General features: G+C 70.1%; 51 protein-coding genes, 1 tRNA gene and 4 pseudogenes (1 of these 56 cut by a window edge). 22 read left to right on the top strand and 34 right to left on the bottom strand.

The window, feature by feature from the left end; genetic code table 11:
- The 6 genes from ABZ656_RS10320 to ABZ656_RS10295 all read right to left on the bottom strand — a co-directional run.
- A protein-coding gene (locus tag ABZ656_RS10320; RefSeq protein ID WP_360266398.1) for a serine hydrolase domain-containing protein crosses the window boundary here: on the bottom strand, positions 1–416 show its start. The gene continues 757 nt to the left of window position 1, outside the view; 416 of the gene's 1,173 nt are visible here — the first part of the coding sequence; it begins with the start codon at positions 414–416; the stop codon falls past the left edge of the window.
- A gap of 68 nt (positions 417–484) precedes the next feature.
- Positions 485–946 (bottom strand): organic hydroperoxide resistance protein, encoded by a 462-nt coding sequence (locus ABZ656_RS10315; RefSeq protein ID WP_101404570.1) that lies wholly within the window; start codon positions 944–946, stop codon positions 485–487.
- Positions 947–1,127: 181 nt separating this feature from the next.
- Positions 1,128–1,607, bottom strand: a complete 480-nt coding sequence (locus tag ABZ656_RS10310) for a MarR family transcriptional regulator (RefSeq protein WP_101404572.1) — start codon at positions 1,605–1,607, stop codon at positions 1,128–1,130.
- A 10-nt stretch (positions 1,608–1,617) separates the two neighbouring features.
- Positions 1,618–2,379: an ABC transporter ATP-binding protein gene (locus ABZ656_RS10305; protein ID WP_101404573.1), complete on the bottom strand. Its 762-nt coding sequence runs from the start codon at positions 2,377–2,379 to the stop codon at positions 1,618–1,620.
- Positions 2,367–3,128, bottom strand: a complete 762-nt coding sequence (cbiQ, locus tag ABZ656_RS10300; RefSeq protein ID WP_360266393.1) for a cobalt ECF transporter T component CbiQ — start codon at positions 3,126–3,128, stop codon at positions 2,367–2,369. Before cbiQ ends, ABZ656_RS10305 begins: the two co-directional genes overlap by 13 nt.
- Before the next feature lies 1 nt (position 3,129).
- A complete protein-coding gene (locus ABZ656_RS10295; RefSeq protein ID WP_360266390.1) occupies positions 3,130–4,170 on the bottom strand; it encodes an energy-coupling factor ABC transporter permease in 1,041 nt (346 codons plus the stop codon).
- Positions 4,171–4,374: 204 nt separating this feature from the next.
- On the opposite strand from ABZ656_RS10295, the gene ABZ656_RS10290 reads away from it, so the two are divergent.
- A complete protein-coding gene (locus tag ABZ656_RS10290; protein ID WP_101404576.1) occupies positions 4,375–4,731 on the top strand; it encodes an SsgA family sporulation/cell division regulator in 357 nt (118 codons plus the stop codon).
- Between the two features lie 28 nt (positions 4,732–4,759).
- Here ABZ656_RS10290 and ABZ656_RS10285 read toward each other — a convergent pair.
- From ABZ656_RS10285 to ABZ656_RS10265, 5 genes and pseudogenes are all read right to left on the bottom strand, one after another.
- A pseudogene (locus ABZ656_RS10285) lies at positions 4,760–4,882 on the bottom strand (EamA family transporter); the annotation flags it as partial.
- A gap of 33 nt (positions 4,883–4,915) precedes the next feature.
- Positions 4,916–5,485 (bottom strand): annotated as a pseudogene (locus ABZ656_RS10280) (transposase family protein); the annotation flags it as partial.
- 37 nt (positions 5,486–5,522) lie between these two features.
- Positions 5,523–6,245 (bottom strand): hypothetical protein, encoded by a 723-nt coding sequence (locus ABZ656_RS10275; RefSeq protein WP_218978242.1) that lies wholly within the window; start codon positions 6,243–6,245, stop codon positions 5,523–5,525.
- A gap of 30 nt (positions 6,246–6,275) precedes the next feature.
- Positions 6,276–6,692, bottom strand: a complete 417-nt coding sequence (locus tag ABZ656_RS10270) for a hypothetical protein (protein ID WP_180362463.1) — start codon at positions 6,690–6,692, stop codon at positions 6,276–6,278.
- A 166-nt stretch (positions 6,693–6,858) separates the two neighbouring features.
- Entirely contained in the window at positions 6,859–7,158 is a 300-nt protein-coding gene (locus ABZ656_RS10265; protein WP_129592269.1) for a hypothetical protein, read from the bottom strand.
- A 189-nt stretch (positions 7,159–7,347) separates the two neighbouring features.
- On the opposite strand from ABZ656_RS10265, the gene ABZ656_RS10260 reads away from it, so the two are divergent.
- Positions 7,348–8,031, top strand: a complete 684-nt coding sequence (locus ABZ656_RS10260) for a maleylpyruvate isomerase N-terminal domain-containing protein (RefSeq protein ID WP_360266385.1) — start codon at positions 7,348–7,350, stop codon at positions 8,029–8,031.
- A 135-nt stretch (positions 8,032–8,166) separates the two neighbouring features.
- On the opposite strand, the gene ABZ656_RS10255 is transcribed toward ABZ656_RS10260, so the two are convergent.
- The 7 genes and pseudogenes from ABZ656_RS10255 to ABZ656_RS10225 all read right to left on the bottom strand — a co-directional run bounded on the left by ABZ656_RS10255 (position 8,167) and on the right by ABZ656_RS10225 (position 16,666).
- Positions 8,167–9,114 (bottom strand): hypothetical protein, encoded by a 948-nt coding sequence (locus ABZ656_RS10255; protein ID WP_218978249.1) that lies wholly within the window; start codon positions 9,112–9,114, stop codon positions 8,167–8,169.
- 26 nt (positions 9,115–9,140) lie between these two features.
- On the bottom strand, positions 9,141–9,839 hold the full coding sequence (locus ABZ656_RS10250; RefSeq protein WP_101404579.1) for a cytochrome b N-terminal domain-containing protein: 699 nt from the start codon (positions 9,837–9,839) through the stop codon (positions 9,141–9,143).
- Positions 9,836–10,018 carry a hypothetical protein gene (locus tag ABZ656_RS10245; RefSeq protein WP_129592270.1) on the bottom strand — a complete coding sequence of 61 codons (183 nt, stop codon included), beginning with the start codon at positions 10,016–10,018 and terminating at the stop codon, positions 9,836–9,838. Before ABZ656_RS10245 ends, ABZ656_RS10250 begins: the two co-directional genes overlap by 4 nt.
- Before the next feature lie 375 nt (positions 10,019–10,393).
- Positions 10,394–10,766 (bottom strand): annotated as a pseudogene (locus ABZ656_RS10240) (hypothetical protein); the annotation flags it as partial.
- A 573-nt stretch (positions 10,767–11,339) separates the two neighbouring features.
- Positions 11,340–13,010, bottom strand: a complete 1,671-nt coding sequence (locus tag ABZ656_RS10235) for a penicillin-binding transpeptidase domain-containing protein (protein ID WP_360266381.1) — start codon at positions 13,008–13,010, stop codon at positions 11,340–11,342.
- A 97-nt stretch (positions 13,011–13,107) separates the two neighbouring features.
- On the bottom strand, positions 13,108–14,748 hold the full coding sequence (locus ABZ656_RS10230; RefSeq protein WP_360266378.1) for a penicillin-binding transpeptidase domain-containing protein: 1,641 nt from the start codon (positions 14,746–14,748) through the stop codon (positions 13,108–13,110).
- A 178-nt stretch (positions 14,749–14,926) separates the two neighbouring features.
- Entirely contained in the window at positions 14,927–16,666 is a 1,740-nt protein-coding gene (locus ABZ656_RS10225) for a phospholipid carrier-dependent glycosyltransferase (protein ID WP_101404583.1), read from the bottom strand.
- A gap of 94 nt (positions 16,667–16,760) precedes the next feature.
- On the opposite strand from ABZ656_RS10225, the gene rsmI reads away from it, so the two are divergent.
- The 10 genes from rsmI to ABZ656_RS10175 all read left to right on the top strand — a co-directional run bounded on the left by rsmI (position 16,761) and on the right by ABZ656_RS10175 (position 30,002).
- Positions 16,761–17,618, top strand: a complete 858-nt coding sequence (rsmI, locus tag ABZ656_RS10220; protein WP_360266374.1) for a 16S rRNA (cytidine(1402)-2'-O)-methyltransferase — start codon at positions 16,761–16,763, stop codon at positions 17,616–17,618.
- Between the two features lie 200 nt (positions 17,619–17,818).
- Complete coding sequence (locus tag ABZ656_RS10215) at positions 17,819–18,253, top strand: hypothetical protein (RefSeq protein ID WP_101404585.1); 435 nt, start codon at positions 17,819–17,821, stop codon at positions 18,251–18,253.
- A 90-nt stretch (positions 18,254–18,343) separates the two neighbouring features.
- Positions 18,344–19,216 (top strand): TatD family hydrolase, encoded by an 873-nt coding sequence (locus tag ABZ656_RS10210; protein ID WP_360266370.1) that lies wholly within the window; start codon positions 18,344–18,346, stop codon positions 19,214–19,216.
- 139 nt (positions 19,217–19,355) lie between these two features.
- Positions 19,356–20,771 (top strand): ubiquitin-like domain-containing protein, encoded by a 1,416-nt coding sequence (locus ABZ656_RS10205; protein ID WP_360266367.1) that lies wholly within the window; start codon positions 19,356–19,358, stop codon positions 20,769–20,771.
- A gap of 117 nt (positions 20,772–20,888) precedes the next feature.
- A complete protein-coding gene (gene rsmA / locus ABZ656_RS10200) occupies positions 20,889–21,815 on the top strand; it encodes a 16S rRNA (adenine(1518)-N(6)/adenine(1519)-N(6))-dimethyltransferase RsmA (protein ID WP_360266364.1) in 927 nt (308 codons plus the stop codon).
- Complete coding sequence (locus ABZ656_RS10195; RefSeq protein WP_101404588.1) at positions 21,812–22,768, top strand: 4-(cytidine 5'-diphospho)-2-C-methyl-D-erythritol kinase; 957 nt, start codon at positions 21,812–21,814, stop codon at positions 22,766–22,768. The genes rsmA and ABZ656_RS10195 overlap by 4 nt, the downstream gene beginning before the upstream one ends.
- Before the next feature lie 416 nt (positions 22,769–23,184).
- Positions 23,185–24,993 carry an ABC-F family ATP-binding cassette domain-containing protein gene (locus ABZ656_RS10190; RefSeq protein ID WP_101404589.1) on the top strand — a complete coding sequence of 603 codons (1,809 nt, stop codon included), beginning with the start codon at positions 23,185–23,187 and terminating at the stop codon, positions 24,991–24,993.
- A gap of 238 nt (positions 24,994–25,231) precedes the next feature.
- Positions 25,232–27,115, top strand: a complete 1,884-nt coding sequence (locus ABZ656_RS10185) for a PQQ-binding-like beta-propeller repeat protein (protein WP_360266360.1) — start codon at positions 25,232–25,234, stop codon at positions 27,113–27,115.
- 91 nt (positions 27,116–27,206) lie between these two features.
- Complete coding sequence (locus tag ABZ656_RS10180; protein ID WP_360266357.1) at positions 27,207–29,072, top strand: PQQ-binding-like beta-propeller repeat protein; 1,866 nt, start codon at positions 27,207–27,209, stop codon at positions 29,070–29,072.
- A 225-nt stretch (positions 29,073–29,297) separates the two neighbouring features.
- A complete protein-coding gene (locus ABZ656_RS10175) occupies positions 29,298–30,002 on the top strand; it encodes a response regulator transcription factor (protein WP_101404592.1) in 705 nt (234 codons plus the stop codon).
- A gap of 49 nt (positions 30,003–30,051) precedes the next feature.
- Here the strand turns inward: ABZ656_RS10175 and ABZ656_RS10170 are convergent, their stop codons facing one another.
- From ABZ656_RS10170 to ABZ656_RS10160, 3 genes are all read right to left on the bottom strand, one after another.
- Positions 30,052–31,332 carry a GNAT family N-acetyltransferase gene (locus ABZ656_RS10170; protein WP_101408040.1) on the bottom strand — a complete coding sequence of 427 codons (1,281 nt, stop codon included), beginning with the start codon at positions 31,330–31,332 and terminating at the stop codon, positions 30,052–30,054.
- 263 nt (positions 31,333–31,595) lie between these two features.
- Positions 31,596–31,907, bottom strand: a complete 312-nt coding sequence (locus ABZ656_RS10165; protein ID WP_101404593.1) for a hypothetical protein — start codon at positions 31,905–31,907, stop codon at positions 31,596–31,598.
- 20 nt (positions 31,908–31,927) lie between these two features.
- Entirely contained in the window at positions 31,928–33,607 is a 1,680-nt protein-coding gene (locus ABZ656_RS10160) for a sodium:solute symporter family protein (protein WP_180362464.1), read from the bottom strand.
- Between the two features lie 153 nt (positions 33,608–33,760).
- On the opposite strand from ABZ656_RS10160, the gene galT reads away from it, so the two are divergent.
- Genes galT through galK form a run of 3 tightly spaced genes read left to right on the top strand, consistent with a single transcriptional unit; the run spans position 33,761 to position 36,935 of the window.
- Entirely contained in the window at positions 33,761–34,825 is a 1,065-nt protein-coding gene (gene galT, locus ABZ656_RS10155) for a galactose-1-phosphate uridylyltransferase (protein WP_101404595.1), read from the top strand.
- Positions 34,822–35,784: a UDP-glucose 4-epimerase GalE gene (galE, locus tag ABZ656_RS10150; protein WP_101404596.1), complete on the top strand. Its 963-nt coding sequence runs from the start codon at positions 34,822–34,824 to the stop codon at positions 35,782–35,784. Before galT ends, galE begins: the two co-directional genes overlap by 4 nt.
- 8 nt (positions 35,785–35,792) lie before the next feature.
- Positions 35,793–36,935: a galactokinase gene (gene galK, locus ABZ656_RS10145; protein WP_101404597.1), complete on the top strand. Its 1,143-nt coding sequence runs from the start codon at positions 35,793–35,795 to the stop codon at positions 36,933–36,935.
- A gap of 131 nt (positions 36,936–37,066) precedes the next feature.
- On the opposite strand, the gene ABZ656_RS10140 is transcribed toward galK, so the two are convergent.
- Entirely contained in the window at positions 37,067–37,522 is a 456-nt protein-coding gene (locus ABZ656_RS10140) for a GNAT family N-acetyltransferase (RefSeq protein ID WP_180362465.1), read from the bottom strand.
- 256 nt (positions 37,523–37,778) lie between these two features.
- Here ABZ656_RS10140 and ABZ656_RS10135 point away from each other — a divergent pair, with 256 nt between their 5' ends.
- Complete coding sequence (locus ABZ656_RS10135; protein ID WP_054233027.1) at positions 37,779–38,546, top strand: response regulator transcription factor; 768 nt, start codon at positions 37,779–37,781, stop codon at positions 38,544–38,546.
- Here ABZ656_RS10135 and tamR read toward each other — a convergent pair.
- Positions 38,505–39,002 carry a MarR family transcriptional regulator TamR gene (gene tamR / locus ABZ656_RS10130; protein ID WP_054233026.1) on the bottom strand — a complete coding sequence of 166 codons (498 nt, stop codon included), beginning with the start codon at positions 39,000–39,002 and terminating at the stop codon, positions 38,505–38,507. The genes ABZ656_RS10135 and tamR overlap by 42 nt on opposite strands.
- Before the next feature lie 89 nt (positions 39,003–39,091).
- Here tamR and ABZ656_RS10125 point away from each other — a divergent pair, with 89 nt between their 5' ends.
- Both ABZ656_RS10125 and ABZ656_RS10120 read left to right on the top strand, forming a co-directional pair.
- Entirely contained in the window at positions 39,092–39,901 is an 810-nt protein-coding gene (locus ABZ656_RS10125) for a trans-aconitate 2-methyltransferase (protein WP_360266348.1), read from the top strand.
- Between the two features lie 4 nt (positions 39,902–39,905).
- Positions 39,906–40,343, top strand: coding sequence for a glyoxalase (locus tag ABZ656_RS10120; protein ID WP_360266345.1), 438 nt, complete (start codon positions 39,906–39,908; stop codon positions 40,341–40,343).
- On the opposite strand, the gene ABZ656_RS10115 is transcribed toward ABZ656_RS10120, so the two are convergent.
- Both ABZ656_RS10115 and ABZ656_RS10110 read right to left on the bottom strand, forming a co-directional pair.
- Positions 40,340–41,020 carry a TetR/AcrR family transcriptional regulator gene (locus ABZ656_RS10115; protein WP_054233024.1) on the bottom strand — a complete coding sequence of 227 codons (681 nt, stop codon included), beginning with the start codon at positions 41,018–41,020 and terminating at the stop codon, positions 40,340–40,342. The genes ABZ656_RS10120 and ABZ656_RS10115 overlap by 4 nt on opposite strands.
- Entirely contained in the window at positions 41,017–42,027 is a 1,011-nt protein-coding gene (locus ABZ656_RS10110) for a fatty acid desaturase (protein WP_101408041.1), read from the bottom strand. The genes ABZ656_RS10115 and ABZ656_RS10110 overlap by 4 nt, the downstream gene beginning before the upstream one ends.
- Positions 42,028–42,367: 340 nt before the next feature.
- On the opposite strand from ABZ656_RS10110, the gene ppc reads away from it, so the two are divergent.
- Positions 42,368–45,100, top strand: coding sequence for a phosphoenolpyruvate carboxylase (gene ppc, locus ABZ656_RS10105; RefSeq protein ID WP_101404601.1), 2,733 nt, complete (start codon positions 42,368–42,370; stop codon positions 45,098–45,100).
- Between the two features lie 108 nt (positions 45,101–45,208).
- Here the strand turns inward: ppc and ABZ656_RS10100 are convergent, their stop codons facing one another.
- The 7 genes from ABZ656_RS10100 to ABZ656_RS10070 all read right to left on the bottom strand — a co-directional run bounded on the left by ABZ656_RS10100 (position 45,209) and on the right by ABZ656_RS10070 (position 50,951).
- On the bottom strand, positions 45,209–45,706 hold the full coding sequence (locus ABZ656_RS10100) for a hypothetical protein (protein WP_360266341.1): 498 nt from the start codon (positions 45,704–45,706) through the stop codon (positions 45,209–45,211).
- Between the two features lie 105 nt (positions 45,707–45,811).
- Positions 45,812–46,423 (bottom strand): aminoacyl-tRNA hydrolase, encoded by a 612-nt coding sequence (pth, locus tag ABZ656_RS10095; RefSeq protein ID WP_101404603.1) that lies wholly within the window; start codon positions 46,421–46,423, stop codon positions 45,812–45,814.
- 82 nt (positions 46,424–46,505) lie between these two features.
- The gene (locus ABZ656_RS10090) at positions 46,506–47,096 is read right to left on the bottom strand and encodes a 50S ribosomal protein L25/general stress protein Ctc (protein WP_101404604.1); all 591 of its coding nucleotides are present in this window, start codon (positions 47,094–47,096) and stop codon (positions 46,506–46,508) included.
- A gap of 207 nt (positions 47,097–47,303) precedes the next feature.
- On the bottom strand, positions 47,304–48,278 hold the full coding sequence (locus ABZ656_RS10085) for a ribose-phosphate diphosphokinase (RefSeq protein ID WP_101404605.1): 975 nt from the start codon (positions 48,276–48,278) through the stop codon (positions 47,304–47,306).
- A gap of 149 nt (positions 48,279–48,427) precedes the next feature.
- Positions 48,428–49,876, bottom strand: a complete 1,449-nt coding sequence (gene glmU / locus ABZ656_RS10080) for a bifunctional UDP-N-acetylglucosamine diphosphorylase/glucosamine-1-phosphate N-acetyltransferase GlmU (RefSeq protein ID WP_360266336.1) — start codon at positions 49,874–49,876, stop codon at positions 48,428–48,430.
- Between the two features lie 118 nt (positions 49,877–49,994).
- A tRNA-Gln gene (locus ABZ656_RS10075) sits at positions 49,995–50,066 on the bottom strand.
- Positions 50,067–50,093: 27 nt separating this feature from the next.
- Positions 50,094–50,951 carry a hypothetical protein gene (locus ABZ656_RS10070; protein WP_360266333.1) on the bottom strand — a complete coding sequence of 286 codons (858 nt, stop codon included), beginning with the start codon at positions 50,949–50,951 and terminating at the stop codon, positions 50,094–50,096.
- Between the two features lie 167 nt (positions 50,952–51,118).
- Between ABZ656_RS10070 and ABZ656_RS10065 the strand changes: the two genes are divergently transcribed.
- Positions 51,119–52,426 carry a histidine kinase gene (locus tag ABZ656_RS10065; protein WP_360266330.1) on the top strand — a complete coding sequence of 436 codons (1,308 nt, stop codon included), beginning with the start codon at positions 51,119–51,121 and terminating at the stop codon, positions 52,424–52,426.
- A 212-nt stretch (positions 52,427–52,638) separates the two neighbouring features.
- On the opposite strand, the gene ABZ656_RS10060 is transcribed toward ABZ656_RS10065, so the two are convergent.
- Positions 52,639–53,172, bottom strand: a complete 534-nt coding sequence (locus ABZ656_RS10060; RefSeq protein ID WP_101404608.1) for an SUKH-3 domain-containing protein — start codon at positions 53,170–53,172, stop codon at positions 52,639–52,641.
- A gap of 77 nt (positions 53,173–53,249) precedes the next feature.
- Positions 53,250–53,759: a YwqJ-related putative deaminase gene (locus ABZ656_RS10055; RefSeq protein ID WP_101404609.1), complete on the bottom strand. Its 510-nt coding sequence runs from the start codon at positions 53,757–53,759 to the stop codon at positions 53,250–53,252.
- Between the two features lie 227 nt (positions 53,760–53,986).
- On the opposite strand from ABZ656_RS10055, the gene ABZ656_RS10050 reads away from it, so the two are divergent.
- Together ABZ656_RS10050 and ABZ656_RS10045 are read left to right on the top strand one after the other, a co-directional pair.
- Positions 53,987–54,973 carry an SMI1/KNR4 family protein gene (locus tag ABZ656_RS10050; protein ID WP_101404610.1) on the top strand — a complete coding sequence of 329 codons (987 nt, stop codon included), beginning with the start codon at positions 53,987–53,989 and terminating at the stop codon, positions 54,971–54,973.
- A gap of 7 nt (positions 54,974–54,980) precedes the next feature.
- Positions 54,981–56,242 (top strand): annotated as a pseudogene (locus tag ABZ656_RS10045) (hypothetical protein); the annotation flags it as partial.

Below are 56,242 nucleotides of genomic sequence, written 5' to 3'. Positions count from 1 at the left end.
CGGTCCGGGTCCGCGGCCTCGGCCGGGGTCAGCGGCGCGTCGACCACGGGCACGCCCGCCCGGTGCGACAGCACATGCCGGACCAGAAGCCGTTCCTTGCCCCGAGCCTTGAACTCGGGCCAGTACTCCCCGACCGGTGCGTCCAGGTCCAGCTCGCCGCGCTCGTGCAGCATCAGTAGTACGGCGGCCCCGACGCCCTTCGTCGCCGAGTGCATGACGTGGGCGGTGTCGTGCTCCCAGGGCGCCGAATCCGCCGTACCGTCCACGTCGCGCGCGCCGCCCCACAGGTCGACGACCTTGCGCCCGTGCCGGTACACGGAGACCGCCGCGCCCCGTTCCCCGAGCGTCTCGAAGTTGCGTACGAACGCTTCTCTGACCGGCTCGAAGCCCTCGGCCACTTCGCCGTTCACGTTCACGTCCGTACTCCCTGTCGCCCGGCCACCCTCAACAATTGGATGCAACACGCACGCGGAAGGCTCGATTCCTAGCCGAGCAGGATCGTGACCTCGATGTTGTTCCGGGTCGCGTTCGAGTACGGGCAGACCTCGTGCGCCGCGTCCACGAGCTTGGTCGCGACGTCCTGGTCGAGGACGGGCAGCGAGACGCTCAGGGCGACCGCGAGACCGTAGCCGCGCTGCTTGTTGGGTCCGATGCCGACCTTCGCGGCGACGGTGGAGCCGGTCAGGTCCAGTCCGGCGCGGCGGCCCACCAGCACCAGCGCGTTGTGGAAGCAGGCGCTGTACCCGGCCGCGAAGAGCTGTTCGGGGTTGGTGCCGTTGCCGTCACCGCCGAGCGCGGGAGGCATCGCGACCTTCAGCTCGATCTGGCCGTCCAGGCTGGTGACATAGCCGTCCCGGCCGCCGTGCGCGGTGGCCTCGGCGACGTACATGATCTTCGTCGGACGAGTGTCGACAGCGGTGTCGCCGACAGCGGTGCCATCGATCATGGCGGGACCTCCCCCAGGACGGAAAACACGGAAGTGCACAAGTACATCGTGCACAAGGTACCGGCCGGTACGGAAGGCCTGATTACCAGGGGCTGGAAACCGTCGGTAACCCCCGTCCCGCCAACGCCCCGCCCGTCCGGCCCCGTCCTGCTCCGTCCTGCTCCGTTTCCGGACGGGCAGGTCAGCGCCCGCGCCCCGCCGCACCGTCCGCGCGCTCGGCCAGCCCCCACAGCTCCTGTCGCATCCTGGCCACCTCGTCCCCGGCAAGGCCGGTCGACGCCAGCAGCGCCCGCGGTATGCCCGCCGCGCGCTCCCGCAGCGCCTCGCCGCGCCCGGTGACCGCCACCAGCACCGAACGCTCGTCGCGCGCCGAGCGTTCACGGCGGACCAGACCGGCCGACTCCAGGCGCTTGAGCAGCGGCGACACCGTGCCGTAGTCCAGCCGCAGCGCGCCCGCCAGTTCCTTGACCGTGGTCTCGCCGCGCTCCCAGAGGAACAGCAGGACGAGGTACTGCGGGTAGGTGAGGCCGAGCTCCTCCAGCAGCGGGCGGTACGCGGCGGTCACCGCGCGCTGGGCCGCGTACAGCGCGAAGCACAGCTGGTCGTCGAGGAACAGCGACCCGGCCGATCCGAAGTCCTCTTGGTCCCCTTGTTTCGTCACGCGCCCATTGTCACGGAGTACGCACAGCTGTCGAGCGCGGATCGAAACCGAAGGGAAGTTCCAGGCGGTGGGTGCGCATCAGCTCGTCGTCGGAGAGCAGCTCACCGGTCTTCCCGTCCGCGGCGATCGCGCCGTCGCTCAGGATCAGTGCCCGGGGGCACAGTTCGAGGGCGTACGGCAGGTCGTGCGTGACCATGAGGACGGTGACGTCCAACGACCGCAGGATGTCGGCGAGTTCGCGGCGCGAGGCCGGGTCGAGGTTGGAGGACGGCTCGTCGAGGACGAGGATCTCCGGCTCCATGGCGAGGACGGTCGCGACGGCCACCCGGCGCCGCTGCCCGAACGACAGATGGTGCGGGGGGCGGCCGGCGAAGTCCGCCATGCCGACCCGCTCCAGAGCCGTACGGACGCGCTCCTCCAGCTCGGTGCCCTTCAGCCCGGCCGCGGCGGGCCCGAAGGCCACGTCCTCGCGCACGGTCGGCATGAACAACTGGTCGTCCGGGTCCTGGAAGACGATGCCGACCTTGCGCCGGATCTCCGCCATGTGCCGCTTGCCGACCGGGAGTCCGGCCACCGTCACGGTTCCGGCGCCGCCGGTCAGGATGCCGTTGAGATGGAGGACGAGGGTGGTCTTGCCGGCGCCGTTCGGGCCGAGCAGCGCGACGCGCTCGCCACGCCCGAGGCGGAAGTCGACGCCGAAGAGGGCCTGGTGGCCGTCGGGGTAGGCGAAGGCCAGTCCGGCCACTTCCAGAGAGGGGGTCACAGGGTCCATCCCAGCAGGCAGACGACAAGGGCGGTGAACGGGAGGGTGAGGGCGTACGACCACTGCGCCCGGGACGCGGTCACCTCGTCGATGACCGGCATCGAACCGGCGTACCCCCGGCTCACCATGGCGAGATGGACGCGCTCCCCGCGCTCGTAGGAGCGGATGAACAGCGCGCCCGCGGACTTCGCGAGGACGCCCCAGTGCCGTACACCCCGGGCCTCGAAGCCCCGCGACTCCCGTGCGATCCGCATCCGCCGCATCTCGTCGGTGATGACATCGCCGTAGCGGATCATGAAGGAGGCGATCTGTACGAGGAGCGGGGGCAGCTTCAACCGCTGTAGCCCCAGCAGCAGTTCGCGCAGTTCGGTCGTCGAGGCGAGGAGTACGGAGGCGGCGACGCCCAGGGTGCCCTTGGCGAGGACGTTCCAGGCGCCCCACAGGCCGTTCACGCTGAGCGACAGACCGAGGACGTCCACCCGCTCGCCCTGCGCCACGAACGGCATGAGCACGGCGAAGGCGACGAACGGGATCTCGATCAGCAGCCGCTTGAGCAGGAAGGCGGCCGGTACCCGGGCCTTGTACGCCACCGTCGCCAGGAGTGCGGCGTACAGCGCGAAGGCCCACATCGCCTCGCGCGGGGTGGAGACGATCACGACGACGAAGGCGAAGGTCGCGGCGAGCTTGGTGTGCGGGGGCAGGGCGTGCACGGGGGAGTGCCCGTGCCGGTAGAGCCTGTGCGCGTGGCCCGCGCCCACCTCAGGCCACCTGCGCGGGGGAGGCGTCGGCGCTGCGGCGCCTGCGCACCGCCCAGAAGATCGCCGTACCCGCGACGACGGTGACGCCGACGCCGATCACGCCCGCGAGGCCGCCGGAGATCCGGGCGTCGGAGATGTCCTTGACGCCGTACCCGGCGAGCGGGGAGTCCTCGGTGTGGTGCTTCTTGGTGTTCTTGTCGATGCCCTGGTCCTTGGCGACCTTCTCCAGGCCGTCGGGGCTCGCGGAGGCGTAGAAGCTGACGAAACCCGCGAGGAGGAGGGAGGTGACGAGGCCGACCGCCCACACCTTGCGACGGGAGGTCCGGGCGGCCACGGGGACGGCGGGCGCGGGTGCGTCGACCAGTTCGCCGCCGACGCGCAGCTTCAGCCGCTGCTGCAGACCGCGCGCCCCGTACACGAGGTCCGGTCGTACGGCGATGACCGCGCCGACCGTGAGAGCGGTGATGGTGGCCTCGCCGATGCCGATGAGGACGTGCACGCCGATCATCGCGGTGGCGACCTTGGTGATCGGGACGTCGGTGGTGCCGCCGAGGGCGTAGATGAGAGTGAAGGCGACGGCGGCGCCCGGGACGGAAAGGAGTGCGGAGACGAAGGCCGCCACGGTGATGGAGCGCTTCTTGCGCGGCAGGACCTTCACCAGGCCCCGGAAGACGGCGTAGGAGACGACCGTCGTGACGATCGCCATGTCGGTGATGTTCACGCCGAGTGCGGTCAGGCCGCCGTCGGCGAAGAGGATGCCCTGCATCAGCAGGACCACGGAGACGCAGAGGACCCCGGTGAAGGGGCCGACGAGTATCGCCGCGAGCGCGCCGCCGAGCAGATGTCCGCTGGTTCCGGCGGCGACCGGGAAGTTCAGCATCTGCACGGCGAAGATGAAGGCGGCGACCAGGCCGGCGAGCGGCGCGGTCTTCTCGTCGAGTTCGCGGCGGGCGCCCCGCAGGCTCACGGCGATGGCGCCGGCGGCGACCACTGCGGTGACCGCGGAGACCGGGGCGTTGATGAATCCGTCAGGCACATGCACCGTTCGATGATAGTGCCTTGTTGCGAATGAGTTGCAAGAGCGAGGCGCCCATGAATAGTGGCGGGGCGGTGATGCATGGCGGGGGCCGATCCGGGAACCCGATGAGTATGGGAGTCCGTGGGCGAAATCTCCGGAATGTGCGACATTGGAGAGGTGACGGATTCATCTATTCCACACAGGTAACGCAGCGCAAGGAGTCGGTTCATGTCTGCCGTCGAACAGTACGCACGCGCCCACATCGTCACCGACACGGCAGACTCCGCCGAGGACGAACACCAGGCCGTCCCGGTGGCCCTCAGCTACGACCCCGACGCCGATCCCCGTCAGGTTCACATGACGCTGCCCGGCCCCCACGAGTGGGCCTTCCCCCGGGAGCTCCTCGAACGAGGCCTGCGCGCTCCGGTCGAGTCCGGCGACGTACGCGTGTGGCCGTGCGGCCGGGTGCAGGCGGTCGTGGAGTTCCACTCCGCGCAGGGGGTCTCGGTGGTGCAGTTCGACTCGAAGGTCCTGATCCGCTTCCTCCGCCGCACGTACACAGCGGTGACTCCGGTGGCTCGCTGAGGCCGTTCCACCCAGCGGGCGCGCGGTATCAGCGCGCGTGCGGCATCAGACCGATCCCCATCACCAGCAGACCCGCCGCCGCGATCCGGGGTGCCCCGAACCGCTCCTTGAAGAACACGGCCCCGATCGCCGCGCCGACGATGATCGATGTCATACCCGGCTCATACAGTGTTTGTCATGAGCCGCGATGCGGGATCACCAGGCCGGTGCCCTGGTAGCCGCCGTCGGCGATGGTCGTGGTCCTGCCGGCGGCTGCCTTCGCACCCGATTCTGCCCACGCCTTGCAGTCGTTGCGGTTGCCCGGCACTGGACGTCCGACCGCGACGACCAGCCGTGTGTCAGCGTCGACGACCACTTGGTGGTTGGTCGAGTACCTGTAGTTCTTGGACCGCTCGGTGATGCTGTGATCGCGAGTAGGCACCAGCGTGCCGTCGACGATGAGCACGGTGCCGGCGTGGAAGCGCTGCCGCTGCTTGAGGGCCAGCAGCGGGCCGATGTGGTCGATGATCCGGTCGGCAGATGACTTGGAGATGCCGAACAGCGGGGCGAGCTGCCGCAATGTCAGGTTGGTCCGCCAGTACGCGGCGACCAGGAGCACCCGATCTTCCAGCGGCAGTGACCAGGGACGCCCTCGGCGAGTCCGATCGGCGCCTTCTCGGCGCAGCAACATGACCAGCTTTCGAAAGTCGCGCGAGCGCAGCCCAGTGAACGGGGGTATCCAGGACGGTTCCGCTGCCGTGATCACTCCAGCCACAGCGGGATCTTCTCAGGGCGGACCACGCCCTGACCGCTCACATGGCCAGCGCGGCACTCACCCGAGCCAGGCGCTCGCCCGGCATGGCGAAGTCATTGGCGGGGTTGCGGAACGAGTACATGCCGTCGTTGATCCGCGCACCATCCTCGGCCGCCGCCCAGCGCACCGGGCCGGTCAGTCCCTGCTTTTCAAGCATGGACGTGGCGAGCGACTCGGCGTGCTGCATGCCCAGGCACGTGCGCAAGGCCGCGGCCAGGCGGGAAACGGCCTCCTTAGGTGCAGCCCAGTCCCCGAAGGCTGGCAGCAGGAGCAGCAGGCGGGCGTGTGGGTCCGTGGTGGTCCCTCCGGGCAGGCCGTTATCCGCAGCGGCGACCAGGTCCGGCCAGGACAAACCGGGGCCCATGAAGTGCCCGTCGTCCCGTGCGACCAACTCGGCCCGCGTCCAGCTGGGATGGTTCACCAGGTAGTCGACCCCCGCCTCCCCAGGAACGGTGCGGTAGACGACATGGAAGCGGTGTCCCGCAGCGAGGGGAATGGTGAAGGCGGGCCAGTCAGCCCGCTGCCAAAGACGCTGCCAGTAGGCCCGATGGTCTGCCCACGCATAGCCCGGTCCGAAGAACAGCCCGGCTCCACCAGAGCCCCAGGAGTAGAGGTGCCCCATCCAGAAAAGCCTCTCGTCCAGCAGTTCAGGGCGCTGGCTGAAGGGACCGTCGTGGTAGCTGGGTATCCGTGCGGGATGCAGATCCACGTCGTTGGTCATGCAGGCCATCATGCCGCGTTGACGCGACGCTCAGGTCGTGTCGCGCTTCGCGGCTGGCAGAGAGGGTGGTTGCTCGTCGCGGCTCTCCGCGGTGAAGGCGTCGCGGCGAGCGAGGGTCACCGACAGAGGCAGGCCCAGCCGCACGGCCGCGCGTCGCCGGACACGCACCTGCGCTCGGGTCCGAGGCCGGAAGGAGGGGAGCCGCGAGCAGCCGCAGCCAGGGCGATGATCGTAGGTCAGCCCCTCCGCGAGCACGGTCGCAACGACGGACCATGCCTTCGTGTCGCGTCGCCGGGGCGCAGCGAAGTCGTAGCCGGCGAAGACGAGCTGTTCACGACAGCCAGGACAGATGTGCTTCCGGATCGGCCACGTGCTGCCCTTGAAGGCGAGCCGGCACGCGACGCACACGTAGTGCCGGAAGGCCCCGTTGAACGCGTGGTAGCACATGGTCCGACAGGGTACGCATCGTCCGCGGGCCAGCCCAAGCGGATTCCTGGTGCCCGATCTGGCCAGTCAGCCGCCCGGTCAGTCGCTGTAGCGCACGAGGGGTGTGGATGAGCGAATAGCGGGACAGCCCTTTAGCCAGAGAGGGCACCAAGGGCGACGGAGTCTGTCACGAGCCGTCCCACAGTCCCCGCCGACGCAGGCGGCGCTGTCGGAGCCTCTCGTACAACGCCGTGAGTCCGAGGACCCCGCCGAGCAGGAAGCCACCGACCGGAGCGATGACGAAGTCCGACTGCTGCACTCCTGGCAGCAACAAGAAGTAGGCGGCCCACACCGTCCCTGTCACAAGCGCCAGGAGGACCGGATGCCGGGCCGTGAACTTCTGTGTACGTGTGGGAGGGCGTTCGCCGCCCAGAAAGCGGTCCACGGCCCAGAAGACGCGGACCAGTCTTCGACCTACCTCCGACATGGCCGAGAGCGTATCGCGCGCCGATCGGTCCGCGACCGGCGATCGTCTAGTAGGACGCATGCCAGCTGGCGCACGTCTATGGGTGACCAACCCCGACGTGCGCCAGACGCGACCTCGACCGTACTGAGGACATGGGGCCCCGTTTGAGATCTGCTGCTGCGCCAGTTCTGGTTGGGTAGCTTGATCGGCATGGATCAGGGGCGGGTAGTTGAAGCGTTCCGTCTTGAGGCGGGGCAGCTCGCGCAGGCGATGACTGGGGTCTCGGCGGCCGAGTGGCGTCTGCCGACACGGTGTGCGCCGTGGACGGTCAGCGACTTGCTGGCTCATGTCCGGGTGGTGATTGCCTGGCTGCCGGGCATGCTGGCCGTGCCGGCGCCGACCCGTGCCGAGGTCTCGGCAGTGGAGTACTACCGGCCCGACGACCGTTTCGCTCCGGACACCAACGCGGCTCGGATCGCTCTGGCACAAGATCATGCGGCCGAACAGCTCGGCGGTGCCGCGCTCGCCGACGACTTCGACGCCACTTGGCAACAGGTGGACCGACTGTGCCGGGCCGAGCCCGAAGGTCGTGTGGTTCGCACGCGGCACGGCGATCCGATGCTCCTGTCGGAGTTCCTGCTGACGCGCGTGGTTGAGGTCGCCGTGCACGGCCTGGACCTGGCCGATGCCCTCGGGCGTGAGCCGTGGCTGACTTCCCAGGCCGCAGATTTGGTGCAGGGTCTTCTGCTCGGCCCGGATGGGGCGGCTGCACTGGAGAAGCTTGGGTGGGGGCAACTTCACTTCCTACGCAAGGCGACCGGGCGCGAGCCGATCACCAGGGAGGAAGCATTGGACGTCAGTCGCCTCGACATCCGGTGGCTCACGCTGGGTTGAGAGCGTCGCCGACTGACGCCGGCGCAGCAGTAGAGCTAAATCGCGCTCTCATCGCACCGGACAGGGCTACGAAATGGCTTCACCAGCGCCCTGACCAGCGAAGTTATTACCGCTGGGCCGCGTCCATGGTTGCCGTCAGCGCCCCGACTCCCCGGCCCGCACCGCAGCCTCCTGATCGCGGTAGTACGAGCGCCAGATCAACCGGTGCACTCGCGTCCAGCGCGGGATGGACCGAACGCCGGGGATGAAGGGGACCAGCACCAGCCCCAGGCTGAGCAGCACCATCACGCCCCAGATCAGGGCGTCGGCGTTGCCGGACGACTTGAAGGGTTCGATCTGGTACCAGAACGTGTAGAGCCACAGCCACGCCTGGCCCGGGTAGTTGCCCGTCTCGTTCATCATTCCCCATTGGTCGCCGCCCAGGTGCTCGGTGCGGGCCAGGGACTCCAGGTAGGAGCCGTCGGAGAGGAAGAGCAGAGAGCGGGTGTAGTCGGTCTCGTAGAACTTGCCGCCGCCCGGCAACTCTCCGTCCAGGGCACCCGATCGGGCCAGGTCGAGAAGGCGCGCGGTGAGCACAGGGACCGGACCGTAGTCGCCCCTGGCCACCTTGGCGGGGTCGCCGCCGGGAGACTTGGCCAGTGCGTCGGAGTAGGCCTTGCTCCAGTCCTGGCGGCGGGAGACCGGGGCAGCGGCCCAGGCCGCGAGGGCGGCTCTGACGCCAGGCGGTTCGGGGGCATGGGCCAGGGGTCCGATGACCAAGTCGTCGGCGGTGTCCACCGGGATGCGTACGCCGGCGGCGTTCTGCAAGCCGACCGGTCCGAGCTTCTGCGCCGCGCCCGGCGTGTGGTTGTACGGGGGCCCGTACTCGGCGGTTCCGCTGGTGCCGGCGAGTTCGGCCACGGCGGTCGCTGTGAAGTCCGGGCCGGCCGCCCGGGACCAGGAAGCCAAGGTCACCGGTCTGACATCGGGCGAGGAGAAGACAGCGGCCAGACCCGCGGTGAGAAGCGCGACAGCCACCAGGGCGATCACGAACTCCTTGATCAGGTCGTACTGCCGGGTGGGGAAGGCGGCCGGGTCGGGCACTGCCGCCTTCCGGGATCGCCGGCCCGTCACCGCGCGTCCCGTGCCGCGGGCGCCGCCGTCCCGCCGGCCGCGGGGTCGGTCACCCCGATGGGCGGGACGATTCCGCGCCACCGGACCAGCAGGATGTGCCCGGCGGTCAGGAGACCGAGGACGAACGGAAGCAGCACGATGTGCCACATCAGCATCTGCCCGAAGTTCATCACGTTGAAGAACGCGCCGACACCGACCGAGTTGAGCCCGTCCTTGGCCTGCCCCGCGATCCACTGCGAATCGAAGTTCTGCTGTACCAGATAACCGGTGAAGGCAGTGCCGATCGCGGTGAAGAAACAGACCGCGCCGGTGATCCATGTCAGTGCCCGACCGCCGCGCCAGGCAGCCATGAAGAACTTGCCCCACAGGTGGATGACCATGAAGAACATCAACAACTGGACGCTCAACAGGTGCAGGCTGTTCACGTATCTGCCTGTCGTCGAGACGTGCCACCAGCCGGGTCCCTTCAGCGCGAGCAGCCCGCCGCTGACGAGTGCCACGATCAGCGAGGACAGGGTGAGCACGCCGAAGACGTAGATCCATGAGGCCATGTACGCCGGCTGTGTGTCCGGCAGAAGTTTGGCCGGGGGCAGGGCCTTGACGGCCCTCCGACGCACCGCGCCGGTCCAGCCGCCGGAGGCTGACACGTTCGTGTAAGGCCCGGTGGCCGCGCCGTCCTCACCCGGAACGCTCATCTGCGGCCTCCCGGGAAGGGCAGGAGGAGGGCGGCGACAAAGACGATCACCATCAAGCCGATGACCACGAGGTTCGCGACGGACACCTGGATGACGCCCCAGTGCACATAGCGCCCGGCTCCGTTCAGATCTACGGGCGCGGCAAGCGCATGCCCGCCCGGCAGCAGTAGTCCCGTCATCGTCACGACCTGTCTTCCCATCCCTCGCCGTACCGCTGGCGACAAGCAAAGCGCCTCGTGGAGCTCTCGGCATCCGGGCCAGCACGGACCATGGGCTGAAAGGCCCAACCGGAACATGCGTCAGTGCGGGGCCCGGTGGGCTTCGGCCGCACTCCAGGCTGCCGAGGCCACAGTCCGTTCCCCGCGACGCCGCTCAACCGCACGTCTGACCAGGCCCGGCAGCGGCTTCCCTCGCCTCGGAGCGTCACGTCGAGGTGAGCAGTCGGCGACGGGCGGGTCACCTGTTCCTGTCTCCCGGCGGCGGAGCGACGCCCGTCGGGCAGGACGCCCCCCAGTTCGTCTCGAACGGGTCACCTGGCCTGACCCCCGTCGCACCTACACCGCAGTACGCGAAAAATACTGCTGGTGGTCGTACTCGAGCGCGGAGCGGTCGCACCCTGCGGAGAGGATCCCCGTCCCGATGTGCCGACCGACACCACATGGCGGATCCCCTCCAGCCCGCTGACCAGCGCGCTTATTACCGGCTGAACAGGGTTTGACTGAGGACTCGCGCAGGGCGGCGATCGGGGCCGGCTCCGCGCGCGTCTGCGCCCAGAGCACCAGCGCGTACGCCGCCACGGACAGCACCGAGCCGAGCAGCCCCAGGGCGGCGAAGGGACGGAGGACGGGGACGAGCCGGGGCGCGCAGGCGGTAGGCGGCGTACGCCGGGATCACGACTCCCTGAACGGCCATCAGCCAGGCGATGTAGTCATGGGCGGCACGCTGTCGGTCGGTGTAGGAGGCACGCGAGCGAGTTCCGATGCGCCGGGGTGCCGGGTCTCGTGCCGGCCCCAGCCCCACCAGAAGCGTCACATGACGGGGGAGCCGTCGGGGGAGGGCACGGCCTGCGGGCAGCCCCGGGGCAAGGGAGAACGTCATGCGCGGAGCGTAGAAGCCCCCACTGACATCGCTTCCGTGCCGCTCCTGAGCCGCCTTGGAGTCGCTCCCGTGCCGCTTCCGTGCCGCTCCTGAGCCGCCTTGGAGTCGCTCCCGTGCCGCTTCCGTGCCGCTCCTGAGCCGCCTTGGAGTCGCTCCCGTGCCGCTTCCGTGCCGCTCCCGAGCCGCTCCCGAGCCGCCTTGGAGTCGCTCCCGTGCCGCTCCCGAGCCGCCTTGGAGTCGCTCCCGTGCCGCTCCCGTGCCGCTCCCGAGCCGCTTCGGAGCCGCTTCCGTGCCGCTCCCGAGTCGCTTCGGAGCCGCTCCCGTATCGCTCCCGAGCCGACCCGCATCCCGTCCGGACAGGTCCTGGCTCCCCGTCCGGACAGGTCCCGGCTTCCCGCCCGGCTAGCTTCCAGCCTTCAGCAGTGCCGCCACGATCGGGCCCGCCGTGTCGCCGCCGTGGCCGCCCTGTTGGACGACGCCCGCCGCGGCGAGGTCGCCCTTCCACGCGGTGAACCAGCCGTTGGGCTTCTTCTGGCCGTCGACCTCCGCGGAGCCGGTCTTCGCGCCGTAGTCGGGGCCGAGGCCGGACATCGCCTCGGCGGCGGTGCCGTACGCCGCCGTGTACTGCATGAGTTCGCGGAGCTGGGCGAGGGTGGTGGCGGGGAGGGTGCGGGAGGCCGTCGCCAGCTTGCGGTTGTCGACCGTCGGAGACACCAGGTACGGCTGGTGGAAGACGCCCGTCCTGACCGTGGAGGCGACCGAGGCCATGTTCAGCGGGTTCATGCGGACCCCGCCCTGGCCGATCAGCGAGGCCGCCATCTGGGCCGCCGACTGGACCGGGACCGAGCCGTCGAAGGACGGGACGCCGATGGCCCAGTTGTTCATGGACAGGCCGAAGTACTGCTGCGCCTGGTTCGTCAGGTCGGAGTTCGACAGTTTCTTGGCCTGGCTGATGAAGGCGGTGTTGCAGGAGCGCGCGAAGCTCGCCTTGAACGTGCCGCCCTTGATCTCGAACTTGTCGTCGTTCTGGAACTTCCAGCCGCCGTACGTCACGTACTTCGGGCACGGGTGCTGCTTGTCGGCCGAGGCGAGCCCCTTGTCGATGAGCAGCGACGACGTGATGACCTTCATGGTGGAGCCGGGGGCCAGCGAGCCCTGGAAGGCCGTGTTGAAGCCGTGGCTGGTGTTGGCGACCGCGAGGATCTCGCCCGTCGAGGGGCGCATCAGAACCACCGACGCCCGGTCCTTCTTGGCGACCTGCTGCTCGGCGTCCGCCTGGAGGGTCGGGCTGAGCGTGGTCTTCACGGTCCCCGGGGTGCCCTCGCTGAGGGTCACCAGGGTCTTGTCGGGGGTCTTCTGGGTGCCCTTGGCGGCGGCCTTGCGGACCACGCGCAGTTCGATGCCCGCCTTGCCGCCGGCGATCTTGCCGTACTTCTCGCGCAGCCCGTCCAACACCGTGCCCAGCGAGGGGTACTTGGCCGTGGTGATCTCGCCGCCGTCGCGGTCGAGGGCGGTGACCGGGGGAGTGCCCGCCGGACCGGTGACCAGACGGTCGCCGTCCTGGAGGTCGGGGTGCACGACCGACGCCTGCCAGCCGACCAGCGCCGCACCGTCCTTGGCGCGGCGCACGACGGTCAGCTTCGAGTCGTACGCCAGGGGCTTGCTCTTGCCCTTGTACGTGACGGTGGCCTTGACGGAGAAGGGGACGGAGGCCCCGGACGCCGTGCCCGGCGTGAGCTTGACGCCGGTGATGTGGGCGTCCTTGCCGTAGTCGGTCAGCAAGGTCTTCGCGGCCGCCGAGTCGTCGGTGGCCGCGGCCGCCTTCGTGACGTCACCGCTCTGCCAGGCGGTCAGGAACCGCGTGGACAGCGCAGTGACCTCGGCCGCCGACGGCGGACCGGTCTTCACGGCCTTGTGGGCGGCGGTCTGCGACGTACGGTCCTCGGCCGACGCCCCGCCGGCGTACAGGCTGTAGGCGCCGAACGCCCCGCCTCCGACGACCACCGCGATCAGCCCGCCGACCACGGCGGGCTTCGTATTCCGTCGCTCGGCGACGCGCCTTCTGTTCCCCACAGCTTTCGATCCTCCGCCTGTTCCCCAAGTCCCCCGGCACCCTCATGCTCCTCAACGAGAGCCCCCACCCTAGGGTCCCGCCCTGTCAAGGGTGACTTCAGCCGCCCGTTCGTAGCACAGCTGCGACGATCGGACCGGCCGCGTCCACCCCGTGACCGCCTTGCTGGGTCATCGCGGCGGCCGCGACGTCGTTCCGATAGCCGGTGAACCAGCTGTTCGACTTGGACTGGGCGTCGACCTCGGCGGAGCCGGTCTTGGCGCCGATGTTGCCGCCGAGTCCCGCCATCACCTGGGCGGCGGTGCCGCTGGTCGCGGTGAGGTTCATCATCGCGCGCAACTGCGCGGACGTACTGCTGGGCAGGCCCTTCGCCGTCGCCAGTTCCCGGTCGTCGAGCTTGGGCGAGACGATGACCGGCTGCCGGAAGGTGCCCGTCATCGCCGTCGCCGTGACCGACGCCATGTTCAGCGGGCTCATCTGGACCTGGCCCTGGCCGATCGCGTTCGCCGCGCGGTCCGGGCCGCCGGAGGCGGGGACGCTGCCGTCGAAGGAGGGTATGCCGGTCTTCCAGTTGTTCCGGCCGAGGCCGAAGCGCGTCTGTGCCTCGGTCGTCAGGGACTCGTCCGTGAGCGGCTTCTCGTCGATCAGTTTCACGAAGGCCGTGTTGCAGGACCGCATGAAGCTGTTGGCGAGGCTCGCCTTCTCGTTCGGCGCGAGGTTGGTGAGGTTGTGGAAGGTCTGGCTCTGCCAGGTCGCGGTCTCCGGGCAGGGCGCCGGGCCGTTCATGGTGGTCACGCCGTTGTCGATGAGCATCGCCGCGGTGATGATCTTCATCGTGGAGCCGGGGGCCAGGGTGCCCTGGAAGGCCGCGTTGAAGCCGTCCGCACGGTGGTTGGCGACCGCCAGCACCTCACCGCTGCTCGGCTGCACGGCCACCACGGACGACTCGGCGTACCGGGCGACCGCCTTCTCCGCCGCGGCCTGCGCGCTCGCGCTGAGGGTGGTGCGCAGCCTGCCGGCCTTGCCCTTGGCGAGGGTCACCAGGGCGGTGTCCCCCGCGCCCTCGGTCGCGTGATGGATCGCCAGCTCGACCCCGGCCGTACCGCCCGCCGTGTCGCCGTACTTCTCGCGCAGCGCGTCCAGGATCGGCCCCAGCGAGGGGTACTTCTCCTTCGTCAGGACAACGTTGTTCCGGTCCACGGCCTCGATGGGCGGGCTCGCCGACTCGCCCGTGACCAGCGTGTCGCCCTCCTGCAGCTCGGGATGCACGACGGACGGCTTCCAGTCGACCAGCGCCTTCCCGGTGGTCTCGCCGCGCACGACGGTCAGCCGGGAGTCGTACGCGAAGGGCTTGGACTTCCCCTCGAACGAGACCGTCGCCTTGACGGAGAACGGAACGGTGGCCCCCGCCGCCGCTCCCCGGGTGATCTTCACACCGGTGAGGTGCGCGTCGTCGCGGTAACCAGCCAGCAACTCCTGCGCCTTCTGGGCGAAGTTGGTGTAGGCGGCGGCCTCGGCGGCGTCACCCTGCTCCCAGGCGGCGAAGAACTTCGTCGAGGTCTCCTTGACCTCCGCGCTGCTCGGCGGCCCCGTCTTCACGGCCGCGGGTCCGCCGCTCCCCGAGCCCCCGCCCTCGCTCCCGTTGAGCGCCGACATCACATTGAAGGCGCCGTATCCGGCACCCCCCACCATCACGGCGAACACACTGCCGATGACGGCCGCCTTTGCCCCCTTGCGCATCGCGCGAAACCCTCCCCGTGGACCCCTCCCCGAACTTCTGAACGCGTTCAGAAAAGTCGGTCTGCAGGGCACTGTATGCGGGAGGAGTGACACGTGGGGCGGAGATTCTCCGAATCGTTAGACACGACAACGATGGCGCGGCAGTCACCTGCCGCGCCATCGTCGTGCACCCGCCCAGCTAGACCCAGGTGTCCAGCCACATCCGGGAGCGCCACTGGTCTATGGGGATCGCCGTGCCCGTGTACAGGGGCCAGAAATAGATGAAGTTCCAGGCGATCAGGAGGACCAGGACGCCCGCGCTCGCCGCGCCGATGACGCGGCGGCGTTCCGTGGAGCCGGGTGGGCCGAGGATCGCGCCGATCATCATGGCGACCGCCAGGCACAGGAACGGGACGAAGATGATGGCGTAGAAGAAGAAGATCGTGCGCTCCTGGTACATGAACCAGGGGAGGTAGCCGGCCGCGATGCCGCAGGCGATCGCGCCCGCCCGCCAGTCACGTCGGAACGCCCAGCGCCACAGGACGTAGACGATCGCGAAGCAGGCGGCCCACCACAGGAGGGGCGTGCCCAGGGCCAGGACCTCGCGGGCGCACTTGCCGCCCGCGTCCGCCGGGCAGCCGTCCTTGCCGGGCAGCGGGGACTCGTAGAAGTACGAGACCGGGCGGCCCAGGACGATCCAGCTCCACGGGTTCGACTGGTAGGTGTGCGGGGACGAGAGGCCGACGTGGAACTCGTACACCTCGTGCTCGTAGTGCCACAGGCTGCGCAGCCAGTCGGGCAGGAAGGTCCAGCTGCCGCCCTTGCCGTCGGTCGCGGCCCAGTTGCGGAAGTAGCCGCCCTTGCCGTTGGTGGGGGAGAGGATCCAGCCGGTCCAGGAGATGAAGTACGTGACGATCGCCACCGGGACCGTCGCGAGGAACGTGATGCCCGTGTCGTGCTTGAGGGCCGCCAGGTACGGGTGACGGGCGCCCGCCACCCGGCGCGCGCCGACGTCCCACAGGACCGCCATCAGGCAGAACGCGAAGAGGACGTACAGGCCGCTCCACTTGGTGCCGAGTGCCAGGCCCAGCATCAGACCGGCCGTCCAGCGCCAGGGGCGCCAGCCGAGGCGGGTGGTCTCGGCGATGTGCGCGTCGGGGCGTACGAGACCGTCCGCGTCCGGGGGCAGGGCTGCCGCCAGTCGGGCGCGTGACCGGTCGCGGTCCACGACCAGACAGCCGAAGGCCGCCAGCACGAAGAACATCAGCACACCGTCGAGCAGCGAGGTGCGGCTCATCACGAAGTGCAGCCCGTCCACCGCCATCAGCGTGCCCGCCAGACAGCCCAGGAACGTCGAGCGGAACATCCGGCGCCCGATCCGGCACAGCAGCAGCACCGACAGCGTGCCGAGCAGCGCCGTCATGAAACGCCAGCCGAACGGATTGAAGCCGAACATCCATTCGCCGAGCCCGATGACGTACTTGCCGACCGGGGGGTGCACCACATAGGCGGCGTCGGAGGGGATGCCGACGTGTCCGTTGTTCTGCAGGATCAGGTCATTGGCGTTCTTGTCCCAGTTGACCTCGTACCCGCGGTGGATCAGCGCCCAGGCGTCCTTGGCGTAGTACGTCTCGTCGAATATCACCGCCTTCGGGCTGCCCAGGTTCCAGAACCGCATCAGCCCCGCCATCAGGGTCACGAGCAGCGGGCCGCCCCAGCCCGACCAGCGCGTGATGCGTTCCGCGACCTCGTGGCGCAGCCCGAACGCAGCCCAGATCCGGGGACTGGGCTCGGCGTACGGCGGCACGAGTCGATCACGCACATCGCTTCTGGGCGGCGCGGTATATCCGAAGCGGCGCAGCCGCTGCTGCCACGACGGCCGCCGCTCTTCGGCTGCCTGGCCCTGCCGGGTGTCCGTGGAGGACGCGGTACTGGTCACCGCGCCATCGTAGGGAACAGGTCTGTGGGAGTCCCGTGCACGGGCCTAATGGGTGGATGCGGCTGCCGCCGAATGCCCCTGCGAGGATGGAACTGTGACAGGAACCCTTGTTTTGGCCGGCACCCCCATCGGCGACGTGGCCGACGCCCCGCCCCGGCTCGCCCAGGAGCTGGCGGGCGCGGACGTCGTCGCAGCCGAGGACACCCGCAGGCTGCGGCGGCTGACCCAGGCGCTGGGCGTGCAGCCCACCGGGCGCGTGGTGTCGTACTTCGAGGGGAACGAGGCCGCCCGTACGCCCGAACTCGTCGAGGCGCTGGCCGGCGGGGCGCGCGTGCTGCTGGTGACCGACGCCGGGATGCCGTCCGTCTCCGACCCCGGGTACCGGCTGGTCGCCGCGGCCGTCGAGAAGGACATCAAGGTCACCGCCGTACCCGGCCCGTCCGCCGTGCTCACCGCGCTCGCGCTGTCCGGGCTGCCCGTCGACCGGTTCTGTTTCGAGGGGTTCCTGCCGAGGAAGGCGGGCGAGCGGCTGTCCCGGCTGCGGGAGGTCGAGGGCGAGCGCCGCACGATGGTCTACTTCGAGGCCCCGCACCGCCTCGACGACACCCTCGCCGCGATGGCCGAGGTCTTCGGGGACGGGCGGCGGGCCGCCGTCTGCCGCGAGCTGACCAAGACGTACGAGGAGATCAAGCGCGGGCCGCTGGGCGAGCTGGCGGCCTGGGCCGCCGAGGGCGTACGCGGGGAGATCACGGTGGTGGTCGAGGGCGCGCCGGAGAAGGGCGCCGAGGAACTGGACGCGGCCGAACTGGTGCGCAGGGTGCGGGTGCGGGAAGAGGCGGGAGAGCGCCGCAAGGAGGCCATCGCGGCGGTCGCGGCCGAGGCCGGAATTCCCAAGCGCGACGTCTTCGATGCGGTGGTCGCGGCAAAGAACGCGGCGCACAGCGCCCCATAGAAGAGCAAAGGGCCGGCACGGAAAGCAAAGCTCAGGCCGTGTCTCCGAGGCATTCCGACAAGGAAAGGCCAAAACGACTCCAATAGTCGACAGGCCTGATGCGTTCCCGCCCGGAGAAGCGTCCACTGGTTGAAGGGACGTACCCGTCCCTCGCCCCCGCCGACCGGGGGCGCTTGTCCAGCGGAACAGCAGGAGCTGGCATGAGTGAGATCGCAGGGCAGACCGGCAACCGCAGCGCGGCGACCGCCGTCGTCAACGAGTCGTATTCCTTCGCATGCATGCGCTGCGGGCACGGCTGGGAGCAGTCGTTCGAGATAGAGCACCACCGCGACGCCGAGGGCGGCGAGTTCGTGATGTACGTGGCGGACGGCCATGTCGTGCCGTCCCCGCTGAGCCGGCCCTCCTGCCAGAACTGCGACGGACACGTGGTGCGCATCATGCGCGCCGGACAGGTGTCCTCCGTCCAGAACTCCATGCACCAGCACACGCACCGTCCGGTGTCGGCCCGCCCCGGGCAGGCCCACGAAGAGCAGGCCCACGACGAGGCCCTCGACCAGCCGGCCGTGCCCAAGGAACCCCACCACTGGCACCTCTCCGACCTGCTGCACCCCTTCCACCACCGCAAGGCGGGCTGATCGCGGGAGCGCGGTGACCTCGCCCGGGTGAGGTCCGGCCCGCACCCTTCGCGGGATCGGGGGCATGCTCTCCTTTCGTAGGATCGAGGCATGCCCTCCGACAAGACCGAAGCGCCACCGCTCCCCGAGCCGCTGCGCGTCCCCGTCGCCGACTCGCACACCCACCTCGACATGCAGTCCGGCACCGTCGACGAAGGACTCGCCAAGGCCGCCGCGGTCGGCGTGACCACGGTCGTCCAGGTCGGCTGCGACCTGAAGGGCTCCCGCTGGGCGGCCGAGACCGCCGCCGCGTACGAGGCCGTCCACGCCACCGTTGCCCTGCACCCCAACGAGGCACCCCGTATCGTGCACGGCGACCCCGACGGCTGGTCCCGCCAGGGCGCACGGGTGCCCGGCGGCGACGGCGCTCTGGACGAGGCCCTCGCCGAGATCGACCGCCTCGCCGCCCTTCCCCAGGTCAAGGGCGTCGGCGAGACCGGGCTCGACTACTTCCGTACGGGCCCCGAAGGCAAGGCCGCCCAGGAGCGCTCCTTCCGCGCCCACATAGAGATCGCCAAGCGGCACGGAAAAGCCCTGGTCATCCACGACCGCGACGCGCACGCCGACGTGCTGCGCGTCCTGAAGGAGGAGGGCGCGCCCGAGCGGACCGTCTTCCACTGCTACTCCGGCGACGCGGCGATGGCCGAGATCTGCGCCCAGGCCGGGTACTACATGTCCTTCGCCGGAAACATGACCTTCAAGAACGCCCAGCCGCTGCGCGACGCGCTGGCCGTGGCCCCCCTGGAGCTCGTCCTGGTCGAGACCGACGCGCCCTTCCTGACCCCCGCCCCGTACCGCGGACGGCCTAACGCGCCTTATCTCATTCCGGTCACGGTGCGCGCCATGGCGGCCGTGCGGAGCATCGACGAGGACACGCTGGCGACGGCGCTCTCTGCGAACACGGCGCGGGCCTTCGGTTACTGAGGGATGACGCTTCCGACCATTTTTCTGGGTCACACCTCAGGGCAGTGTCGCGACACAGCGTAGCCGCGTTGCTTGGGAGAGTGACGACCGCTCCGCTAGGTTCTGGTCGCCCGATCCGGATCTCCTGGAGCGTGTCGTCGTGAGCAACTCGCCCAAGTCGCAGTACGAGACTTATGGCCTGACTGGAACGTCGTTCGAGGACCGAGAGAGTGGTGGACAGTCGCCGTACGGTGCCGGAAGCCCGGACCGCGGCGGCTACGTGGACACCTACCGGCCCGCGTACGAGGCACTGGCGGCGTCCCAGGCGCCGACCGAGCCGATACTGCCCTGGCAGACGCAGACGCCGACGTTGGTGCAGACGCAGGCGTTCGGGGATCCGGCGCAGGAGTCGGAGGGGGAGCCCCGGCCCGGCGGGCGGGCCGCTGCCCGGCGCGCCGCCCGGCGCCGGCGCACCGCCGAGCGTCCCGACCCGCTGCGGCGGCTGCTGCCCCAGGCGCTGGTCGTCGCCTTCCTCGCCGGCGGCGCCTCCGCCTTCGTCGCCAACGACAAGGCCATCGAGCTCAGCGTCGACGGGAAGGCGCGCACGCTGCACACCTTCGCCGACGACGTGACCGGACTCCTCGCCGAGGAGGGCGTGCGCGTCGGCGAGCACGACGTCGTCGCGCCCGCCCCCGGCACCGAGCTGACCAGCGGCGACGAGATCGCGGTCCACTACGGGCGGCCCGTGCGGCTCACCCTCGACGGACAGCCGCACGAGGTGTGGACGACGGCGCACACGGTGGACGGGGCGCTCCAGCAGCTCGGGGTGCGCGCCGAGGGGGCGTACCTGTCGACCTCGCGCTCCCGGCGCATCGGCCGAGAGGGCCTCGCGCTCGACGTCCGCACCGAGCGCACGGTGACGATCATGGCGGACGGGCGGGCGCGGACGATCCGGACGAACGCGGCGACCGTCGGCGAGGCCGTCGAGGAGGCCGGGATCACCCTCCACGGTGAGGACACGACATCCGTCCAGCCGGGGAGCTTCCCCCGGGACGGGCAGACGGTCAGCGTCATGCGGATCACCGGCACCCAGGAGGTCCGCGAGGAGGCGATCCCCTTCCGGACGACACGGACGAACGACCCCTCGCTGTTCCGTGGCACCGAGGTCGTCGACCGGGCCGGGGAACCCGGGACCCGGCGGGTCACCTACCTGCTGCGGACCGTCAACGGGGTCATGCAGAAGCCGCGGAGGGTCGGGGACGAGGTGGTGCGGGAGCCGCGGGGGCAGGTGGTGCGGGTCGGTACGAAGCCGCGGCCCGTTTCCGCGCAGACTGCGGACCGTCTGAACTGGTCCGGGCTCGCGGCGTGCGAGTCCGGCGGTCGCCCCGGCGCCGTGGACCCCTCCGGCACCTACGGCGGCCTGTACCAGTTCGACACCCACACCTGGCACACGCTCGGGGGGTCCGGGCTGCCCCAGGACGCGCCGGCCGAGGAGCAGACCCGCAGGGCGAAGAAGCTGTACGTCCGCCGGGGCGCGAGCCCGTGGCCCCACTGCGGAGCCCATCTGCACGACTGACGGGTTCTCCGGCTGCGGGCCCGGTGGGGGTTGCTCGCGCCCACGCGGCGGAGCCGCATGTCCAGCAACGCCCCGCGCCCCTGCGGGGCGCGGCCCGCACCCCCGTAGTCTTGGGGCGTGAACAGCCCCACCCCCGACGCCCTCCTGGGCCCCGCCGACGTCCGCGAGCTCGCGGGTGCCCTCGGTGTGCGGCCCACCAAGCAGCGCGGCCAGAACTTCGTGATCGACGCCAACACCGTGCGCCGCATCGTGCGCACCGCCGGCGTACGGGCCGACGACGTGGTCGTCGAGGTCGGCCCCGGCCTCGGCTCGCTGACCCTCGCGCTGCTGGAGGCGGCCGACCGGGTCGTCGCCGTGGAGATCGACGACGTACTCGCGGGCGCGCTCCCGGCGACCATCGCCGCCCGTATGCCGACCCGCGCCGACCGCTTCGCACTCGTGCACTCCGACGCCATGCACGTGAACGAGCTCCCCGGCCCCGCCCCCACCGCCCTCGTCGCGAACCTCCCGTACAACGTCGCCGTACCCGTGCTGCTGCACATGCTCGGCACCTTCCCGACCATCGAGCGCACGCTGGTGATGGTGCAGGCCGAGGTCGCCGACCGGCTCGCCGCCGACCCCGGCTCGAAGGTGTACGGCGTGCCGAGCGTCAAGGCCAACTGGTATGCCGACGTGAAGCGCGCCGGCTCCATCGGACGGAACGTCTTCTGGCCCGCGCCGAACGTCGACAGCGGCCTCGTGTCGCTCGTCAGGCGCGCGGAGCCCATCAGGACCACGGCCTCCAAGCGCGAGGTCTTCGCGGTCGTCGACGCCGCCTTCGCCCAGCGGCGCAAGACGCTGCGCGCCGCCCTCGCCGGGTGGGCCGGTTCCGCGGCCGCCGCCGAGGCCGCGCTCGTCGCCGCCGGGGTCTCACCGCAGGCCCGCGGGGAGTCGCTGACGGTGGAGGAGTTCGCCCGTATCGCCGAGAACAAGGCAGAGAACGCGGAGAACAAGGCAGAGAACGCCGAGAACAAGGCAGAGAACAAGGAGAGCGCTCAGCCGTGACGGAGTCGAAGACCGAGCCCAGGACGGGCACGGACGTCGTGACCGTTCGAGTCCCCGCCAAGGTCAACGTCCAGCTCGCCGTCGGCGCCGCCCGCCCCGACGGCTTCCACGACCTGGCCAACGTCTTCCTCGCCGTAGGGCTGTACGACGAGGTCACGGTGGTGCCGGCGGACGAGCTGCGGATCACCTGCGAGGGCCCGGACGCCGACCAGGTCCCCCTCGACGCCACGAACCTGGCGGCCCGCGCGGCCCTCGAACTCGCCCGCCGGTACGGCATCGAACCGGCCGTCCACCTCCACATCGCCAAGGACATCCCCGTCGCGGGCGGCATGGCGGGCGGCAGCGCCGACGGCGCCGGCGCGCTGCTCGCCTGCGACGCCCTGTGGGGGACGAACGCCTCCCGCGAGGAACTCCTCGACATCTGCGCCGAGTTGGGCAGTGACGTGCCGTTCAGCCTGGTGGGCGGGGCTGCGCTGGGCGTCGGACGGGGTGAGCAGCTGCGGACGCTCGAGGTCGGCGGGACCTTCCACTGGGTCTTCGCGATCGCCGAGCGCGGGCTGTCGACCCCGGCGGTCTTCCGGGAGTTCGACCGGATGAACGAGGGAATGCGGATTCCGGAGCCGGTCGCCTCGCAGGAGCTGCTCGACGCGCTGGCCGTGGGGGACGCCGGGGCCCTCGCCCGCGCCGTCTCCAACGACCTCCAGCCCGCCGCCCTCTCCCTCTTCCCGGCCCTCGCCGACACGCTCGCCGCGGGGCGGAACGCCGGTGCGCTCGCGGCCCTGGTCTCCGGCTCGGGGCCGACCACGGCCTTCCTCGCGGCGGACGCCGAGGCCGCGCGCGCGGTCGCCGACGCCTTGCGCGCCTCCGGCACCTGCCGGACGGTACGGGTCACCGACGGCCCCGCCCCCGGCGCGACGGTCGTGCCAGTGGCTGAAGCTCATACGAACGCCTGAAGGAGGAGTGCTCCGGGCCGCAATCCGCATGTGATCTCCTCAACGCTGATGCTCATGTTGGACCAGGAGACGATTCTTCGTAGCAGTGGTGTGCACATGTGATGAATCGGGTTCAAGTCACCTGAAAGGGCGGCTGCTGGCGGGGTGTGGTCGGTCCGACATCGCATAAATGCCGCCGTCGCCGCATGGGGGCGCGACCGCGGCCACGGCCAGGGACGCGGGAGTGGGTCACTGGCGGTGGCGTCGGCCCTGATCCCACGCAGGGGTCGGCGGCGGCGCCTGAACATCCGGACCTTGCCAGGGGATCGTTCGGCCTTGGGTGGGCGGGTGGGGTGGGGGCGGGAAGGGTGTGGCTTGGGCGGCGAGGGAGCCGGACTACCCTTGAGGGTCGATCGTCCCCCTTGTTCAGGAGAGAAATGGCCGTCAACCTGGTCAATGTCGAGTCCGTCAGCAAGGTGTACGGCACCCGTGCCCTGCTCGACGGAGTCTCCCTCGGCGTCAGCGAGGGCGACCGGATCGGTGTGGTCGGGCGGAACGGCGACGGCAAGACCACCCTCATCCGCATGCTCGCCAAGCTGGAGGAGGCCGACACCGGCCGCGTCACGCACTCCGGCGGGCTGCATCTGGGGGTGCTGACCCAGCACGATTCCCTCGACCCCACCGCCACCGTCCGGCACGAGGTCATCCGCGACCTCGCCGACCACGAGTGGGCGGGCAACGCCAAGATCAGGGACGTCCTGACGGGGCTGTTCGGCGGGCTGGACCTGCCGGGGTTCCCGCAGGGGCTCGACACGGTCATCGCCCCGCTCTCCGGCGGTGAGCGCCGCCGTATCGCGCTCGCCAAGCTGCTCATCGAGGAGCAGGACCTCATCATCCTCGACGAGCCCACCAACCATCTGGACGTGGAGGGCATCGCCTGGCTCGCCCAGCACCTGCGGGAGCGGCGGTCGGCGCTGGTGTGCGTGACCCACGACCGGTGGTTCCTCGACCAGGTCTGCACCCGCATGTGGGACGTGCAGAAGGGCGCGGTGTACGAGTACGAGGGCGGGTACTCCGACTACGTCTTCGCGCGCGCGGAGCGTGAGCGCATCGCCGCCACCGAGGAGGTCAAGCGGCAGAACCTGGTGCGCAAGGAGCTGGCCTGGCTGCGGCGCGGCGCCCCCGCCCGTACCTCCAAGCCGCGCTTCCGTGTCGAGGCCGCCAACGAGCTGATCGCGGACGTGCCGCCGCCCCGCGACAAGAGCGAGCTGATGAAGTTCGCCAGCTCGCGGCTCGGCAAGACGGTCTTCGACCTTGAGGATGTGACGGTGCAGGCGGGCCCGAAGGTCCTGCTCGAGCACCTCACCTGGCAGCTCGGGCCCGGCGACCGGGTCGGGCTCGTGGGTGTGAACGGAGCCGGCAAGACCTCTCTTCTGCGAGCCATGGCCGAGGCCGCCCGCAGCGAGGGGGAGACACAGCCCGTCGCCGGGCGGATCAGCACCGGCAAGACCGTCAAGCTCGCCTATCTGTCGCAGGAGGTCGCCGAGCTCGACCCGACCTGGCGGGTGCTGCAGGCCGTGCAGGCCGTCCGTGACCGGGTCGACCTGGGCAAGGGGCGCGAGCTGACCGCGGGGCAGCTCTGCGAGACGTTCGGCTTCAACAAGGAGAAGCAGTGGACGCCCGTCGGAGACCTCAGCGGTGGTGAGCGGCGGCGGCTTCAGCTGCTGCGGCTGCTCATGGACGAGCCCAACGTCCTCTTCCTCGACGAGCCCACCAACGACCTCGACATCGAGACGCTGACCCAGCTGGAGGACCTGCTCGACGGCTGGCCCGGCTCGATGGTCGTGATCTCCCACGACCGGTTCTTCATCGAGCGCACCACGGACAACGTGTTCGCGCTTCTCGGCGACCGCACCCTGCGGATGCTGCCGCGCGGGATCGACGAGTACCTGGAGCGGCGCAAGCGCATGGAGGAGGTCGCCGCGGCCGCCGTACTCGCCGCCGCGCCCGCGCCGTCCGCCAGGGCCGCCTCCGCCGCCGACGCCCGCGCCGCGAAGAAGGAGCTGCAGAAGATCGAGCGTCAGCTCGACAAGATCTCCGAGAAGGAGAGCAAGCTCCACACCCAAATCGCCGACAACGCGACGGACTTCGAGAAGGTCGCCGAACTCGACGCCGAACTGCGTCAGTTGACCGGTGAGCGCGAGGAACTGGAGCTGCGCTGGCTGGAGCTCGCGGAAGACGCGTAAGCCTCCGGCAGGCGGCGCGCGCGTCCCGTGAAGGGGGCGTGAAGGCGCGTAACGAGGGCATCACGGGCCGGTCCTCCCTTGGGAACAGGGGGAGTACCGGCCCCTTGTTCGAGGTCTCCAGAGTGATAGAAAGGTCCGTCTGAGAACAGTCTGAGAACCACCGGTGTGGCGCGAAATCGGCGCCGCCGACCGCACCGCCGGTGGGGCGCCACATCAGTGAACGAGGGGGAACACGCTGATGAGTCAGCCGCCGAGTGAGCCGCCGCAGGGTGGCTTCGGAGCACCGCAGGACCAGCCACCGACGCCGTCGACGCCACCGGTTCCACCGGCGGCACCGGCGCAGGGCGGGTTCGGCGCAGCCCCCAACGCGCCCCAGGGCACGCCCCCTCCGCCTGCCGGTCCGCCGGCGCCCGGTTACGGATATCCGCAGCAGCCCGGGCCCTACGTCCAGCCCGGCCCGTACGCACAGCCGCCGCAGCAGCCCGGGCCCTACGTCCAGCCCGGCCCGTACGCACAGCCGCCGCAGCAGCCGGGGCCGTACGCCCAGCCCGGCCCGTACGGACAGCAGCCCGCATACGGTCAGCAGCCCGCATATGGTCAGCAGCCCGGATACGGGTCCGGATACGGCTATCCGGGCCAGGCGCAGTACCCGGGCGGCCCCGGCACCCCTCCGCCTCCTCCCGGTGGTTCCAAGAACCCCTTCAAGGGCCGCCCGGCCGTGGTCATCGGCGCCGCCGTGGCCGCGCTGCTCGTCGTCGGCGGGACCGTCTGGGCCGTCAGCGGCGGGGGCGGCGACGACGGCAAGAAGCCGGTCGCCCAGGACAGCGAGGGCGGGAAGGCCTCCTCCTCCGCCGATCCGGTCAACCCCGGTGACGGCGGCGGCAACGGCGGCGGGGACCCCGAGAACCTCAACGCGGGCCGCCAGGCCGGTGAGGCGAAGGTGCTCTGGTACAAGCAGGCGCCCGACGCGCCCGGTTCCGGCGCCGACGCCCCCGGCCTGTGGATCACCGACAAGTCGGCGGTGAAGGCCGCGTACAAGCAGGTGTTCGCGTACAACGTCGGGGACGGCAAGCCCACTTGGGACCCGATCACGTTCCCGCAGCCGATCTGCGCGGTCAGTCCGCAGAAGACGTCCGACGACAAGGTCGTCGTGGCGTACAAGAGCGGTGCCGGCGACAACGCCAAGTGCAACCAGCTCCAGCAGATAGACCTGGAGACCGGTGCCAAGGGCTGGAGCGGCAAGGTCGCCGACGGAGCGCTCTTCGACAGCACGCTCACCATCGAACTGTCGGTCACCGGCAAGACGCTGATGGTCGGCCGCTCACAGTCCGGTACGGCGTACGACATCACCAGCGGCAAGAAGCTCTGGGACAAGACGAACTACGGCCAGGCCTGCTACCCGGCCGCGTTCGCGGGCGGCGCCAAGCTGCTGTCCGTCGCCTCCTGCGGTGCCGCCACCGACACCGAGCACGACGAGGTGCAGGAGCTGGACCCGGCCACCGGCAAGGCCAAGTGGACCACGAAGATCCCCAAGGGCTGGACGGTCGAGCGCACCTACTCCGTCGATCCCGTCGTCATCTACATGACCAACAAGGATCAGAAGAAGGTCAACGTCACCACGTTCAAGGACAACGGCGCCGTCCGCTCACAGCTCAAGAGCAGCGATACCTTCAGGCCCGAGTGCGGTTTCGCCATCCTCGACCGCGATCTGACGGGCTGCTTCGGCACCGCCGCCGACGCGAACACGCTCTATCTGCCGACCGAGGCGAAGAGCGGCGCCAACGAGATCGTCGCCTTCGACCTGTCGACCGGCAAGGAGAAGTGGCGCGTCAAGTCCCCGGCCGCCGAGTCGATGCTGCCGCTGAAGATGGACGGGACGCAGCTGATCGCGTACGTCGAGCCGTCGTACGACGCCGGTGGGCAGATCGTGTCGATCCCCACGACCGGAAGCAGCCACAAGCCCACCAAGCTGCTGCAGAACCCGCAGGGCACGGCGTCGGTCGAGAACGGCTTCTTCTCGAAGGCGGTCGACTATGTGGACGGGCGCTTCTACATCTCCACCACCCGGCTGACGGGCAACGACAAGTCGAAGGAGAAGTTGATGCTGGCCTACGGCAAGTGACGCACGCTCACGCCACCTGCGCCCCGTTCGCCGCCTTCTTCGTCTCCGGCATCTCCGTCCCCAACGCATCCGCATCCGAGGTAGACACGTCATGAGCCAGCCGCCGCCCCCACCACCGCCGAACCAGCCCCCGCAGGGCGGCTTCGGCGCGCCGCAGGACCCTCCGCCGGGTGGCTTCGGTGCGCCGCAGGACCCTCCGCCGGGTGGCTTCGGTGCGCCGCAGGACCCTCCGCCGGGTGGCTTCGGAGCCCCCCAGGACCTTCCGCCGGGTGGGTTCGGTGCGCCGCAGGCTCCGCCGCCCGGTGGGTTCGGCGCCCCGCAGCCTCCGCAGGGTCCCGGCTACGGCTACCCGCAGGCGCCTCCGCAGGGCCCCCCGGCCCAGCCTGGCTACGGCTACCCCGGCCAGCAGCCCGCCCAGCCCCCAGGACCCCCGTACGGCTACGGCTATCCGCAGCAGCCGCCGACCTACCCGATGCAGCCCCAGGTTCCCCAGGGCGGGGGCGGCGGGCGGAAGCCGAACAGCCAGGTGGTCATCATCGTGGCGGCCGTCGCGGCCGTCGCGCTGATCATCGGCGGCGGGGTCTGGTACGCGAGCTCCGGCAAGGACGACAGCAAGAACAACTCCTCCGGTACGAGCGGAGGCACCGGGGGCAAGGGCGGCTCGGGCGGCGACAAGACCACCGGTTCCACCGGCAAGGAGAAGGTCCCCGCCAACACCAGTTCCAAGGTCCTCTTCCAGGTCCCCGCGCCCGCCGTGCCCGCCGAGAGCAGCGTGTCCACCGTCGGCTCCTGGCTCACCGACAAGGTGTACGCCAAGAGCGGCAACGCCGAGATCAACGGCTACGACCCCGACTCGGGCGCCAAGGTCTGGACGATCAAGCTCCCCGGCCCGGTGTGCACGGCCAGCCGCCACACCACCGACTCCGGCCGGACCGCGATCGTCTACGAGCCCGCCATGCCGACCAAGGCGAAGCCTTCGCACGGCTGCAGCGAGGTCTCCGCCCTCGACCTCGCCGCCGGCAAGCTGCTCTGGACGAAGTCGGTCAAGTCCGGTGACCAGAAGATCAGCCTCGACAACGTCACCACCAGCGCGAACACCGTCGCCGTGGGCAGCACCAACGGTGGCGCCGCGTTCGACATCTCCACCGGCAAGGCGCTGTGGGTCCCGAAGCCCACGGACAGCTGTTACGACGCCGGGTACGGCGGCGGCGACAAGCTGGTCGCGGTCCGCAAGTGCGGCGAGTACGGCAGTACGCGGCAGTTGCACATCCAGACCATCGACCCGACGTCCGGGAAGGTGATCTCGGAGTACAAGATGTCGCCCGGCATCGAGTACGCGAGCGTCGTGTCGACGAACCCGCTGGTGGTGGCCGCCGACGTGGGCGACTCCGCCGGTGACGGCAGCGGCATCTCGGACTTCTTCTCCATCGACAACAAGACCGGCCGGCTGCGCACCAGGATCTCCGCGCCGGGCAAGACGTACGCGGCCAAGTGCGACGGCATCACCAGGATCGAGAGCTGCGCGAGGCTGGTGGTCGGAAACGACAAGCTCTACATCCCGACCGAGCAGCACGACGGCGGCCAGTCGGGCCAGATCAACGAGATCGTCGCCTTCGACCTGGGCACCGGCAAGCAGACCGGCCAGCGCGCGGACGCGGGCGACGGCTACGACATCTCCCCGCTGCGCATGGACGGCGGCAACCTCCTCGCGTACAAGCGGCCGCCCTACGACAAGGGCGGTCAGATCGTGAGCATCGACGGCACCTCCTTCAAGGAGACCAAGCTCCTCGAGAACCCGGCGACCGAGTCGGTCCACGACGCGGAGACGAGCATGCTCCCGGACTACGCCGAGATCCTTTACAGCAAGGGTCACCTGTACATGTCCGGGATCTACGCCCACAAGCCGTACAGCGGCTCCGAGAAGGAATACCTGGTGATCGCGTTCGGCCCGCAGTAGGTCAACTTCTTTTGACCATGGCCCCGTCCCAGCTCAGGGACGGGGCCGTTCGCTTACCCCTCATCACTCCCGAATGCGAGGAATTTCGATATTCCGGGGCACTTCTCACCAGTAGGGGAAGCGCAATGTCGAACAAGCGTGTAGCTTCCGGGGGATGGAGAGCCGGGGGGCTCCTAATCCACGGGGAACCAGTGGGGATGCTTGGGGGGACTGGGGGGTTGCTCGATGGGAGTGCGGCTCATGGTGGTCGACGACCACCGACTGCTCGCCGAGGCGTTGGCCTCGGCGTTGAAACTGCGGGGGCACCGGGTGCTCGCCGCGGCGGCGCCCGCCGCGGGAGCGGCTGAGCTGGTGATCACCAGGGCGCCGGAGGTGTGCCTGATCGGCACGGCGACACCCGCCGAGCCGGGAATCTTCGACCCGGTGATCAGGATCAAACGGGAGCGTCCGCAGGTGGCGGTCCTGGTCCTGGGCCCGGTCCCGAACCCGCGCGGCATCGCCGCCGCGTTCGCCGCGGGTGCGTCGGGCTACGTACGCCATGACGAGCGCATAGAGGGAGTCGAGCGCGCCATCATGAAGGCCAGGGCGGGCGAGGCGGCGGTCGCCCCCGCGCTGCTCCAGGGCGCCTTCAGCGAGCTGTTGAACCCCGCCGCCCAACCGGACGACGAGGGCCAGCGGCTTCTGCAGATGCTCACCCCACGCGAGGTGGAGGTCCTGGTGAGGGTCGCGGACGGGGAGGACACGAGGCTCATCGCGGCCGGTATGGGGATAGCTCCGTCGACTGCCCGGACCCATGTCCAGCGGGTGCTGATGAAGCTGGGGGTGGGGTCGCGGCTGGAGGCGGCCGCCCTGGCCGCGAGGACGGGGCTGCTGGACCGGGCGGGGCCGGTGCCCACGTCTCCCGGCGGCGCGGCGCAGGACGCCGGCTGAGACCGACGACGACGTCACGGGCGCCCATCGCGCTCGGGAGAACCCGGCATCACATGCGTATGTGGTGCTCGATGTCCTCTCTGAACTCGGTGAGCGCCTGTTCGGTGAGCGAGGGACGGGTGTCGGCGATGGCGGCGAGGTAGTCCTCGGTGTCGGCCGGGGTGCCCTGACGGTCGGTGATCTCGCGTTCGAAGGCGGCCTGGGCGCCCTTGCGGGCGGCGAACTCGATGTCGGCGGGGGTGAACATCTCGCTGGCCTCCACCAGCCGGTGCAGCCCGACCCCGTCGGCGGCCCGGCCCAGGTAGCGCCGCCAGATCGCTTCCCGGGCGGCCGCGTCGGGGGGACCGACCGGGATGACGTAGTCGAACCGGCCGGGGCGCAGGAACGCCGGATCGAGGGAGCGGACGGAGTTGGTGGCGCAGATCAGCAGCCGGTCGTCGTGGTCGCGGAAGCCGGGGATCAGCTTGAGCAGTTCGTTGGTGACGCCGTGGCCGGGGTCGACGGCCACACCGGAGCGGACGCCGGCGATCTCCTCGACCTCGTCGATGAACAGGAGCACCGTCTCCAGCCCCGCCAGCTCGTGGAACGTGTCCCGAAGCGAGGCGGCCAGGCCCCCGGCGGAGCCCGCGGCGAGCCGGGACGGGAAGAGCTCCACGAACGGCCACTCCAGCCGGGAGGCGACGGCTCTCGCGAAGCTGGTCTTGCCGGTGCCCGGCGGCCCGAAGAGGATGACCGCCTTCGGCGGCGCCACTCCGTACCGGTCGGCCAGTGCGGGTTCGGCCAGCGGCAGCACGATCCGCCGCTCGATGGTCTCCTTCTCCCGCTCCATCCCCGCGAGGGCGCCCCAGAGCCCGCCCGGCTGCACCCGCCCGCCCAGCTCCGCGAGCAGACCCGCGTCGCTCGCGCCGAGGTGCTCGACCTTCTCGTAGAAGACCAGTCCGTCCCGGGCCCGGTAGCCGGAGTTCTCCAGCGCCGCGGTTCCGGTGGCCCCGGGGGCGAGCAGCGCACCGATCCGACGGATCCCCTGCGTGCGAAGGCGCCGCTCCAGCTCGGAGATCAGGGCGCTGCCGATGCCCCGGCTGCGCCAGTTCCCAGCGAGCGCCACCAGCTTGATCCAGGCCCGCTCACCCTGGGCCTGCGCCACCGCCATGCCCACCAGGTCGTCGCCGACCACCGCGACCACCGCGGGGCCGCCGGCCCGGGCCACGGCCATGACCTCGGAGACGGGGAACACCGGAGGGGAGTCGTCCGTCTGCCGGTCCTGGTCCCAGATCTGGATGGCACGGTCCAGATCGTCGTCGCGGAAGTCCCGCAGTCGCCATGTCGGCATCATCGCCACCTCGCCGGCCCACGCTCCTGCCCCTCCTCATTCTCCGGGCAGACCACATACCGGGCGACTGGGCCGCCCGACGATCAAGCCAGGGGCGTGCCGAGCCTGCCGGTCTTTATGCGGTGGAGGTCGGAGCGGCTTCGGATCCTGCGCGATCGCGCCTTCGAAGTGACCGACCCTGCCGACCTCTTCATCCCCGAAGGGCCCGCGTGTTCGTACGGGGCCGGAGTCCCCCGGCACACTCCGGCCCTGCCCGACACCGGCTACTGCGACGGAGGCTCCTCCTCCGGCATCGGCACCGGCGGAGCCAGCGGGCGCAGCCACAGCCACAGCAGGAAGAAGACGCCCAGGGCGAGCATGCCGAGGCCGGTCCAGAGGTTGATGTTGACGCCTTGGGCCTTGGCGAGTTCGGCGTCGGAGGCGGTCAGGCCCGCCAGGGTGACGATGACGCCGTAGACGACGAACAGGCCGCCGATGATGGTGCGGATGTCGAAGAGGCGGGTCGCGGTCGCGGACTGATGCTCCAGCTCCGTGACCTCGCGCTGGACATCGCGGTCCGAATAGTGGTCGGACATGGTTGCTCAGGCCTCCTGCGTCAGAACGAGAACGGGATGTAACAGGCCGCCGCCAGGATCAGCGCGCCCCAGCCCAGCAGTGCCGGCCTGCGGTACCACGCGTCGTCGCCCACGGCCGGCGGCTCGGCCATGCCGGGGGAGACGGTGCCGTAGACCAGACCCTGGAGGTCCTCCGCCGGTTTGGGGGCAGTGAAGAGGGAGACCGCGACCATCACCACCGCGCCGGCCACGAAGCCCGCGATCGCCGAGACGAAGTTGGCTCCCTGGTCGGAGGGGATGGCGATGATCCCCTGCTTGTAGATGACGAAGTAGTTGACCATCGCCGCCGTCGTGCCTGCCAGCAGGCCCCAGAAACCCGACTTCGCCGACGCGCGCTTCCAGAACATGCCGACGATGAAGGCCACGAACATCGGCACGTTGAAGAAGGAGAAGAGGGTCTGCAGGTAGGCCATGATGTTGGAGAAGGACGACGCCAGGAACGCCGTGCCGAGCGACGCCAGGACGCCGATCACCGTGATCAGGCGGCCGAAGCGGACGTAGTAGGAGTCCTCCCGGTCGGTCACGACGTACCGCCGCCAGATGTCCGACGTGAACACCGTGTTGAACGACGAGACGTTGGCCGCCATGCCCGCCATGAAGGCCGCCAGGAGCCCCGTCACCGCGATGCCCAGCACGCCGTTCGGCAGCAGTTCCTGCATCAGGTACGGGACCGCGTCGTTGTACTGGAGGTTCGAGCCGCTCGTGCCGATCCTGGGGACCAGGACGGCCGCCACCAGGCCCGGGATCATCACCAGGAAGACGATGAAGATCTTGGGGAACGCCGCGATGAGCGGGGTGCGCTGGGCCGCCGACAGGTTCTTCGCCGAGAGCGCGCGCTGCACCTCCGCGAAGTTCGTCGTCCAGTAGCCGAAGGAGAGGACGAAGCCGAGGCCGAGGACGATGGTCAGCCAGTTCGCGCCCAGCGGATTCGCATGGCCGATGCCCGTACCGCCCCAGGCCGTGGTGAAGTCACTGCCGTGGGTCTTGTCGAGCGAGTGGGTCAGACCGTCCCAGCCGCCGACCCGCTTCAGGCCGAGCGCGGCGATCGGGATCAGGGCCGCGAGGATCACGAAGAACTGCAGCACCTCGTTGTAGATCGCCGAGGACAGGCCGCCGAGCGTGATGTACGCCAGTACGAAGAACCCCGCGATCACGATCGCCACCCACTGGGGCCAGCCGAGCAGCGCCTCGACCACGATCGCCAGTGAGTACAGGTTGACGCCCGCGATCAGGATCGCCGCGAAGGCGAACAGGATCGAACTCAGCAGGTGCGCCGCCTTGTCGAAGCGCAGGAGCAGGAACTCCGGGACGGAGCGGACCTTCGAGCCGTAGTAGAACGGCATCATCACCAGGCCCAGGAACACCATGGCGGGGATCGCGCCGATCCAGTACCAGTGCACGGTGTAGACGCCGTACTGCGCGCTGTTCGCGGCCATCCCCAGGATCTCGGTCGCGCCGAGGTTGGCGGAGATGAACGCGAGGCCGGTGATCCAGGCGGGCAGTGAACGGCCGGAGAGGAAGAAGTCGAGGCTGGTCTTGACCGAGGCCTTGGCGGCGAAACCGATGCCGAGCACGACGACGAAGTAGATGCCGAGGATCGTGTAGTCGAGCCCGTTCGTGGGGAGCCGGAGCCCTGCGGCGAGGTATGTGGGGGCATGCATGCCCGTATCCATGCCCCATGAGTCCCATGACGCTGCCCAAGCTTCACAGACACCCCCCAAACCCCCGAAGGCATTGACGTTCCTGTTGCTTTGTGGTTTGTTGTGTTCGGTTATGTTTGATGGTTGGGTGTGGTGTGGATGAGGAGTCCAGCGGTGAAGAAGACCTCGACCCGGCTTGCTGACGGTCGTGAGCTGATCTACTACGACTCGGGCGACGACACGGTGCGTGACGCGGTGGACCGCCGCCCGCTGGAGCCCACCGTCACCAGCTCCCAGGTGCGCCGCGACCCGCTGCTCGGCGACTCGGTCGCGATCGCCTCGCACCGCCAGGGACGCACCTATCACCCCCCGGCGAACGAGTGCCCCCTGTGCCCCTCGCAGGGCGACCGGCTGAGCGAGATCCCGGACTCCTCGTACGACGTCGTCGTCTTCGAGAATCGTTTCCCCTCGCTCGCCGGCGACTCCGGGCGCTGCGAGGTCGTCTGCTTCACCTCCGACCACGACTCGTCCTTCGCCGACCTCACCGAGGAGCAGGCGGGGCTCGTCCTGGAGGCGTGGACGGACCGCACGGCGGAGCTGTCCCACCTCCCCTCCGTCGAACAGGTCTTCTGTTTCGAGAACCGCGGCGAGGAGATCGGCGTCACCCTCGGCCACCCGCACGGGCAGATCTACGGCTACCCGTTCACCACCCCGCGCACGGCCCTGATGCTGCGTTCGCTGGCCGCGCACAAGGAGGCCACCGGCGGCGAGAACCTCTTCGACGACGTCGTGGCACGCGAGCTCGCCGAGGGCGACCGGATCGTCCTGGAGACCGAGCGGTGGGTCGCCTTCGTGCCGTACGCCGCGCACTGGCCCTACGAGGTCCACCTCTACCCCAAGCGGCGGGTGCCCGACCTGCTCGGGCTCGACGAGGAGACGCGCACAGAGTTCCCCCAGGTCTATCTGGAACTCTTGAGGCGCTTCGACCGGATCTTCGGTGAAGGGGAGCCTCCGACGCCGTACATCGCCGCCTGGCACCAGGCGCCTTTCGGCGCGCTGGAGGAGTTTGAAGGTGTGAGCAGGGACGACTTCGCGCTTCACCTCGAGCTTTTCACCATTCGCCGCACTTCCGGCAAGCTGAAGTTCCTCGCGGGTTCCGAGTCCGGCATGAGCGTGTTCATCAACGACGTGCCGCCGGAAGCCGCGGCCCAGCGACTGCGAGAGGTAGCGAGTTCATGAGTGGGAAGTACCTGGTCACGGGTGGCGCGGGCTATGTCGGCAGCGTGGTCGCGCAGCATCTGATCGAGGCCGGTCACGAGGTGACGGTCCTCGACAACCTGTCGACCGGCTTCCGTGAGGGTGTGCCCGCCGGGGCCGCCTTCATCGAGGGCGACATCCGCGACGCCGGTAAGTGGCTGGACTCCTCGTACGACGCCGTGCTGCACTTCGCCGCGTTCTCGCAGGTCGGCGAGTCCGTCGTGAAGCCCGAGAAGTACTGGGACAACAACGTCGGCGGCACCATGGCGCTGCTCGCCGCGATGCGCGAGGCGGGCGTGCGCAAGCTGGTCTTCTCCTCCACCGCCGCCACGTACGGCGAGCCGGAGCAGACCCCGATCGTCGAGTCCGCGCCGACGAAGCCCACCAACCCCTACGGCGCCTCCAAGCTCGCCGTCGACCACATGATCACCGGCGAGGCGGCGGCCCACGGACTGGGCGCGGTGTCGCTGCGCTACTTCAACGTGGCCGGCGCCTACGGGGCGCAGGGCGAGCGCCACGACCCCGAGTCGCACCTCATCCCGCTCGTCCTCCAGGTCGCGCAGGGGCGGCGGGAGGCGATCTCCGTCTTCGGCGACGACTACCCGACGCCGGACGGCACCTGCATCCGCGACTACATCCACGTGGCGGACCTGGCGGACGCCCACCTGCTGGCCGTCGAGGCGGCCACCGCCGGTGAGCACCTCATCTGCAATCTCGGCAACGGCAACGGCTTCTCCGTCCGCGAGGTCATCGAGACCGTCCGCCAGGTCACGGGGCACCCGATCCCCGAGGTGACGGCCCCGCGCCGGGCCGGGGACCCGGCCGTGCTCGTCGCCTCGGCGGCGACCGCGCGCGAGCGGCTCGGCTGGAACCCGTCCCGCGCGGATCTCGCGGGGATCGTCGCGGACGCGTGGGCGTTCGCTCAGAACAAGGAGCGGTAGGTAATTCGGTGGGCGTACGCGAGGGGTTCGAAGAGCTGTACGGGACCGCACCGGAAGGCGTCTGGGCGGCGCCCGGGCGGGTCAACCTGATCGGCGAGTACACGGACTTCAACGAGGGGTTCGTGATGCCGCTCGCCCTGCCGCACACGGCGGTGGCGGCGGTGTCGCGGCGCACGGACGGGGTGCTGCGGCTGCACTCCGCCGACATCGAGGGCCCGGTCGTCGAACTGCACGTCGACGAGCTGGCGCCGCTGACCAACACGAGCTGGGCCGCGTACCCGGCGGGCGTGGTGTGGGCGCTGCGCGAGGCGGGACACGCGGTGACGGGCGCGGACGTGCACCTCGCCTCGACCGTGCCGACGGGGGCGGGCCTGTCCTCCTCCGCGGCTCTGGAGGTCGTGACGGCGCTCGCTCTCAACGACCTGTACGAGCTCGGCCTCACCGGGCCCGAACTGGCCCGCCTCGCCCAGCGCGCCGAGAACGACTTCGTGGGCGTGCCCTGCGGGATCATGGACCAGACGGCGTCCGCGTGCTGCACCGAGGGGCACGCCCTGCACCTCGACTGCCGCGATCTGTCCATCCGGCAGGTCCCCTTCGATCTGGCCTCCCTGGGGCTGGAGTTGCTGGTCGTCGACACGCGGGTGAAGCACGCGCTGGGCGACGGGGCGTACGCCGAGCGGCGCGAGGGGTGTGAGGAGGGCGCGCGACAGCTCGGGGTGTCGCATCTGCGGGATGTCGCGTACGAGGAGCTCGACGCGGCGCTCGCGCGCCTCTCGGACGAGCGCGTACGCCGGTACGTCCGCCACGTCGTCTCGGACGACCACCGGGTGGAGCGGGTCATCGCGCTGCTGGACGCCGGGGACGTCCGGGCCATCGGGCCGGTCCTCACGGACGGGCACGCCTCGCTCCGGGACGACCTGCGGATCTCCTGCGAGGAGCTGGACCTCGTGGTCGCCACGGCCAACGCCGCGGGCGCGCTGGGTGCGCGGATGACGGGGGGCGGCTTCGGTGGCTCGGCGATCGTGCTGGTGGAGTCGGCGGACGTGGACACGGTGACGAAGGCGGTGACCGAGGCGTTCGGCTCCGCCGGTTATACGGCTCCTCGGGTCTTCCCGGCGGTGCCTTCGGCCGGCGCTCGCCGAGTGAGCTGACCACAGGGTGCGTTCTTCGTCCGCGGGTCGTGGGGGCTGGTCGCGCCCACGCGGCGGAGCCGCATGATGTGACAGCCCCGCGCCCCTGAAGGCCTCGGGTCGACCGGTGCTTGAAGGCGAGGGGGTTCTGGTCAGGGCAAGCGTTTGGTCAGGGTGTATTCCGTGACCCCCGGCGGATAGTCGGGGATCACGCACACCACCTCGTAGCCGTGTTTCTTGTAGAACTCGGGGGCCTGGAAGTCCCAGGTTTCCAGGCGGGAGTTGCGGCAGCCGCGTTCCTCGTGGGCGAGACGCTCGGCCTCGGCGAGGAGCCGGCCGCCGAGGCCCGCGCCGCGGTGGGGGGCGTCCACCCAGAGGTACGTCACGTGCAGCCACGTCGTCCAGGTGTGACCGACGAGCCCGCCCGCGAGCGCCCCGTCGGCGTCCAAGACCCAGACGTGGAGCGGAAGTTCCCGTTCGGCGGGGGTGCCGCGCAGCGCGCGGAGGATCGGGGACGCCGCTGTGTTCGTGTCGCGCAGTCGCCGGCGGAGCAGATCACGCCGGTCTTTGTCGTCTCCTGTCTCCATACGAAACATACGGCTCACCATAAACGCGCTGGCCAATCAGTTCTGCAAATTGCCTTCCGCTGCCCGCCCCCGGTCGTACCCTGTGAACAGCGCCGGTGGGGGCCGGTGCTGATCAGGGGGCGAGACAGTCGGGTACGACGCCCGAAGTGGGGGTAGCAGTTCCAGCACGGCGGCGGCCGTGCGGCTGCGGCACTCCGTTTTCCGAGTTCGAGCGGGCTCGGGATCACTTCGGGTGTCGTACCTGCGCCGGTCCGTCCCCCGACCAGTGGGGGTATCAGTGGTTCGCATCCGTGTCCTGGTCGTCGACGACCACCGCATCTTCGCCGAGTCGCTCGCCGCCGCCCTGGCCGCCGAGCCCGATGTCGACGTGTCCGCCGCCGGCAGCGGCCCGGCCGCGCTGCGCTGCCTGGAGCGGGCGTCCGCGGAGGGCCGCAGGTTCGACGTGCTGCTCGTCGACGCCGACCTGGGCGGCAATCTGCCCGGCGCCCGTCCTGCCGTACCGGTCCAGGAGGGCAACGAGGACGGGCTCGTCGACGGCATCTCGCTCGTCGCCGGCGTCCGTTCGGGACAGCCGAGCGTACGCATCGTCGTGCTCGCCGAGAAGGACGATCCGCGCCGCGCCGCCCTCGCACTGCAGGCCGGCGCCTCGGGGTGGGTCGCCAAGGACTGTTCCCTGTCGCGGCTCCTGACCGTCATACGGGGTGTGCTGCGCGACGAGACGCATCTTCCGCCCGCCCTGCTCACGGGCGTACTACGGGAGTTGACCGCCGCGCGCAAGCACCGCACCGAGAGCGAGCGGCTGGTCGAATCGCTCACGCCGCGGGAGCGGGAAGTGCTGCGGTGCATGGTCGCGGGGCTGGGGCGGAAGGCCGTCGCGGAGAGGCTGTTCCTCTCCCCGCACACCGTCCGTACCCATATGCAGAACGTGCTGGGGAAGTTGGGCGTCCACTCGACGCTCGCCGCGGTCGCCCTTGCCCGCCGGGCCGGGGTCGGGCCCGTCGACCTAGCCGGGGATGTTGTCGAACGGGGCGGTCAGCTGGCGTAGCAGGGACGCGAGTTCACCGCGCTGCGCCTTGCTGAGTTCGGCCAGGATCGCGCGCTCCTGGTCGAGGAGTCCGGCGAGCGCCTGGTCGGCGCGGTCCCGTCCCTCGTCCGTGAGGCGCACGAGTACGCCCCGGCGGTCGCTCGGGTCCGGGAGGCGCTCCACCAGGCCCTTCTTCGTCAGCCGGTCGATGCGGTTGGTCATCGTGCCGGAGGTGACGAGCGTCTGCGTGAGCAGCTGGCCGGGGGAGAGCTGGTACGGGGAGCCCGCGCGCCGCAGTGCGGTCAGCACGTCGAACTCCCAGGGCTCCAGGCTGTGCTCGGAGAACGCCAGCCGTCGGGCGCGGTCCAGGTGCCGGGCGAGCCTGCTCACCCGGCTGAGTACCTCGAGCGGTTCCACGTCGAGGTCAGGGCGCTCCCGGCGCCATGCTGCGACCAGCCGATCGACCTCGTCCTCCATGACGATCAGTGTAGTGGTTGTGTCGACATGAAGTCTCTTGATATCAAGTCTCTTGACGTCGAGATACATGTGAGGGGAAAGTAGCAGACATGACCACTCCCACCTGGGACCCCGCCCAGTACCTGCGCCACGCCGGCCACCGCGCCCGCCCGTTCACCGACCTCCTCGCCCGGGTCCCCGACCTCCCCGGCACCCCGCCCCGCATCGCCGACCTCGGCTGCGGCCCCGGCAACGTGACCGTCCTCCTCGCCGACCGCTGGCCCACCGCGCGCATCACCGGGTACGACAACTCCCCCGAGATGCTCGCCAGGACCGAGCCGTACGCGGGCCCCACGGCCGGCGGCGGAGACCTCGACTTCGCCCACGCGGACGCGGCGACCTGGGCGCCTACGGAGACGTACGACCTGATCGTGTCGAACGCGGCGCTGCATTGGGTGCCCGGGCATCTGGAGCGGTTCCGCGACTGGGTCGCCGCGCTGGCGCCCGGCGGCACCTTCGCCTTCCAGGTCCCCGACAACATCGACGCACCCCTGCACGCCCTGATGCGTGAGCTCGCAGCCTCCGCCCGCTGGAAGGACCGCCTCGAAGACGTCCTGCGACACGAGGACTCCGTCCACGAACCGCTGGTCTACCTGGACCGGCTGGCCCGCCTCGGCTGCGAGACGGACGTCTGGCAGACGACGTACGAGCAGATCCTGACCGGTGAGGATCCGGTACTGGACTGGGTGAAGGGCACAGGGCTGCGCCCGGTGCTGACGGCCCTCGCCGACGACCCGCAGGCCCGCGACGCCTTCGTCACCGAGTACCGCGACCTGCTCCGCGACGCCTATCCGACGGCCCCGTACGGCACGGTGCTGCCCTTCCGTCGCCTGTTCGCCGTGGCGCACAAGGAAGCGTGAGCGGATGCTCGCCGCCATCGACCACGTCCAGCTCGCGGCCCCGCCCGGCTCGGAGGACTTCCTGCGCGAGTACTACGCCGAGGTTCTCGGCATGACCGAGATCCCCAAACCGCCCGTCCTCGCCGCCCGCGGCGGCTGCTGGTTCCGGGCGGGGGCCGTGCAGCTGCACATGGGGATCGAGAAGGACTTCCGGCCCGCGAAGAAGGCCCACCCCGGGCTGCGCGTCACCGGCATCGAGGCCTTCGCCGCCCGCCTGCGGGCCCACAAGGCCGAGGTCACCTGGGACGACAACCTCCCCGGCCACCGCCGCTTCTACTCCGAGGACCCCGTCGGCAACCGACTGGAGTTCCTGGAGCGGCTCGGGTCCGTGGAGCGGCTCGGGTCCGTGGAGCGGCTCGGGTCCGTGGAGCGGCTCGGGTCCGTGGAGCGGCTCGGGTCCTAGGACTTGCGATGCCCTATCAAACGCGGCTTCGGCTCCAGACCGTCCAGGCCGTGCCAGGCCAGGTTCACCAGATGGGCCGCCACCTCCGCCTTGCGGGGCTTGCGGACATCCAGCCACCACTGGCCCGTCAGGGCGACCATGCCGACCAGAGCCTGGGCGTAGAGGGGGGCCAGTTTCGGGTCGAAGCCGCGCAGCTTGAACTCGCGGCCCAGGATGTCCTCCACCTGGGTGGCGATGTCCGAGATCAGCGAGGCGAACGAACCCGTCGACTGGGGGATGGGCGAATCGCGGACCAGGATGCGGAAGCCGTCCGTGTACTCCTCGATGTAGTCCAGGAGGGCGAACGCGGCCTGTTCGCACAGCTCGCGGGGGTGACCGGCGGTGAGGGAGCCCGTCACCATGTCCAGCAGACGGCGCATCTCGCGGTCCACCACCACCGCGTACAGCCCCTCCTTGCCGCCGAAGTGCTCGTAGACCACCGGTTTGGAGACGCCGGCCTTCGCCGCGATCTCCTCCACCGACGTCCCCTCGAAGCCCTTCGCCGCGAACAGGGTGCGACCGATCTCCAGCAGCTGCTGACGGCGCTCCGCACCGGTCATGCGGGTGCGGCGCGCACGCCGCGGCTTTTCACTGCTGCTCGGGGTGCTGCTGGAGTCGGTCGCCACACCGTCAATCATGCCGCTTCAGCGGTCTCCGTCTTGCCCCGGGAGACCGACCCGTCCGTGTTGCGCTTCGAATCGATACGCGAGCGTGACGGCCAGCGCACGTCGTACGCCCAGCCGAGCTGCTCGCACCAGCGGATGATCCGCGCCGAGGAGTCGACCTGGCCGCGCTGTACGCCGTGCCGCGCCGAGGTCGGGTCGGCGTGGTGCAGGTTGTGCCAGGACTCACCGCAGGAGAGCACGGCCAGCCACCACACGTTGCCCGAGCGGTCCCGCGACTTGAAGGGGCGCTTGCCCACCGCGTGACAGATCGAGTTGATCGACCAGGTGACGTGATGCAGCAGCGCCACCCGCACGAGCGAGCCCCAGAAGAAGCCGGTGAACGCGCCCCACCAGGACATCGTCGCCAGACCGCCGATCAGCGGGGGGAGGGCGAGGGACAGCACCGTCCAGTAGATGAACTGGCGCGAGATCGCACGGATCGCCGGATCCTTGATCAGGTCCGGCGCGTACTTCTCCTGCGAGGTCCGCTCCTCGTCGAACATCCAGCCGATGTGCGCCCACCACAAGCCCTTCATCAGGGCCGGCACCGTCTCCCCGTAGCGCCACGGCGAGTGGGGGTCACCCTCGGCGTCGGAGAACTTGTGGTGCTTGCGGTGGTCGGCGACCCAGCGGACCACAGGGCCCTCGACCGCCATCGAACCGGCGACCGCCAGCCCGATGCGCAGCGGGCGCTTCGCCTTGAAGGAGCCGTGCGTGAAGTAGCGGTGGTAGCCGATCGTGACGCCGTGGCAACCCAGGTAGTAGAAGAAGACCAGCAGGCCGATGTCCAGCCAGCTCACTCCCCGGCCCCAGGCCAGCGGCACCGCTGCCACAAGGGCTACGAACGGAACAGCGATGAAGAGAAGCAGCGTGATCTGTTCGAGTGACCCCTTCCGCTCTCCACCCAGCGTGGCGGCGGGGAGCGAGGCGTCGTTGTGCGACCGCGGGGCGTCGTCGATCACGTCGGAACTCGAGGGCATGAGCATCCCCTGTGGGGTTCGAGGGCGGGGGAGTTGGCCGGGTACGGGATCCCAGAGTCCTCCCGCCGGCTGACGGGAGGCCCTACGCATCCGTAACTTACGGCGTCGTAAGTATGGCAGCGCGCAGCCCGGCGGCAAGAGCCCAACAGCCTGCGCGTCCGCATGGACACCTATCCTTGGATTCGGTCGGACAGCGCGGTCCGTTCTGTTTTCTTCCCGGATGCCACGTCCCTAAGCGGCACCCCGCCGCGCGGCCGCCATCCGGGTTCCCTCCCTGACGAGCTTCAGACGAGCTTCCACACTCTTCAGCCGAGCTTCCACACTGCAAGGAGCCGCACCTGTGAGCAGTGCCGACGACCAGACCACGACGACCAGCAGCGAGCTGCGCGCCGACATCCGCCGCCTGGGCGACCTGCTCGGTGAGACCCTCGTCCGTCAGGAGGGCCCCGAGCTCCTGGAACTGGTCGAGAAGGTCCGCCGCCTGACCCGCGAGGACGGCGAGGCAGCCGCCGAGCTGCTGCGCGGCACCGAGCTGGAGACCGCGGCCAAGCTGGTCCGCGCCTTCTCCACGTACTTCCATCTGGCGAATGTCACCGAGCAGGTGCACCGCGGCCGCGAGCTGCGCGCCAAGCGGGCCGCCGAGGGCGGACTCCTCGCCCGAACGGCGGACCGGCTCAAGGACGCCGACCCCGAACACCTGAAGCAGACCGTCAAGAACCTGAACGTTCGCCCGGTCTTCACCGCCCACCCGACGGAAGCCGCCCGCCGTTCGGTCCTCAACAAGCTGCGCCGTATCGCCGCGCTCCTCGAGACCCCCGTCATCGAGGCCGACCGCCGCCGCTACGACACCCGGCTGGCCGAGAACATCGACCTGGTGTGGCAGACGGACGAACTGCGCGTGGTCCGCCCGGAGCCCGCGGACGAGGCCCGCAATGCCATCTACTACCTCGACGAGCTGCACGCGGGCGCGGTGGGCGACGTCCTGGAGGACCTGACCGCGGAGCTGGAGCGCGTCGGCGTGCAGCTCCCGGACGACACCCGGCCGCTCACCTTCGGCACCTGGATCGGCGGCGACCGCGACGGCAACCCGAACGTCACCCCGGCCGTCACCTGGGACGTCCTGATCCTCCAGCACGAACACGGCATCAACGACGCCCTGGACGTCATCGACGAACTCCGCGGCTTCCTCTCCAACTCCATCCGCTACACCGGCGCCACCGACGAGCTCCTCGGATCCCTCCAGACCGACCTGGAGCGGCTCCCCGAGATCAGCCCCCGCTACAAGCGCCTCAACGCCGAGGAGCCCTACCGGCTCAAGGCCACCTGCATCCGGCAGAAGCTGGAGAACACCAAGCAGCGCCTCGCCAAGGGCACCCCGCACGAGGACGGCCGCGACTACCTCGGCACCGGCGAACTCCTGCGCGACCTCACCCTCATCCAGACCTCGCTGCGCGAGCACCGCGGCGCGCTGTTCGCCGACGGCCGGATGAACCGCACCATCCGCACCCTGGCCGCCTTCGGCCTCCAGCTCGCCACCATGGACGTACGCGAGCACGCCGACGCCCACCACCACGCCCTCGGCCAGCTGTTCGACCGCCTCGGCGAGGAATCCTGGCGCTACGTCGACATGCCCCGCGACTACCGCGCCAAGCTCCTCGCCAAGGAACTCCGCTCCCGGCGCCCGCTCGCCCCGACCCCCGCGCCCCTCGACGCCGCCGGTGCCAAGACCCTCGGTGTCTTCGGGACGGTCAAGAAGGCCCTGGAGATCTTCGGACCCGAGGTCATCGAGTCGTACATCATCTCGATGTGCCAGGGCGCCGACGACGTGTTCGCCGCGGCCGTACTCGCACGGGAGGCGGGCCTGCTCGACCTGCACGCCGGCTGGGCCAAGATCGGCATCGTCCCGCTCCTGGAGACGACGGACGAGCTGAAGGCCGCCGACACGATCCTCGAGGACATGCTCTCCGACCCCTCCTACCGCCGCCTCGTGGCGCTGCGCGGGGACGTCCAGGAGGTCATGCTCGGCTACTCCGACTCCTCGAAGTTCGGCGGCATCACGACCTCTCAGTGGGAGATCCACCGCGCCCAGCGCCGACTGCGCGACGTCGCCCACCGCTACGGAGTACGCCTGCGTCTCTTCCACGGCCGTGGCGGCACCGTCGGCCGCGGCGGCGGCCCCTCCCACGACGCGATCCTCGCGCAGCCCTGGGGCACGCTGGAGGGCGAGATCAAGGTGACCGAGCAGGGCGAGGTCATCTCCGACAAGTACCTCGTGCCCTCGCTCGCCCGCGAGAACCTGGAACTCACGGTCGCCGCCACCCTCCAGGCCTCCGCCCTGCACACCGCCCCCCGTCAGTCCGACGAGGCGCTGGCCCGCTGGGACGCGGCCATGGACGTCGTCTCGGACGCCGCCCACAACGCCTACCGGCGACTCGTCGAGGACCCGGACCTCCCGGCGTACTTCTTCGCCGCCACGCCCGTCGACCAGCTCGCCGACCTGCACCTCGGCTCGCGGCCCTCCCGCCGCCCCGACAGCGGCGCCGGTCTCGACGGCCTCAGGGCCATCCCCTGGGTCTTCGGCTGGACCCAGTCACGGCAGATCGTGCCCGGCTGGTTCGGCGTCGGCTCCGGCCTCAAGGCCCTGCGCGAATCGGGCCTGGACACCGTGCTCGACGAGATGCACGAGCAGTGGCACTTCTTCCAGAACTTCATCTCCAACGTCGAGATGACCCTCGCGAAGACCGACCTGCGGATCGCCCGCCACTACGTCGACACCCTCGTCCCCGACGAACTCAAGCACGTCTTCGCCACCATCGAGGCCGAACACGAGCTGACCGTCCGCGAGGTACTGCGCGTCACCGGCGGCAAGAAGCTCCTGGACACCAACCCGGTCCTCCAGCAGACCTTCTCCATCCGCGACGCCTACCTGGACCCGATCTCCTACCTCCAGGTCGCACTCCTCAAGCGCCAGCGCGACGAGGCCGCGGCCGGCGCCGAGCCGGACCCGCTGCTCTCGCGCGCACTGCTCCTGACGGTCAACGGAGTGGCGGCCGGACTGCGCAACACCGGCTGACACCTGCGGGACTCACGCAAAAAAAGGGTGCCCCGCGTTCGTACGAACGCGGGGCACCCCACATTTCCGGCACCCCACATTTCCGGCACCCGTCACATCAAGAACAGGTCACAGGAACAGGAACGTGGCCGTCAGCTGCGCGATCCCCGCCCCCCCCAGCACCCACGCCGCCCGCCGCAGCCGCAGGCCCCCCGCCACCACCACCGAGGCGAGCAACAGAGCGCCGCCCAGCGGGACCCAGGCGTAGAGAACGCCCGCCGGACCGCTACGGACGACATCACTGCTCCCGGGCTTCACGGTCACCGTGTACGTCCGGCCCTTGCGCACCGCGACCGCCTCGTCGATGGTGACGCGTGCCCGCGCCCTGGACCCCGTCGAGGTCGGGGCGTACGTCCCGGTGCAGACATCGCCGGAGCACTCGGTCACGGTCATCGTCCCCTGCTCCCGGCCCTTGCTCAGCATCACGTGCTGGGCCGTACCCCAGGAACCCCAGACGCCGGCGATCAGGATCAGCACCGCGACCGTGCCCATCGCCGCGAGCCGCCCGAACCGCAGCGCCGGATGTGCGCTCCGACGGGAGCCTCGATGTGCGGCGAGGGCAGGCATGGCGGCGATCCTTGGCCATGGCTGCGCGCCCGGTCAACTCCGGCCGGTTCCGGTGGGCGACAAGTCGGCAGTTGTACGCGTACATCGACCGCTCCCGGGAACCGCTCAGGAGTTGTACGTGCCCTGCGCCCGCTCCAGCCCCTCGATGACGAGGCACTCCACGGCGTCCGAGGCCCGGTCCACGAGGTAGCCGAGTTCCTTGCGCTCCGCCGAGGAGAAGTCCTTCAGGACGAAGTCGGCGACCTGCATCCGCCCCGGAGGACGCCCGATGCCGAACCGCACCCGGTGGTAGTCGGAGCCCATCGCCTTCGTCATCGACTTCAGCCCGTTGTGGCCGTTGTCGCCACCGCCGAGCTTCAGGCGCAGGACGCCGTAGTCGATGTCCAGCTCGTCATGGATCGCGACGATGTTCGCCGTCGGTACCTTGTAGAAGTCCCGCAGCGCGGTCACCGGGCCGCCGGACAGGTTCATGTACGACATCGGCTTGGCCAGGATCACCCGGCGGTTCGCCGGACCCGGCGGGCCGATACGCCCCTCGATCACCTGCGCCTGCGCCTTGCCGGCCCGCTTGAACCTCCCGCCGATCCGCTCCGCCAGCAGGTCGGCCACCATGAAGCCCACGTTGTGCCGGTTCATGGCGTACTCGGGGCCGGGGTTGCCGAGGCCCACGATCAGCCAGGGGGCGCCCGCATCGGTCGTCACGTCGGTGTCTCCCATGTGTCCTTGATACGCGGCAGCCGCCGCTCCTGGGAGGAGCGGCGGCTGACACAGATGAAGATTCCGGGGGGAATCAGGCCGATCAGGCCTCGGCGGCCGCTTCGCCCGCGGCCTCGCCCTCGGTCGGCTCCTCCGCCTGGGCGGACAGGACCTGAAGGACGACCGCGTCCTCGTCGATCGCCAGCGTGGTGCCCTTGGGCAGCGGGATGTCCTTGGCGTGGATGGAGGCACCGGCCTCCAGGCCCGCGATGGAGACGGTGACCGACTCCGGGATGTGGGTGGCCTCGGCCTCGACCGTGAGGGTGTTCAGCACGTGCTCGAGCAGGAAGCTGCCCGGGGCGAGCTCGCCCTCGGTCTGCACGAAGACCTCGACGGTGACCTTCTCGCCGCGCTTCACGAGGAGCAGGTCGACGTGCTCGAGGAAGCCCTTGATGGCGTCGCGCTGGACGGCCTTCGGGATCGCCAGCTGGGTCTTGCCCTCGATGTCCAGGGAGAGCAGGACGTTCGGGGTGCGCAGGGCGAGCAGCAGCTCGTGGCCCGGCAGCGTGATGTGGACGGGCTCGGCACCGTGGCCGTAGACCACGGCGGGAACCTTGCTGTCACGGCGGATGCGGCGGGCGGCGCCCTTGCCGAACTCGGTACGGGTCTCGGCGGCGAGCTTGATCTCGGACATGTGCACTCCTCGTAGATCTGGGGAAGGGGGTCACCCGGCCAAACAATCGGCCTGCTACGAAGAGCGCGTCGATAACGGACCGCCGCACACGCCTTTTCAAGCGGTACGGCCTCCCTCGCCGAGCAACTGTGACAGCTTACTGGGCGGGAAGGCCGTACCAGAAATCGATCTATGCGAGGACCGTCCACCGGCCCTCTGCCGGTCCTCTTACTGCTCCTCGAACAGGCTCGTCACCGAGCCGTCCTCGAAGACCTCGCGGACCGCGTTGGCGATCGTCGGCGCGATCGACAGGACCGTGATCTTGTCGAGCTCCAGCTCGCCCGGGGTCGGCAGGGTGTCCGTGAAGACGAACTCGCTGACCTTGGAGTTCTTCAGACGGTCGGCCGCCGGGCCGGAGAGCACACCGTGCGTGGCCGTGACGATGACGTCCTCCGCGCCGTGCGCGAAGAGGGCGTCGGCGGCGGCGCAGATCGTGCCACCGGTGTCGATCATGTCGTCGACGAGGACACAGACCCGGCCCTTCACGTCACCGACGACCTCGTGGACGGTGACCTGGTTGGCGATGTCCTTGTCGCGGCGCTTGTGCACGATCGCCAGCGGGGCGTCCAGGCGGTCGCACCAGCGGTCGGCGACGCGCACCCGGCCGGCGTCCGGGGAGACGACGGTGAGCTTCGACTTGTCGACCTTCGCCCCCACGTAGTCCGCCAGGATCGGCAGCGCGAAGAGGTGGTCGACCGGACCGTCGAAGAAGCCCTGGATCTGGTCGGTGTGCAGGTCGACCGTGAGGATCCGGTCGGCGCCCGCCGTCTTCATCAGGTCGGCGATCAGGCGCGCCGAGATCGGTTCACGTCCTCGGTGCTTCTTGTCCTGTCGCGCGTAACCGTAGAAGGGCACGATCACGGTGATGCTCCGCGCGGAGGCCCGCTTCAGAGCGTCGATCATGATCAACTGCTCCATGATCCACTTGTTGATGGGAGCCGTGTGGCTCTGCATCAGGAAGCAGTCGGCGCCGCGCGCGGACTCCTGGTAGCGGACGTAGATCTCACCGTTGGCGAAGTCGAAGGCCTTCGTCGGGACAACCCCGACACCCAGCTTATGGGCGACCTCCTCGGCAAGCTCGGGGTGGGCGCGGCCGGAGAAGAACATCATCTTCTTCTCGCCGGTCGTCTTGAACCCGGTCACAGCACTGTCTCCTCAGAGGTGTCTCAGCTGGGGCATGAGGACTCTTCTCAACTGGAGCGCGAGAAGCCTTCTCAGCTGGGGGTGCGGGTGCGCATTTATGCGGGTGTGCATTTATCACGGTACGCCGTGTCAGACGTACCTGTTTCCGGTCAGGCTTCGCCCTCCGGCTCCCGGGAGGCCGTCTCCGCCGCCTTCGCGGCCGCGCTTCCGGGACGCTTGCGGGCCACCCAACCCTCGATATTCCGCTGCTGGCCACGGGCCACGGCCAGTGAACCGGGTGGTACGTCCTTGGTGATCACGGAGCCCGCAGCGGTGTACGCGCCGTCCCCGACCGTGACAGGAGCCACAAACATGTTGTCCGAACCGGTACGGCAGTGGGAGCCCACGGTGGTGTGGTGCTTCTCCTGTCCGTCGTAGTTCACGAAGACGCTCGCCGCACCGATGTTCGAGTACTCGCCGATCGTCGCGTCGCCCACGTAGGACAGGTGCGGGATCTTGGTGCCCTCGCCGATCGTGGCGTTCTTCGTCTCCACGTACGTGCCGATCTTGGCCTTCAGGCCGAGGCGTGTGCCCGGACGGAGATACGCGAACGGGCCCACGATCGCCTGCGGCCCGACCTCGGCGCCGTCGGCGACGGTGTTGTCGACGCGGGCCCCCGCGCCCACCGTGGTGTCCTTGAGGCGGGAGTTGGGGCCGACCTCGGCGCCCTCGGCGAGGTGCGTGGTGCCCTGGAGCTGGGTGCCCGGGTGGACGATCGCGTCCTGCTCGAAGGTGACGGTCACGTCGATCCAGGTCGAGGCGGGGTCGACGACGGTCACTCCGGCGAGCATGGCCTCGGTGAGCAGCCGGTCGTTGAGGATGCGGCGGGCCTCGGCGAGCTGGACGCGGTTGTTGATGCCGGCGATCTCGCGGTGGTCGCCGGCGACGGCCGCCCCGACCCGGTGCCCGGCCTCGCGCAGGATCCCGAGGACGTCGGTCAGGTACTCCTCGCCCTGGCTGTTGTCCGTCCGCACCTTCCCGAGCGCGTCCGCGAGGAGCTGCCCGTCGAAGGCGAAGACCCCGGAGTTGATCTCACGGATCGCGCGCTGCGACTCGTTCGCGTCCTTGTGCTCGACGATCGCGGTGACCGCGCCGCTGGCGCCGTCCCGCACGATGCGGCCGTAGCCGGTGGCGTCGGGGACCTCGGCGGTGAGCACGGTGACGGCGTTGCCGTCGGCGGTGTGGGTGGCGGCGAGCTGCCGCAGGGTCCCGCCGCTGAGCAGCGGGGTGTCGCCGCAGACCACGACGACGGTGCCGTCGACGACGCCGCCCAGCTCCTCCAGGCCCATCCGTACGGCGTGGCCGGTGCCGTTCTGTTCGGCCTGTACGGCCGTCCGTACGCCGGGGTCGATCTCGGCGAGGTGCGCGGTGACCTTCTCGCGGGCGTGACCCACCACGGCGACCAGGTTCTCGGGCTCCAACGCGCGTGCGGCCGCGAGCACATGGCCGACCAGGGAGCGGCCGCACAGTTCGTGCAGGACCTTGGGTGTGGCCGACTTCATACGGGTGCCCTCACCCGCTGCGAGAACGACGACGGCTGCCGGAGGATTGACGCTCACGGATATGCCCTTCGGCTTCGGATGGCTGGGGTGTGGACATCCGCAGGATACCGGGGCGTTTCAGGGGGGACATGAGAGCGGGCCCTGACAGTGCTGTCAGGGCCCCAGTTGCGCATTGCTCCCCCGCCAGGACTTGAACCCGGACAGATGGCACCAAAAGCCACAGTGCTGCCAATTACACCACGGGGGATGAAACTCGACTAAACCGGACATTAGGTCAGGTCGCCGAGTCAGCACCCAACACTATGCCGTACCAGGCGCCCTCGATGCGACGGTACAGATCGGCGCTCTGGAGAACGTGGATCACGAGGCACCCCCTGTAGTTGTCGCCGACGTTCTTGCGGACCGTTTTCGGGTTGTGTTTCTTGAGTGTGCTCTTGTTGAAGGAGCTGTCGTCCGCCCCGACGTGATCCGCCCAGTAGCGCTCGGCGGCGGACACGTCGGCGGACTCGTGGATCATGACGCGGAAGCGCAGGCGTTCCCGTTCTGCCTGGAGTAGATCGAGCCAGGCGAGGAAGACGGAGATCATCCCTGGGTCGCTGTTGACGAGGAGAACTTGTTCGCGGCGGCTGTACGGCTCGTCCTTGGCGCCCTCGGCCCAGTGCAAGCCGACGCCCGCGAGGAACACTTCGCGATCGGTGAGTTTCCCGATGGCTGCGGCCGCCGCTCGCTTGGTCTCCTCGCGTACCCGTTCCTGCTCGGCGCGCAGTCGTGCGAGCCCCGCGTTCATGCGGGCTCGCTGTTCCTCCGGGGTGCAACGGGGTTCCGGGTGGGGAAGATCCCGCACCCACAGCGAAACCGAACTCTTCGAGCAGCCCAGCTCCGCCTGGATCTCGTTGTACGTCCAGCCCTGTCCCCGCAGCTCACGAGCCCTGTCCCGCAGGTCGTCCTTCGCGTTCGGGCGCTTCGTCCACTCCGGGGGCGGCTCGCCCGTGACGAGGCGTTGGAGGGTCTCCTTGTTGTGGACCTGAACTTCGTCCCGGATCTGGCGGAGGCTGAGTCCCGCCCGGCGCAGCGCGATCGCTCGTTCGCGCAAGCCGTCGAAATCCGCGTACTTGTTCTGTGGATGTGCCACGGGCATACCGTCCGGGCGGAATGTGATCTTCCGGGGGCGAACGGTGAGCGAATCAGCAGTTCGAGGGATACCGGTGGGTTTCGCTTCTGTTCGATTGCGGAGAGTGGTGTAGGCCAGGAGGTGAAAGTCACCGGAAATGGGGCGGGGTGCGAACGTAGGCTGGACGCATGACCACGACGGGGGAAGAGCACACCGCGGCCGGTACCGGGCCGTGGTGGTGGGTCAGATGGCGTAGTGCCGTGTTGGACGCGAGCCTCGCGTCGGCGTCGGCGGTGGAGTGCGCGATCGAGGGGATTCCGTTCGCGCGCGACGCGGGCCTGCCGGTTCCGGTGGGCGTGGGTTTCGGGCTGGTCGCCGGCTCCGTGCTGTTGTTGCGCCGCCGCTGGCCGATCGCGGTCGTGCTGGTGTCGATCGCCATCACGCCCGCCCAGATGGGGTTCCTGATGGGACTCGTCGGGCTGTACACGCTGGCCGCGTCCGAACTGCCGCGCCGGATCATCGGGGCGCTCGCGGGAATGTCCTTCGCGGGGATGCTGATCGTCACGTTCGTACGGGCGCACCAGGGCATGGTGCGTGGGGACGTGACGATGGGGGACTGGTTCGTTCCGTTCGTCTCCATCACGACCGCGATCGGGATGACCGCGCCGCCCGTCCTGCTCGGGCTGTACGTAGGGGCGCGGCGGCGGCTGATGGAGAGCTTGCGGGAGCGGGCGGACTCGTTGGAGCGGGAGTTGCAGCTGCTCGCCGAGCGGGCCGAGGAGCGGGCGGAGTGGGCGCGCAACGAGGAGCGGACGCGGATCGCGCGTGAGATGCACGACGTGGTGGCGCACCGGGTGTCGTTGATGGTGGTGCACGCGGCGGCGCTGCAGGCCGTGGCGCGGAAGGATCCCGAGAAGGCCGTGAAGAACGCCGCGCTGGTGGGGGACATGGGGCGGCAGGCGTTGACGGAGTTGCGCGAGATGTTGGGTGTGCTGCGTACGGGGGACGGGTTGTCGTCCGTGCGGGTGCGGGCGGTGCCGTTGGCGGCCGTGGGGGTGGCGGCCGCGGCGGCGGCCTCGCGGGCGGTCGATGACGGGGCCGAGGGGCCGAGTCTTGCCGAGCTGGACGAGTTGGTCGGGCAGTCGGCGGCTGCGGGGATGGTGGTGGATCTCTCGGTGGAGGGTGACAGCCGGGGGTACGCGGCGGAGATCGAGCAGACGGCGTACCGGGTGGTTCAGGAGGCTCTGACCAACGTGCACAAGCATGCGGCGGGGGCGAAGACGTATGTCCGGCTCGCTCATCGGGACGCGGAGATCGCGATGCAGGTCGAGAACGAGTGTCCGCCGGAGCCGGGGTCGGCGTCGGCCATGCATCTGCCCAGTGGTGGTAACGGTCTGGTGGGGATGAAGGAACGGGTTGCCGCGCTGGGGGGAGTGTTCGTGTCCGGGCCGACGGATTCGGGTGGGTTCCGGGTGTCGGCGGTGATCCCGGCGTAGGCCCTCCGGGGTGCGCGGTCGCTGGCTGCGGGTGGGTGGGGGCTGGTCGCGCAGTTCCCCGCGCCCCTGAAAGCCTCCAGCCCGGCCGGTGTCTGAGAGCGAGGCCCGTTCAGCCCGCTGCAGGGGGCCGGGGCGCAGCCCCGCCCTCAGGGGCGCGGGGAACTGCGCGCTCAGCCCCCCCGCCCGCCCGCAGTGGAGGAGCCTTCCCGCGGTCAGCCGACTGTCAGGCGGACCGGGGCGATGCCTGACAGGAGGGTGGTGAGGGCGGTGTCGATCTCGGGGCCCAGGTACCAGTCGCCGGTGTGGTCGAGTGCGTAGACGCGGCCCTCGGAGTCGATGGCGAGCAGGGCGCGGGAGTCGGCCTCCTCGCCGAGAGGGCAGACCTCGGTGTCCAGGGCGCGGCCGAGGTCGCCGAGGGTGCGGGCCATGTGGAGGCCGTGCAGGGGGTCGAAGTGGAGTGCGGTGGGGGCGAGCTGGCGGCCGGGTCCGGAGGGCTTCACGCGCAGTCCGCCGAATTCCGCCCATGCCTCCACCGCCGCGGGGAACACGGCGTGCCGGTGCCCCGCGGACGACTCGTGTCCCCGTAGCGCGTCGGCCCAGTACTCGGCCTGCTTTATGTCCCAGCGCCCGGGCTGCCAGCCCGCGGAGCGCAGCGCGGCGTCCACGGGTGCGGAGAAGCGTGATGAGGGTCCCCCCTGCTCGGGCGGAGCCGAGAGCTTGGGGGAGGAGGAGCGGTCGGCGTGCATCTGCCCTTCGTTCGTCGAGGGTCGGGACATCGGTGCGCTGGCGGGGCGCCGTCGTACGTATGCGGGGATGGGGGAGTTCAGGAGCCGCCGGTCGTCGCCGTCGGGTCGACGACGCGGACGCCGAAGTGGTCGCTGAGCGCCGTGCAGGCGCGGCAGGGTGCGGCGAAGCTGCCGTGCAGCGGGTCGCCGTCCTCGCGGATGCGGCGTGCGGTGAGTTTGGCCTGTCTGAGGGCCTTGCGTGCCTCGCCGTTGGTCATCGGCTTGCGGGCGGCGCGTTTGCTGCGGGTGGCGTCGACGGTGGTGATGTGCCGGGAGATGAGGATCGCCTCGGCGCAGCGGCCGGTGTAGCGGTCGCGTTGCGCGCTGGTGAGGGTGTCGAGGAAGTCCTGGACCAGCGGGTGAAGGGCGGGCGGCTGGTCGCCGCGGGCGGCGGTGCCGGTGAGGGTGGCTCCGCGCACGGAGAGGGCGGCGGCGACGGTGGGAAGTATGCCGTCGCGGCGGTGCAGGAGGGTGGGTGCGTGGGCTGCCTCGGCGCTGCTCCAGCCGACCCGCGGGTCCCCGGACGTGCCCGTATGTGTCGCGTTCATGATCGTTTTCCCTCCCGTGCATCCCCCGATGCGGCTACAGACTGCCAAATGGCGTGGCGGGTGCGGAAGCTGGGGCGTGCGACACGCCCGGGCTTCGTCGTACCGTCACGGCGGGGTGACGGCAGGTCACGGAACCGGAGGCCCGGTGACCGGTGTCTTCCAACCGCATAGGCTGTCGATATCCGCGATCCATACAGCTATTGAGAACGCCGCAGGGGGCAACCGCCATGACGACAGGTCGGCTCGGGCAGCAAGCCGCGCCGCCGAACGCGGCCTACGCCGGGCAGGTCGTGCATTTCCCGGATCCGGTCCGGGCCACTCGCCACCCCAGAGGTGTACGGGTCGACGCGCACGGCTACCCCGACTTCTCGCCGTACGCGCGTGCCGCCGCGGAGATCGCCGAACCCCCGGAGGGTTTCGGCGTGGACGAACTGCGGTTGACGGACTATGTGTCGGCGAACGCCGCGCTCGCCGCCTCGGGGCACGACCTGTGGGACACGATTTTGCCCGTGGCCACTCCGCACGGCTGGACCTGGCACCACGTGCGGGGCACGCGGCGCCTGGAGCTCGTCCCCGTGGAGGTCAAGGCGCTGTTGCGGCATCACGGCGGTATCGCGACGGCGGCCGTCGATCACGGTAAGCGGGGGACGCGGCCGTTGCAGGACACGCGGCCCGCGCACTTCGGGCTGCCGAAGTCGTCGGTCGCGGTGAGCGAGCAGCAGGTGCTCGGGGTCGAGGAGGATCTCGGCTATCGGCTGCCGGGTGCCTATCGGTCCTTCCTGAAGGCCGCGGGCGGGTGCGCGCCGGTCGGTGCCGCGCTCGACGCGGAGCTGGGTCTGCTGGTGGACCAGCCGTTCTTCACGGTGCGCGAGGAGGCCGCCGTGAACGACCTCGTCTACATCAACAAGTGCCTGCGCGACCATCTGACCAAGGACTATCTGTGCGTCGGATTCGTGCAGGGCGGCCTGCTCGCCGTCAAGGTGAAGGGCGATGCGATCGGGTCGGTCTGGTTCTGCGCGTACGACGATGCCCGCGACCAGGACGCCTGGCCGCCGGCCGAGCGTGTGCAGCGGCTGTTGCTGCCCTGCGGTGCCGACTTCGACCAGTTCCTGTCCCGGCTCGCGGGCAATCCGCCGGAGTTGGCGACGGTGGCGAACCTGATGGTGGACGGTGGCTTCGCGCGCGCCGTTCCCGTCTCTTCCCTGGGGGAGTGAACGTCCGATGGTGACCTTCGCGCAGGCGCAGGAGCGCGCGGAAGAGTGGATCAACGGCGAGGTGCCCGGGTACCAGCACCGTGAGGTGCGGGTGCGGGAGTTCGAACTCGGGTTCGTGGTGTGGGCCGAGGACCGCGTCGACGGTCCGCGTTCCGACGGCGGCGCGCAGCGGCTCGTCATCGCGCGGGACAGCGGGGAGGCGACGCTCTGGCCCGGACTGCCGGTCGGTGAGGTGATCCGCCGGTACGAGGAGGAGTACGGGATGCCGCAGGCGGCCCCGGAAGCGGCTCCGGCGCCTCCGGCCCGGGTCGATCTGAACCAGACGTCGTTCTTGCTGAGCCCTCCGGAGTGGTTGCAGGAGGCGGCGGACAAGCTGGGCATTCCGGATCGGCGGGCGGGTGCGACGTCCGGCGGTGCGAACGGTGCGGGCCCCCACGCCAACGGGGCTTCCGCGGCCGGTGGTTCGACGACGCCTTCCCCCTCTTCTCCCCCTGCCCCTTCTTCCTCCTCTTCCCCCTCTTCCCCCTCTTCCTCTCCTTCGGACGCGCCGCCGCCGTGGCCCGCCGCCGCGGCCGGTGACGAGCGGGACGCGGGTCCGCGGGATGCCGTGGGGGCGCCGGGCGTTCCCGCTTCGGCGACTCCGTGGGCGGGGACGGACACCGCCGGGGACGGGGGCGAGGACCGTTCCGTGCCGCTGCCGGCGACCGTGTTCGCGCCGCCGCTGACCGACGTCGACGACAAGGCGGGTCCGGGTACGCCGCCCGGTGTGACCCCGGACGCCAAGACGGCTCTGATGTCCGGCGGCAGCCAACTCCCGCGCACGGCGCAGGCGCCCGCGGTCGACGCTCCCGCGGCCCCGCCGTCGTACGGCCACCCGCAGGCCGGCCCGGGTGCACCGGGCATGCCGGGCCCGCCGCCGGGTGTGCCGGCCCCTGGCGCTCCGGGTGTGCCGGCCCCTGGTCTTCCGCAGGGCACGCCTCCTTCTGGACCGCCGGCCGCGTACGGCTACCCGCAAGGGTCCGGCGGTGCTCCCGGGACGCCTTCTCCTCCCCCTCCGCCTCCGGGCGGTCCGCAGGGCACGCCCCCGCCCGGTGCGCCCGGGTACGGGTACCCGCAGCGGCAGGCCCCCGTCGCGCCGCCGCGGCCGCTGCCGCCGAACGCCGGTGACATCGCCGACGCCGCGACCAGCAAGGCGCAGGCGCCGCCGAGGGGCCACCTTGGCCGAGAACTCCTGGTTGGCTTCGGCGAGTTCGGGGTTGTTCCACAGCA

Source organism: Streptomyces sp. NPDC007095, from assembly GCF_040634475.1.
Classification (GTDB): Bacteria; Actinomycetota; Actinomycetes; order Streptomycetales; family Streptomycetaceae; genus Streptomyces.
The sequence above is the reverse complement of the archived record's forward strand: the minus strand, read 5'-3'. Positions and strand labels throughout refer to the sequence as shown.

Bases quoted from the DNA above. Each gene is read 5' to 3' on its own strand.
- ABZ656_RS10315 (WP_101404570.1), bottom strand. From the start codon at position 946: ATGATCGATGGCACCGCTGTCGGCGACACCGCTGTCGACACTCGTCCG.
- ABZ656_RS10305 (WP_101404573.1), bottom strand. From the start codon at position 2,379: ATGGACCCTGTGACCCCCTCTCTGGAAGTGGCCGGACTGGCCTTCGCC.
- ABZ656_RS10290 (WP_101404576.1), top strand. From the start codon at position 4,375: ATGTCTGCCGTCGAACAGTACGCACGCGCCCACATCGTCACCGACACG.
- ABZ656_RS10275 (WP_218978242.1), bottom strand. From the start codon at position 6,245: ATGACCAACGACGTGGATCTGCATCCCGCACGGATACCCAGCTACCAC.
- ABZ656_RS10270 (WP_180362463.1), bottom strand. From the start codon at position 6,692: ATGTGCTACCACGCGTTCAACGGGGCCTTCCGGCACTACGTGTGCGTC.
- ABZ656_RS10265 (WP_129592269.1), bottom strand. From the start codon at position 7,158: ATGTCGGAGGTAGGTCGAAGACTGGTCCGCGTCTTCTGGGCCGTGGAC.
- ABZ656_RS10260 (WP_360266385.1), top strand. From the start codon at position 7,348: ATGGATCAGGGGCGGGTAGTTGAAGCGTTCCGTCTTGAGGCGGGGCAG.
- ABZ656_RS10250 (WP_101404579.1), bottom strand. From the start codon at position 9,839: ATGAGCGTTCCGGGTGAGGACGGCGCGGCCACCGGGCCTTACACGAAC.
- ABZ656_RS10245 (WP_129592270.1), bottom strand. From the start codon at position 10,018: ATGACGGGACTACTGCTGCCGGGCGGGCATGCGCTTGCCGCGCCCGTA.
- ABZ656_RS10230 (WP_360266378.1), bottom strand. From the start codon at position 14,748: ATGCGCAAGGGGGCAAAGGCGGCCGTCATCGGCAGTGTGTTCGCCGTG.
- ABZ656_RS10215 (WP_101404585.1), top strand. From the start codon at position 17,819: ATGAGTGAGATCGCAGGGCAGACCGGCAACCGCAGCGCGGCGACCGCC.
- ABZ656_RS10210 (WP_360266370.1), top strand. From the start codon at position 18,344: ATGCCCTCCGACAAGACCGAAGCGCCACCGCTCCCCGAGCCGCTGCGC.
- ABZ656_RS10190 (WP_101404589.1), top strand. From the start codon at position 23,185: ATGGCCGTCAACCTGGTCAATGTCGAGTCCGTCAGCAAGGTGTACGGC.
- ABZ656_RS10185 (WP_360266360.1), top strand. From the start codon at position 25,232: ATGAGTCAGCCGCCGAGTGAGCCGCCGCAGGGTGGCTTCGGAGCACCG.
- ABZ656_RS10180 (WP_360266357.1), top strand. From the start codon at position 27,207: ATGAGCCAGCCGCCGCCCCCACCACCGCCGAACCAGCCCCCGCAGGGC.
- ABZ656_RS10175 (WP_101404592.1), top strand. From the start codon at position 29,298: ATGGGAGTGCGGCTCATGGTGGTCGACGACCACCGACTGCTCGCCGAG.
- ABZ656_RS10170 (WP_101408040.1), bottom strand. From the start codon at position 31,332: ATGCCGACATGGCGACTGCGGGACTTCCGCGACGACGATCTGGACCGT.
- ABZ656_RS10165 (WP_101404593.1), bottom strand. From the start codon at position 31,907: ATGTCCGACCACTATTCGGACCGCGATGTCCAGCGCGAGGTCACGGAG.
- ABZ656_RS10160 (WP_180362464.1), bottom strand. From the start codon at position 33,607: ATGCATGCCCCCACATACCTCGCCGCAGGGCTCCGGCTCCCCACGAAC.
- galE (WP_101404596.1), top strand. From the start codon at position 34,822: ATGAGTGGGAAGTACCTGGTCACGGGTGGCGCGGGCTATGTCGGCAGC.
- ABZ656_RS10140 (WP_180362465.1), bottom strand. From the start codon at position 37,522: ATGGTGAGCCGTATGTTTCGTATGGAGACAGGAGACGACAAAGACCGG.
- tamR (WP_054233026.1), bottom strand. From the start codon at position 39,002: ATGGAGGACGAGGTCGATCGGCTGGTCGCAGCATGGCGCCGGGAGCGC.
- ABZ656_RS10125 (WP_360266348.1), top strand. From the start codon at position 39,092: ATGACCACTCCCACCTGGGACCCCGCCCAGTACCTGCGCCACGCCGGC.
- ABZ656_RS10120 (WP_360266345.1), top strand. From the start codon at position 39,906: ATGCTCGCCGCCATCGACCACGTCCAGCTCGCGGCCCCGCCCGGCTCG.
- ABZ656_RS10115 (WP_054233024.1), bottom strand. From the start codon at position 41,020: ATGATTGACGGTGTGGCGACCGACTCCAGCAGCACCCCGAGCAGCAGT.
- ABZ656_RS10110 (WP_101408041.1), bottom strand. From the start codon at position 42,027: ATGCCCTCGAGTTCCGACGTGATCGACGACGCCCCGCGGTCGCACAAC.
- ABZ656_RS10100 (WP_360266341.1), bottom strand. From the start codon at position 45,706: ATGCCTGCCCTCGCCGCACATCGAGGCTCCCGTCGGAGCGCACATCCG.
- pth (WP_101404603.1), bottom strand. From the start codon at position 46,423: ATGGGAGACACCGACGTGACGACCGATGCGGGCGCCCCCTGGCTGATC.
- ABZ656_RS10090 (WP_101404604.1), bottom strand. From the start codon at position 47,096: ATGTCCGAGATCAAGCTCGCCGCCGAGACCCGTACCGAGTTCGGCAAG.
- ABZ656_RS10065 (WP_360266330.1), top strand. From the start codon at position 51,119: ATGACCACGACGGGGGAAGAGCACACCGCGGCCGGTACCGGGCCGTGG.
- ABZ656_RS10060 (WP_101404608.1), bottom strand. From the start codon at position 53,172: ATGCACGCCGACCGCTCCTCCTCCCCCAAGCTCTCGGCTCCGCCCGAG.
- ABZ656_RS10055 (WP_101404609.1), bottom strand. From the start codon at position 53,759: ATGAACGCGACACATACGGGCACGTCCGGGGACCCGCGGGTCGGCTGG.
- ABZ656_RS10050 (WP_101404610.1), top strand. From the start codon at position 53,987: ATGACGACAGGTCGGCTCGGGCAGCAAGCCGCGCCGCCGAACGCGGCC.